47 protein-coding genes are annotated in these 49,163 nt (G+C 69.0%); 28 read left to right on the forward strand and 19 right to left on the reverse strand.

Annotated elements, in window-relative coordinates; genetic code table 11:
* Both ACWEKM_RS26845 and ACWEKM_RS26850 read right to left on the reverse strand, forming a co-directional pair.
* Positions 1 to 836: hypothetical protein (locus tag ACWEKM_RS26845; protein ID WP_451623799.1), on the reverse strand; the 836-nt coding region annotated here is incomplete at its 3' end.
* A 275-nt stretch (positions 837 to 1,111) separates the two neighbouring features.
* Positions 1,112 to 2,074, reverse strand: coding sequence for a MurR/RpiR family transcriptional regulator (locus ACWEKM_RS26850; RefSeq protein WP_451623800.1), 963 nt, complete (start codon positions 2,072 to 2,074; stop codon positions 1,112 to 1,114).
* Between the two features lie 434 nt (positions 2,075 to 2,508).
* On the opposite strand from ACWEKM_RS26850, the gene ACWEKM_RS26855 reads away from it, so the two are divergent.
* The 7 genes from ACWEKM_RS26855 to ACWEKM_RS26885 all read left to right on the forward strand — a co-directional run bounded on the left by ACWEKM_RS26855 (position 2,509) and on the right by ACWEKM_RS26885 (position 10,241).
* Positions 2,509 to 3,846: an aminotransferase class V-fold PLP-dependent enzyme gene (locus ACWEKM_RS26855; RefSeq protein ID WP_451623801.1), complete on the forward strand. Its 1,338-nt coding sequence runs from the start codon at positions 2,509 to 2,511 to the stop codon at positions 3,844 to 3,846.
* Positions 3,843 to 4,568 (forward strand): phosphonatase-like hydrolase, encoded by a 726-nt coding sequence (locus ACWEKM_RS26860; RefSeq protein WP_451623802.1) that lies wholly within the window; start codon positions 3,843 to 3,845, stop codon positions 4,566 to 4,568. Before ACWEKM_RS26855 ends, ACWEKM_RS26860 begins: the two co-directional genes overlap by 4 nt.
* 248 nt (positions 4,569 to 4,816) lie before the next feature.
* Positions 4,817 to 5,923 (forward strand): ABC transporter ATP-binding protein, encoded by a 1,107-nt coding sequence (locus ACWEKM_RS26865; RefSeq protein ID WP_451623803.1) that lies wholly within the window; start codon positions 4,817 to 4,819, stop codon positions 5,921 to 5,923.
* Between the two features lie 77 nt (positions 5,924 to 6,000).
* On the forward strand, positions 6,001 to 6,879 hold the full coding sequence (locus tag ACWEKM_RS26870) for a carbohydrate ABC transporter permease (protein WP_451623804.1): 879 nt from the start codon (positions 6,001 to 6,003) through the stop codon (positions 6,877 to 6,879).
* Between the two features lie 62 nt (positions 6,880 to 6,941).
* Positions 6,942 to 7,715 (forward strand): carbohydrate ABC transporter permease, encoded by a 774-nt coding sequence (locus ACWEKM_RS26875; RefSeq protein WP_451623805.1) that lies wholly within the window; start codon positions 6,942 to 6,944, stop codon positions 7,713 to 7,715.
* Between the two features lie 105 nt (positions 7,716 to 7,820).
* On the forward strand, positions 7,821 to 9,170 hold the full coding sequence (locus ACWEKM_RS26880) for an ABC transporter substrate-binding protein (RefSeq protein WP_451623806.1): 1,350 nt from the start codon (positions 7,821 to 7,823) through the stop codon (positions 9,168 to 9,170).
* Between the two features lie 42 nt (positions 9,171 to 9,212).
* Positions 9,213 to 10,241: a phytanoyl-CoA dioxygenase family protein gene (locus tag ACWEKM_RS26885; RefSeq protein WP_451623807.1), complete on the forward strand. Its 1,029-nt coding sequence runs from the start codon at positions 9,213 to 9,215 to the stop codon at positions 10,239 to 10,241.
* Between the two features lie 142 nt (positions 10,242 to 10,383).
* Here ACWEKM_RS26885 and ACWEKM_RS26890 read toward each other — a convergent pair whose 3' ends face one another.
* From ACWEKM_RS26890 to ACWEKM_RS26925, 8 genes are all read right to left on the reverse strand, one after another.
* A complete protein-coding gene (locus ACWEKM_RS26890; protein ID WP_451623808.1) occupies positions 10,384 to 11,031 on the reverse strand; it encodes a 3-oxoacid CoA-transferase subunit B in 648 nt (215 codons plus the stop codon).
* A gap of 2 nt (positions 11,032 to 11,033) precedes the next feature.
* Entirely contained in the window at positions 11,034 to 11,813 is a 780-nt protein-coding gene (locus ACWEKM_RS26895; protein WP_451623809.1) for a CoA transferase subunit A, read from the reverse strand.
* A gap of 17 nt (positions 11,814 to 11,830) precedes the next feature.
* A complete protein-coding gene (locus ACWEKM_RS26900; protein ID WP_451623810.1) occupies positions 11,831 to 12,637 on the reverse strand; it encodes a hypothetical protein in 807 nt (268 codons plus the stop codon).
* Between the two features lie 81 nt (positions 12,638 to 12,718).
* Entirely contained in the window at positions 12,719 to 13,774 is a 1,056-nt protein-coding gene (locus ACWEKM_RS26905; protein ID WP_451623811.1) for a zinc-dependent alcohol dehydrogenase family protein, read from the reverse strand.
* A 60-nt stretch (positions 13,775 to 13,834) separates the two neighbouring features.
* Complete coding sequence (locus ACWEKM_RS26910; RefSeq protein ID WP_451623812.1) at positions 13,835 to 16,138, reverse strand: hydantoinase B/oxoprolinase family protein; 2,304 nt, start codon at positions 16,136 to 16,138, stop codon at positions 13,835 to 13,837.
* 40 nt (positions 16,139 to 16,178) lie between these two features.
* Complete coding sequence (locus ACWEKM_RS26915) at positions 16,179 to 18,308, reverse strand: hydantoinase/oxoprolinase family protein (RefSeq protein ID WP_451623813.1); 2,130 nt, start codon at positions 18,306 to 18,308, stop codon at positions 16,179 to 16,181.
* 31 nt (positions 18,309 to 18,339) lie between these two features.
* Positions 18,340 to 18,768, reverse strand: a complete 429-nt coding sequence (locus ACWEKM_RS26920; protein ID WP_451623814.1) for an acetone carboxylase subunit gamma — start codon at positions 18,766 to 18,768, stop codon at positions 18,340 to 18,342.
* Between the two features lie 29 nt (positions 18,769 to 18,797).
* On the reverse strand, positions 18,798 to 20,711 hold the full coding sequence (locus ACWEKM_RS26925; RefSeq protein WP_451623815.1) for a hydantoinase/oxoprolinase family protein: 1,914 nt from the start codon (positions 20,709 to 20,711) through the stop codon (positions 18,798 to 18,800).
* Positions 20,712 to 20,965: 254 nt separating this feature from the next.
* Between ACWEKM_RS26925 and ACWEKM_RS26930 the strand changes: the two genes are divergently transcribed.
* The 11 genes from ACWEKM_RS26930 to ACWEKM_RS26980 all read left to right on the forward strand — a co-directional run bounded on the left by ACWEKM_RS26930 (position 20,966) and on the right by ACWEKM_RS26980 (position 34,164).
* A complete protein-coding gene (locus ACWEKM_RS26930) occupies positions 20,966 to 22,831 on the forward strand; it encodes a sigma-54-dependent Fis family transcriptional regulator (protein WP_451623816.1) in 1,866 nt (621 codons plus the stop codon).
* Positions 22,832 to 23,078: 247 nt separating this feature from the next.
* A complete protein-coding gene (locus ACWEKM_RS26935) occupies positions 23,079 to 25,928 on the forward strand; it encodes a SpoIIE family protein phosphatase (RefSeq protein WP_451623817.1) in 2,850 nt (949 codons plus the stop codon).
* 272 nt (positions 25,929 to 26,200) lie between these two features.
* A complete protein-coding gene (locus tag ACWEKM_RS26940) occupies positions 26,201 to 26,926 on the forward strand; it encodes a GntR family transcriptional regulator (RefSeq protein WP_451623818.1) in 726 nt (241 codons plus the stop codon).
* Positions 26,923 to 27,357 (forward strand): phosphonate C-P lyase system protein PhnG, encoded by a 435-nt coding sequence (locus ACWEKM_RS26945; protein WP_451623819.1) that lies wholly within the window; start codon positions 26,923 to 26,925, stop codon positions 27,355 to 27,357. Before ACWEKM_RS26940 ends, ACWEKM_RS26945 begins: the two co-directional genes overlap by 4 nt.
* Positions 27,354 to 27,932, forward strand: a complete 579-nt coding sequence (gene phnH / locus ACWEKM_RS26950; protein WP_451623820.1) for a phosphonate C-P lyase system protein PhnH — start codon at positions 27,354 to 27,356, stop codon at positions 27,930 to 27,932. The genes ACWEKM_RS26945 and phnH overlap by 4 nt, the downstream gene beginning before the upstream one ends.
* Complete coding sequence (locus tag ACWEKM_RS26955; protein ID WP_451623821.1) at positions 27,932 to 29,053, forward strand: carbon-phosphorus lyase complex subunit PhnI; 1,122 nt, start codon at positions 27,932 to 27,934, stop codon at positions 29,051 to 29,053. Before phnH ends, ACWEKM_RS26955 begins: the two co-directional genes overlap by 1 nt.
* Complete coding sequence (locus ACWEKM_RS26960) at positions 29,053 to 30,855, forward strand: alpha-D-ribose 1-methylphosphonate 5-phosphate C-P-lyase PhnJ (protein WP_451623822.1); 1,803 nt, start codon at positions 29,053 to 29,055, stop codon at positions 30,853 to 30,855. The genes ACWEKM_RS26955 and ACWEKM_RS26960 overlap by 1 nt, the downstream gene beginning before the upstream one ends.
* Positions 30,856 to 30,860: 5 nt before the next feature.
* Positions 30,861 to 31,649, forward strand: a complete 789-nt coding sequence (locus ACWEKM_RS26965; protein ID WP_451623823.1) for an ATP-binding cassette domain-containing protein — start codon at positions 30,861 to 30,863, stop codon at positions 31,647 to 31,649.
* Positions 31,646 to 32,827: an alpha-D-ribose 1-methylphosphonate 5-triphosphate diphosphatase gene (locus ACWEKM_RS26970; protein WP_451623824.1), complete on the forward strand. Its 1,182-nt coding sequence runs from the start codon at positions 31,646 to 31,648 to the stop codon at positions 32,825 to 32,827. Before ACWEKM_RS26965 ends, ACWEKM_RS26970 begins: the two co-directional genes overlap by 4 nt.
* The gene (locus tag ACWEKM_RS26975) at positions 32,824 to 33,612 is read left to right on the forward strand and encodes an inositol monophosphatase family protein (protein ID WP_451623825.1); all 789 of its coding nucleotides are present in this window, start codon (positions 32,824 to 32,826) and stop codon (positions 33,610 to 33,612) included. Before ACWEKM_RS26970 ends, ACWEKM_RS26975 begins: the two co-directional genes overlap by 4 nt.
* A 396-nt stretch (positions 33,613 to 34,008) precedes the next feature.
* Positions 34,009 to 34,164 (forward strand): hypothetical protein, encoded by a 156-nt coding sequence (locus tag ACWEKM_RS26980; protein WP_451623826.1) that lies wholly within the window; start codon positions 34,009 to 34,011, stop codon positions 34,162 to 34,164.
* 45 nt (positions 34,165 to 34,209) lie between these two features.
* Here the strand turns inward: ACWEKM_RS26980 and ACWEKM_RS26985 are convergent, their stop codons facing one another.
* From ACWEKM_RS26985 to ACWEKM_RS27010, 6 genes are all read right to left on the reverse strand, one after another.
* On the reverse strand, positions 34,210 to 35,166 hold the full coding sequence (locus ACWEKM_RS26985; protein ID WP_451623827.1) for an alpha/beta fold hydrolase: 957 nt from the start codon (positions 35,164 to 35,166) through the stop codon (positions 34,210 to 34,212).
* A 19-nt stretch (positions 35,167 to 35,185) separates the two neighbouring features.
* Positions 35,186 to 35,512 carry a DUF1048 domain-containing protein gene (locus ACWEKM_RS26990; RefSeq protein ID WP_451623828.1) on the reverse strand — a complete coding sequence of 109 codons (327 nt, stop codon included), beginning with the start codon at positions 35,510 to 35,512 and terminating at the stop codon, positions 35,186 to 35,188.
* Position 35,513: 1 nt separating this feature from the next.
* Positions 35,514 to 35,870 carry a DUF1048 domain-containing protein gene (locus tag ACWEKM_RS26995; protein WP_451623829.1) on the reverse strand — a complete coding sequence of 119 codons (357 nt, stop codon included), beginning with the start codon at positions 35,868 to 35,870 and terminating at the stop codon, positions 35,514 to 35,516.
* On the reverse strand, positions 35,867 to 36,193 hold the full coding sequence (locus tag ACWEKM_RS27000) for a PadR family transcriptional regulator (RefSeq protein WP_362451838.1): 327 nt from the start codon (positions 36,191 to 36,193) through the stop codon (positions 35,867 to 35,869). Before ACWEKM_RS27000 ends, ACWEKM_RS26995 begins: the two co-directional genes overlap by 4 nt.
* A gap of 354 nt (positions 36,194 to 36,547) precedes the next feature.
* Entirely contained in the window at positions 36,548 to 36,970 is a 423-nt protein-coding gene (locus ACWEKM_RS27005; RefSeq protein ID WP_451623844.1) for a DUF6262 family protein, read from the reverse strand.
* Between the two features lie 296 nt (positions 36,971 to 37,266).
* Positions 37,267 to 37,776: a cupin domain-containing protein gene (locus tag ACWEKM_RS27010; RefSeq protein WP_451623830.1), complete on the reverse strand. Its 510-nt coding sequence runs from the start codon at positions 37,774 to 37,776 to the stop codon at positions 37,267 to 37,269.
* Between the two features lie 95 nt (positions 37,777 to 37,871).
* Here ACWEKM_RS27010 and ACWEKM_RS27015 point away from each other — a divergent pair, with 95 nt between their 5' ends.
* Positions 37,872 to 38,723 (forward strand): LysR family transcriptional regulator, encoded by an 852-nt coding sequence (locus ACWEKM_RS27015; RefSeq protein ID WP_451623831.1) that lies wholly within the window; start codon positions 37,872 to 37,874, stop codon positions 38,721 to 38,723.
* A 141-nt stretch (positions 38,724 to 38,864) separates the two neighbouring features.
* Here ACWEKM_RS27015 and ACWEKM_RS27020 read toward each other — a convergent pair whose 3' ends face one another.
* Together ACWEKM_RS27020 and ACWEKM_RS27025 are read right to left on the reverse strand one after the other, a co-directional pair.
* Positions 38,865 to 39,476 carry a hypothetical protein gene (locus tag ACWEKM_RS27020; RefSeq protein ID WP_451623832.1) on the reverse strand — a complete coding sequence of 204 codons (612 nt, stop codon included), beginning with the start codon at positions 39,474 to 39,476 and terminating at the stop codon, positions 38,865 to 38,867.
* Entirely contained in the window at positions 39,473 to 39,868 is a 396-nt protein-coding gene (locus ACWEKM_RS27025) for a hypothetical protein (protein WP_451623833.1), read from the reverse strand. The genes ACWEKM_RS27020 and ACWEKM_RS27025 overlap by 4 nt, the downstream gene beginning before the upstream one ends.
* Positions 39,869 to 40,274: 406 nt before the next feature.
* On the opposite strand from ACWEKM_RS27025, the gene ACWEKM_RS27030 reads away from it, so the two are divergent.
* The 4 genes from ACWEKM_RS27030 (at position 40,275) to ACWEKM_RS27045 (ending at position 44,035) form a co-directional block, all read left to right on the forward strand.
* Complete coding sequence (locus ACWEKM_RS27030) at positions 40,275 to 40,880, forward strand: TetR family transcriptional regulator (RefSeq protein WP_451623834.1); 606 nt, start codon at positions 40,275 to 40,277, stop codon at positions 40,878 to 40,880.
* 49 nt (positions 40,881 to 40,929) lie between these two features.
* Complete coding sequence (locus ACWEKM_RS27035; RefSeq protein WP_451623835.1) at positions 40,930 to 42,939, forward strand: HelD family protein; 2,010 nt, start codon at positions 40,930 to 40,932, stop codon at positions 42,937 to 42,939.
* 470 nt (positions 42,940 to 43,409) lie between these two features.
* Positions 43,410 to 43,640: a hypothetical protein gene (locus ACWEKM_RS27040; RefSeq protein WP_451623836.1), complete on the forward strand. Its 231-nt coding sequence runs from the start codon at positions 43,410 to 43,412 to the stop codon at positions 43,638 to 43,640.
* 161 nt (positions 43,641 to 43,801) lie between these two features.
* On the forward strand, positions 43,802 to 44,035 hold the full coding sequence (locus tag ACWEKM_RS27045) for a hypothetical protein (protein ID WP_451623837.1): 234 nt from the start codon (positions 43,802 to 43,804) through the stop codon (positions 44,033 to 44,035).
* A gap of 64 nt (positions 44,036 to 44,099) precedes the next feature.
* On the opposite strand, the gene ACWEKM_RS27050 is transcribed toward ACWEKM_RS27045, so the two are convergent.
* On the reverse strand, positions 44,100 to 44,789 hold the full coding sequence (locus ACWEKM_RS27050) for a FadR/GntR family transcriptional regulator (protein ID WP_451623838.1): 690 nt from the start codon (positions 44,787 to 44,789) through the stop codon (positions 44,100 to 44,102).
* A gap of 188 nt (positions 44,790 to 44,977) precedes the next feature.
* On the opposite strand from ACWEKM_RS27050, the gene ACWEKM_RS27055 reads away from it, so the two are divergent.
* The 5 genes from ACWEKM_RS27055 to ACWEKM_RS27075 form a co-directional block, all read left to right on the forward strand.
* On the forward strand, positions 44,978 to 45,217 hold the full coding sequence (locus tag ACWEKM_RS27055) for a hypothetical protein (RefSeq protein WP_451623839.1): 240 nt from the start codon (positions 44,978 to 44,980) through the stop codon (positions 45,215 to 45,217).
* Between the two features lie 20 nt (positions 45,218 to 45,237).
* The gene (locus ACWEKM_RS27060; RefSeq protein ID WP_451623840.1) at positions 45,238 to 46,023 is read left to right on the forward strand and encodes an ABC transporter ATP-binding protein; all 786 of its coding nucleotides are present in this window, start codon (positions 45,238 to 45,240) and stop codon (positions 46,021 to 46,023) included.
* 122 nt (positions 46,024 to 46,145) lie between these two features.
* The gene (locus tag ACWEKM_RS27065; RefSeq protein WP_451623841.1) at positions 46,146 to 47,057 is read left to right on the forward strand and encodes an LLM class flavin-dependent oxidoreductase; all 912 of its coding nucleotides are present in this window, start codon (positions 46,146 to 46,148) and stop codon (positions 47,055 to 47,057) included.
* Between the two features lie 731 nt (positions 47,058 to 47,788).
* On the forward strand, positions 47,789 to 48,646 hold the full coding sequence (locus tag ACWEKM_RS27070) for a carbohydrate ABC transporter permease (protein WP_451623842.1): 858 nt from the start codon (positions 47,789 to 47,791) through the stop codon (positions 48,644 to 48,646).
* Positions 48,643 to 49,163: carbohydrate ABC transporter permease (locus tag ACWEKM_RS27075; RefSeq protein WP_451623843.1), on the forward strand; the 521-nt coding region annotated here is incomplete at its 3' end. The genes ACWEKM_RS27070 and ACWEKM_RS27075, both read left to right, overlap by 4 nt.

Here is a 49,163-nt window from a genome sequence, read left to right on the forward strand (position 1 = left end):
TCACCGGAGTAGTTCATGTGCACGTGCAGGTCCCCGCCGTACCACCCGCGCGCCGCCGCGTCGTAGAGCCGCACCGGCGAAAGCTCCACGGCCTCTTCCGCCCCGGCCACGACATCGATCTCCACTTGCGAGGGCAGGAACTCGCCTCCCCGCCCGATCTCGACCACCGTCCTGCCGATTGGGACCTCGACGGTGAGGTCATTACCGTGAAAGAACGGGCGGCCGTGGTAGTCGTACTTGCGCAGGACGCCGTCGGGAAACCATGCGCCACCGCGCTCATCCCACACCCGCCACCGCGACACCGCATCCGACACCAGGCGCAGCGTGCCACTCGCCACCGGTTCCACCGCCCGGACGCGCCGGCCGTCCACCCGAATCTCGGGCTGATCGACACTCGCCACCGCATCGACCAGGGCCAACGGCGCGTCGTGGCCACCCAGCACGAAGACCTGATACGGGACCGGATGGCGCACCGTCGCAAACGGCACAGGCGTCCGCACCCGCACGCCCCCGCCGTGCACCACCGCAAGACCCACAGGCAGTGGATCGGGCAACGCGTCGACCACAGACTCGACAACCGCGGCGGGATTCACCCCGGGCGCGTTCAGTCCCCAGACCATTCTCCGGGCGGCCATCACCCTGTCCTGGTCGCACCAGCCCAGCAACGCCCTCAATGCCGTCGCCAGGGCGTCTTCCCGCTCGTTGCCCCAGTCGTACCCACGCTCCACACAAAGCGTCCGATACCGCGCCAGCATCTCCGCGACCACGGGCGGCATGTGTTCGTCTTCGCAACACATCCGGCCATCTCCCTTCCCCGTCACATTCGATATCCGCACGGCCGTCCTTGACGTGGGAGACGGGCTCGATCTAGGGATCAATATTCCCTAGATGTGAGACTCTAATGCAACGATGCTGCTTGGGGCAATGGGTGTGGTACGGAAGTACGTCGGGCATGAGAACCCAACCGGGCTGCAACATCTGCTGAATCGGCCCTGCTTGCAGGGGGCAGGTGGTGTTGTGCGCGAGGTCCGGGCGGACCTGCGACACCCACAGCGGCCCGCCTCCCGGGGTCGCGATATGGGGCTGGGATTCCGCAGCCGCATGGTCTGAGTCAGGTGTTGTGTTGTGCGGTGACCGCGGAGATGGCGTTGAAGCCGACGGCGGCGCGTGAGCCGATCTGGGTTGCGACGGCGCTGTAGAGGGCGTCGAGGATGGCGAGGAGGGCCAACTGGCTGGTCATGCCCTGGAGTCGGAAGCCTAGTTCGGGTGCGCCGGCGATGAGCGCGTAGTCACACATCGTGGCAAGTGGGGTGTTGCTGTAGCTGGTGAGGGCGACGGTGACGGCTCCGCCTTCGCGGGCCTTGTGGGCGCCTTCCAGGGTGGGGCGCATGGCCCCGGTCCGGCTGATGGCGATGCATACGTCCTCGCGGCTGAGCTGCTGGGCCATGACGTGCTGGGACCATACGTCGTCGGGTGCGAAGGCGTGCAGGCCGATGGTGGTGAGCCGTTGCGCGGCGTCGGTTGCCGGGGTGCGCGAGGTGCCCACGGCGACGAACAGGATCCGGCGGGCGCGGGCGACGGCGGTGACGACGTGTTCAAAACTCTGCTGGTCGACTGTGGCCAGAGCGTCGATGAGCGACTGGGCGCCGGCCCGCAGGACTCGTTCGAGGGTGGTCGCGGGTGGGGCGTCGTCCGGCTCGGTCGACGGGATGTGCTGCTGGAATTCGGTGCTCTCGGTGCGGGCCAGATCTCTGGCGACGATGAGCTTCAGGTCGGGAAAGCCCTGGAAGCCGAGTTCACGGCATGCGCGGACGACGGAGGACGGCGAGGCCGCGGCGGCTTCCGCGAGTTCGGCGATGGTGGCCTGCATGACCCATTGCGGCCTGGCGAGGACGGTATCGGCGATCCGGCGCGCGACGCCCCGCAGCGCGGGGGCTGCGGATCTGATGCGGGCGAGGGTTTCGACCGGCGGCTGGGCTCCGAGGTCGTCGGGCGGGGTTTCACCGGGTGCGGTCAACGGCGCCGTGATCGGTGTGCCCTGATGCGGGTTCGTGGCGGCCTCCTTGAGTGGCATCGCATCGTCGGATGTGCCTGACCTTACCGGAATCGGATGCCGTGCAAGGCCAGCAGGTTGGTTCGCGGTAGCTGGATCCCCGGCCGCCCTGTGATGCGCCGGAGCCTGTTCCGCGGCCCTCCGATGGTATAGCCCGCCTGGGGTGTGCCCGCCAGATACGGCTCCTGCCTGCCGTGACCAGTGCGGACGAGGCCGGGACGGGCATGCTCGGCCGGCCGCCGCCGTGTCGGCCGGAATCTGCCTTGCTGTTCATGAAATCGAGTTCCGCGAGATTTGTTGATCAAAAGAATCCAGTGCCATTCATTCATCTCGGGGTTACTCCGGGGCAACCTCGGCTGCCTAGCTTTCCGTTGCGGCGGCACCGCTTCGACGTTGTTGCCGCCGGCATATCGCTCGCAGCAGGCGCGAGCCGACCAGGCAGGGAGGCCGAAACAATGACACAGCCGGATACGGCGGAGCCGGACACAGCACGTCGGCTCGGTGTCGCGGCGGGGGCAGCCCCGCGAGCGGAAGGCGGGGAGCGTTCGACCGGGTCGCCGGGTCGGCGCGCCGACCTGCCCGGCGGCGCCGAAAGGAAGCAGAACGGCGTATCGGTGTACCAGGAGCTGGGGGTCCGGCCGGTGATCCACGCCGGAGGGACCACGACCACGTTCGGGGGGTCGAGATCACCGGAGGCGGTCTGGGCGGCGATGGCCGACGCCTCCCGGCAGTTCGTCAGCATCTTCGAGCTCAACCGGGCGGTCGGGAAGTACATCGCCGACGTCACCGGCGCGGAATCGGGCATGGTGACCAGCGGCGCGGCGAGCGGGATCGTGCTGTCCGTCGCCGCCGCCATGACCGGCGCTGACCTGGCCAGGGTGCGGCAGTTGCCGGATACCGCGGGCCTTCGCTCGAAGGTAGTGATCCAGAAGGCGCACCGGGGCCGCTTCACCTACCTGGCCCGGTACACCGGCGCGGACTTCGTCGAGGCCGGCAGCATCAACGAATGTGAACCGGAGGAGCTCGACCACGCGATCGACGAGCAGACCGCCGCCGTCCTTTACGTCCTGGGTCCGGGCCTTCGTCAGGTGGGGCCAAGCGTCGCCGAGACCGCGCGGATCGCGCACCGCCACGGTGTGCCGCTGCTGGTGGACGCGGCCGGGATGCTCCCGCCGAAGGCGAATCTGACGAGGTTCGTCGCCGAGGGCGCCGACCTGGTCACGCTCGGGGGCGGGAAGTTCCTCAAGGGCCCGCAGAACACCGGGCTGCTGTGCGGCCGCGCTGATCTCATCGAGGCGGCACTCGCGCATTCCGGGCCGAACTTCGCCATCGGCCGCCCGCACAAGGTCTCCCGCGAGGCCATCGTCGGCCTGTACGAAGCGCTCAAACGCTACCTGGCCAGCGACGAAGAACAGGTCCGCGCGGGCCTGCGCGCCCAGGCGGAGCTGGTGGCAGCCCGGGTGGGATCCGTCCCGGGAGCCGAAGTGACCGTCGAAGAAGACGACTTCGAGTTCTTCGTCCCGACCGCGGTGATCACGCTCTCACCAGAGCGCCCCGGCCGGGACGTGCGGGAGATCGCCCGGCGCCTGCTGGACGGCGAACCCCGGGTATTCCTCTACCACGACCGTCAGCTCCGCCGCCTGCTGGTCAATCCCACCGCACTGCAGCCGGGCGAGGCCGAGATCGTGGGCGAACGTATCCGCGCCGAGCTGCTCGCGGCGCATCAGCAGGCGCCTGCCCGACCGCCCGTCATGACCGTCCCGGCATCGCCGTCCGACCTGGAGTCCCGATGACATCCCTGCACACCGCGGCCGACGCCGCGATCGAACTGGCGGTCCTCGACATCGCCGGGACAACCATCGACGAGGGCGGCACGGTCTACCGGATACTCGCGGAGGCCGTCACAGCCGCGGGAGCCACTCCCACGTCGGCTGACATCAGCCGCTGGACGGGCACCGACAAACGCGAAGCCGTCCGTGGGCTGCTGTCGGCCCATGGTTCCGCACCCGACGACGCCGAAGTGGCACGTGTCTACGCCGATTTCCGGCGGCGACTCGACGCCGCCTACCGGGCCGACCCGCCACGGCCGCTGGCCGGAGCGGAGGACGTGCTCCGCGAGCTGCGCGGGCGCGGGGTCAAGGTCGCCCTCAGCACCGGCTTCGACAGCGAGGTGACCGACGCGATCCTGGGCCCGCTGGGATGGCGGGGCACCCTTGTCGACGCGGTGGTCAGCGCCGACCAGGTGGCACGCGGCCGGCCGGCCCCGTACCTGATCTTCCGGGCGATGGAACTGACCGGCGTGCTCGATGTCGGCCGGGTGCTCGTCGCCGGAGACACCGTGGCCGACCTGCTCTCCGGTACGAACGCCGGCGCCGCCGTGGTGGCAGGTGTCCTCAGCGGAGCCGACGACAGCGCAACGCTCGGCCGCATCCGCCACACCCACCTGCTCACGAGCATCGCTGACCTTCCCGCACTGCTGGCTGTGGCCCTGCGGCTCCCCGAGGCGATCGCATGACCGGGCCCACCGCACCGCCGCCGCATCGGCCGACCCGCGGTACGAACGCCCGGCTGTCCACGACGACTACCGCTGCGACAACTACCGCTGCGCTGACCACCGCTGGGACGACCACCGCTGCGGTGACCACCACTGCGACGACTACCGCTGCGGTGGCTACCTCTGCGATGACTGCTGCTGCACGCGCACCTCTGCTTCACCCTGGTTCCGAACCATCCGCCGAACCACCGGCATTCGAGTGCCGCGCGGTGTCCAAGGAGTATCAGGGCGGCACCCTGGCGCTTCGCGATGTCACCTTGCGCGGGGAGGCGGGGCAGATCGTCGTCCTGGTGGGGCCGTCCGGCTGCGGCAAGACCACATTGCTCAGGTGTATAGCCGGTCTGGAGTCCATCAGCGTCGGCGCAATCCATCTGCAGGGCCGCGACGCCGCCCATGTGCCGCCGCACCGCCGCGGTGTGGCGATGGTGTTCCAGAACTACGCCCTGTATCCGAACAAGACTGTCGCGCACAACATCGCCTTCCCCCTTCGGATGAGTCGGGTACCGCGAGCCGAACAGGAGGCGCGGACCCGCGAGATCGCCGATGTTCTCAAGATCGGCCACCTCCTCGATCGCCGGCCGCGCCAGCTGTCCGGCGGGCAGAAGCAGCGAGTCGGCATCGGGCGTGCGTTGGTCCGGCGGCCGACGATCGTTGCGATGGACGAACCGCTGTCCAACCTCGACGCGCAACTGCGGGTCGATATGCGCGTCGAGATTCGGGCGTTGCAGCAGCGCCTGGGCATGACCGTCGTATATGTCACCCACGACCAGGCCGAGGCGCTGAGCCTCGCGGACCGCATCGTGGTGATGAACGGCGGCGCTGTCGAGCAGGTCGGATCGCCGGAAGAGGCGTTCAACACCCCGGCCACGCCCTTCGTGGCCGGCTTCCTCGGCATGATGAACCTGCTGCCCGGCACGGCCGAGGCCGGTCGGCTTCGACTGGACGGCGCGGCGGGCGAGTCGATCCCGCTGCCGCACCGCGTGACCAGGGTGGGGGATCGGCATCGGATCGCGACGCTCGGTGTGCGCCCAGAGCACCTGGTAATGGGTCATCCGCCGCCGGGCCGGTGGTCGGTCTCGGGCACGCTCGTCTCCAGCGAACTGCTCGGAACCGAACGCCTCGTCGTGGTGCGAGTGGGCGGAGCGGGGGATCAGACCCTGCGCGTGCGGGTCGCGGCCGATCAGCCGCTGTCCTCGGAGCTGCGGGTGTGGGCGGCCGACGAGCACCTCCACCTGTTCGGCTCGGACGGCACACGACTGGGTGGCGACGATCGGGCGACCCCACTGGCTTCTGCGAACGTGGACGGCCTGCGATGACGTACGTCGAAGAGCGAGCCGAAGAGCGACAGGCTGGCCTCGATTCCTCCAGGCCGTCGGCGAACCACCGGCCACGGATGCGCCTGACCGACGGTGTGATCGGTTGGCTGTTGTGCACTCCCGCCACGGTGCTCCTCGGTGTGTTTGTGATGCTGCCGCTGCTGGCGGTCAGCGTCCTCGCCTTCTTCCGTTGGGATCCGCTCAGCCAGACGGGCCACGCGGTCGGCCTCGCGAACTTCTCCAAGATCCTGACCAGCCCTGAACTGCGGTCCGCCGCGCTCCGCACGCTCGAATACACCGCGTTGACGGTGCCGACCACGGTGGCGCTGGGCATGGCCATCGCCGTGGGAATCAGTAACGTTCGACGCGGAGCGATGCTGTGGCGCACCGTCTTCTTCCTGCCGGTGGCATCCACCCTGGCCGCGACATCCGTCGCCTGGCGCTTCATGTTCTACCCGCACACCGGGATCATCGATCAGACGGTGGGCGCGGTCATCCCGATCAGCGGGTGGCTGCAGTCGACGAACCTGGCCATCGTCGCGGTGTCGATGGTCGGTGTGTGGCAGGCACTCGGCACGACCATCGTCATCTTTCTCGCCGGACTGTCGGGGGTGCCCCGGCACCTGCACGATGCCGCCGCTCTCGATGGAGCGACCTCCTGGCGCCGGTTCTGGCACGTCACATGGCCTGCCCTCGGCCCTGCCACGGTCCTGGCCCTCGTCATCGACACCCGGGACTCCTTGCGCGTCTTCGACCAGGTCCAGGTGATGACGCAAGGCGGCCCGCTCGGATCGACCACCACGTTGTCCTATCTGCTGTGGCAACGGGGCATCCACTACAACGATCTCGGCGGCGGCGCCGTCATCGACCTTGCCATCCTGATCGTGGTCATCGGTTTCGTCGGCATCCAGCTCATGACCGTCGGGCGGCGGCTCAACGAGGGAGCGGCCCGATGAACGCACCCCGGCCGCGCCGTCGGCCGCCCCTCGGGCAGATCGCGCTGCACCTTGTCCTGGCCTTGGCGGGCTTCCTGGTGCTGCTGCCCTTCCTGGTGATGCTCCGCGCCGCCGTCACACCGGACCAGTGGATCTTCCGGGGAACGCTGAGCCTGCACGGCCTGACCTTGAGCCACTTCGCCCAGGCATGGAACAACGCGCCGTGGCTGCACTACTACTGGAACAGCCTGCTCTCGGTCACCGCCATCTACATCGGCCAGATACTCACCTGCCTGCCGGCCGGGTACGCCCTGGCACGGTTGCGCTTTTGCGGCTCAGGTGTTGCCACGTGGGTTGTCGTCGTCTGTCTGGCCATTCCGACCCAGATCGTCGCCCTGCCCGTCTTTCTGCTGCTCTCACGAATGAGCTGGCTGGACACGCTGCAGTCGTTGATCGTGCCGTTCGTCGCCTCGGCCTTCGGAATCTTCGTCTTCCGGCAGTTCATCATCACGATCCCGCAGTCGCTGTTCGATGCCGCGCGGCTCGACGGTGTCGGCCCGATCGGCGTTGTCTGGCGCGTCGTGCTGCCCAACGTCCGCCCCGCACTGGCCGCGTTCGGCGTGCTCAGCGTGATGGGGCACTGGAATGACCTGTTCTGGCCGTCGGTCGTGCTACGGACGGGGCGTTCGGCCACGGTGCCGTACGGCATCGTCGAATTCGCCTCGGGCGAGGGCGGCTCGAACTACGGCACCCAGATGGCTGCCGCCGCCATCGCCGCGATCCCGCTCGTCATCGCCCTGTGCTTCGCCCAACGCCAGTTCGTCCAGGGCCTCGCCCCCTCGGCCGCGGCCGACTGACTCACCACGTTTCTCGCCCTCACACCCATCACCCATCACCGTTCACTGACCACCGTTCACCAACCACTGACCACCGACCACCGGCAGACACCCAGGGAGCTCGCAGTGCAGCCCACCCACCACGCCCTCGACCGCCGAGGCTTCCTCGCGCTCGGCGGAGGCATCGCCACGGCAGGCATGCTCGCCGCCTGCGGCAGCGGAGCGCCCAAGAACACCAGCAGCCCGGGATACACCAACCGTAACGAGGTCGCGGCCGCGGCCAAGGGCCAGACCGTCTCGATCGTCTACATCAACAACCCCGGCTTCGACAGCACGCTCAAGCAGATGCTCGGCCCGCAGTTCACGGCCAGCACCGGGGTGACCGCCAAGCTGGTCAAACTTCCCTCGGTCAGTTACGACGACGTCACCCAGCGGATCCAATCGGACCTGACCGCCGGCCAGGGTGATGACATGGCCCTGGTTGGTTTGCAGAACGTCCGCACCTACGCCGACGCGGGGCTGGCCCTGCCACTCGACAAGTTTTTGACGCTCAGCGGCGACTACAGCAACCAGCTCTACCCGAAATTCCTGACCCTCGGAAAGCGGAACAAGTCGACCTACGCCATCCCGTACTGTGCCTCGGTCCTGGTCCTTTATTACAACGCCGAGCAGTTCACCCGCGCCGGACTCGACCCCGCGAATCCGCCGAGCACGTTCAGCGAACTCCGCGCTGCCGCCGCCAAACTCGTCCAGTCCAAGGCCGCACGCTATGGCGCCTGCGTTGCGTACGACTCGGAGGACATCTGGCCTTACCAGACGTTTCTGTCCTCTGCCGGTGGCTCCTTCATGAGCGCGGACGAGAAGAGCATCACCTTCGACTCGGACAAGGCGATCGCACATCTCGACTTCTGGGCGCGGCTGATCAAGGACGGCTACTCGACCCCTCTCAACAGCGATGATTCCAAGCAGGCTTTTGTGAGCGGTGACCTCGGGATGCTCATCACCAGCAGTGCCATGCTCGGGTCGTTCGAAAAGGGCGCATCGTTCACCCTCAAGACGGCCAGGACCCCGATCCCCGACGGCGGCACACTTCGCACACCGGCAGCCGGCGCCGGGGTCGTCGTACTGACCAAGGACGCCAAGAAGCAGGCCGCGGCCTGGCAGGTCGTCCAGGCCCTCACCGGCAAGGCCGGTTCCACGGCCCAGACCGAGGCCAGCGGCTATCTGCCGGTCAACAAGGCGGCAGCCGAAGACGCCTCCGGGTTGGGCGGCTTCCTGGCGAAAGACCCGCTGCGCGCGGCCGCCACCAGTGAGGTCCCGGCCATCATCCCCTGGTACCAGTTCCCGGGCACCAATACCGCCGAGATCAGCAAGTCCCTCCAGGACGCCGTCCTCGCCGCGACCAGCGGCAAGAAGACCGCCTCCCAAGCCCTCCACCACGCCGCAAGCCAGGTCAAATCGCTGTTGCCGTCGTGACGAAGCAACCACTCAACCAAACGCCAGAAAGGAACCTGACCAATGTCCAATACGAACCGAGCTAAAGCCGTCTCAATCCGCCCCATACCTGAGGAAGTGTTGAACAGCTACATTGAGGTCGACGAGCGCCGCCGCTTGCTCGCGCCGTCGGGTGAGGCCGGGCAGGCCCATCTCAACGACCGCCCGATTTCAAACCGCAGCCTCGATAGTTTCGCGCGCCCGACCCCTGCGCTCACGCCCGCGCAGCGCTTGCACCTGGACATCTACGGCTACGTCGTGATCGAGAACGTACTCACGCCAGATGAGGTCAACCAGTTGCGCAACGAGATCTACAACATCGAGCGGCGTGCCCTTGGCGGCGACAGCCTCGAGGACCTGCGACCAGCGTTTGTGCGGCGCCATACAGAAGACATCTTCCAATTTGCGAACCTTCCTCACGTTTCGCCGGCCTTCTTCGACTACCTCACCCACCCGCGCATCGTCGGGATGGCCGAAGAAAGCATGGGTGGACCGGCTCGGCTCCATAACTCACAGGCACATATCCGCCGCGCACCGGCGGACCCGGATCGAAAGGAGCACGGGAACTCCAACGCCTATGGATGGCATCGAGGTTCCGTCGGGATGGCGGGCACGATCGCGAACGGTCTCTATCACTTCCCGTTCGTCGTGGCGCTCACCAACCTCACCGACCTGGGCCCGGACGACGGCGGCACCTCGGTGATCGCCGGCACGCACAAGATCCCGGGGGAGGTGGATCTGCAGCCGCTCATCGACGCCGCAGAGGTGGACCCGTCGCTGATCCACCATGTCGAGGCACCGGCCGGATCGACACTGCTGTTCTTCGAGTCGCTCGTACACTCGGGCGGCATCATCCGGTCCGGGCGCGATCGGCTACTCGTGATCGGTTGGTACGCGCCACCATTCTGGGCCACCCCTCCTGGCAGCGAACCGTCGGTTGAGCTAGTAGGGCGGCTGCCGAAGGAGTACCAGCGGTTCATGGTCGGTTGGACCAGTAACTTCTCGCCCGACATCCAGGGCCGCTCACTGACCGACTATCCGCCGGAGAAGTAGACCTGTCGTCGCGCGAAGGCGGCTTCTCCTGGGAGGGCGCGACGTCGAGCTACTGGCGGGGATCCGAACGCCGACGGCGACACCCTGTGCTCCACCCGCATTTGGCATCCCGTCAGCGCACGCCAGGGTGATCCGGGCCTGCTCAGCCGTGCGCCGGTCCGGTCGTGATCAGCTCGGGTTCGGTGGCCGCTCGGACGTCGGCCTCGGTGACCCCGGGCGCGCACTCGACCAGATGCAGTCCGCGGTCCGTGACGTCCAGCACGGCGAGGTCGGTGATGATCCGGTGGACCACGCGGGCACCGGTGAGCGGCAGCGAGCAGTCGTTGACGATCTTGAAGGTGCCGTCTCGGGCCACGTGCTCCATCAGCACGATCACCTTGCGCGCGCCGTGGACCAGGTCCATCGCGCCGCCCATCCCCTTGACCAGCTTCCCCGGGATCATCCAGTTGGCGATGTCGCCCCGGGCCGACACCTGCATCGCCCCCAGGATCGCCGCGTCGATCCGGCCCGAGCGGATCATCCCGAAACTGGTGCTGGAGTCGAAGAAGCCGGCGCCGGGGCGTACCGTCACGGTCTCCTTCCCTGCGTTGATCAGGTCGGGGTCCTCGTCCCCGTCGTACGGGTACGGGCCGGTGCCGAGGATGCCGTTCTCGGATTGCAGCACCAGCTCCACGGAGGCGGCCACGTGACCGGGTACCAGGGTGGGCAGCCCGATGCCCAGGTTGACATAGTCGCCGTCGCGCAGTTCCCGCGCGGCGCGGGCGGCCATCTGGTCTCTGGTCAGTGCCATGGTCATGCTCCTCGTCCGACGCCGCGGCGGGGCCTGGTGGTCCGTCGTTCGATGCCCTTGGCCGCGGCCTGGTCGGGTGTGAGAGGGAGAACGCGGTCGATGTAGATGCCGGGGAGGTGAATCGTGTCCGGGTCGAGTTGGCCGGGTTCGACGAGGTGCTCGACTTCGGCGACGGAGATCCGGCCGGCCATGGCGCAGACCGGGTTGAAGTTGCGGGCGGCCTTGCGGAAGACCAGGTTGCCGTGCCGGTCTCCCTTCCATGCGCGCACCAGCGCGAAGTCGGCCGGCAGGGCCCGCTCCAGCACGAAGGACGTGCTGTCGAACTCGGCGGCCGGCTTGGGCGGCGAGGCGAGAGCGACCGTGCCGTCGGGAGCGTACCGCCACGGCAGGCCGCCGGAGGCGACCGCGGTGCCGGTGCCCGTCCTGGTGTAGAAGGCGGGGATGCCGACGCCCGCGGCGCGCAGCCGTTCCGCCAGGGTGCCCTGCGGGGTGAGTTCGACCTCCAGCTCGCCGCCGAGGTACTGCCGGGCGAACTCCTTGTTCTCTCCCACATAGGAGGCGACGATCCTGCGGATGCGGCCGCGGTCGAGCAGCTTGCCGAGGCCCACGCCGTCGGTGCCGCAGTTGTTGGAGAAGATCTCCAACCGCCCCACGCGGGCCTCGACGACCGCGTCGATGAGCACGGCGGGGATGCCGCAGATACCGAAGCCGCCCGAGGCGATCGATGCCCCGTCCCGGATGCCTGCCACGCCCTCGGCCGCGGTGCCGACCACTTTGTCCACCGTCTGTTCCTCCCCGGTCAGTTGAGCTTGGCGAGCTGGGCGAGGACGGTCTCCGGCGCGGCGTCCGCGGGGATGTCGGCGAGCAGGAAATCACCGGACGGCAGCGCCACGCCGTCACCGTGCCAGAACTCCTGCGGGATCCGCGGTCCGGTCAGCCCGGAACCGGCGACCCGCACACCGTGACCGGTCCGGTGGCCCAGCGCCCAGCGGTAGTGGTCGGTCACGTTGCCGACCGGTGCCCAGGCACTGTCGTCGACCTGCGGCAACAGGTCGGCGCGTGGGTCGCGTTCGTCGAGCAGCAGCATCGAGACCGGTGCCGCGGCCAGCCGCCGCAGCCAGTCCGCGACGTACATCGCGGCGGTTTCCGCGTGGTCGGCGGTCAGGTCGCTGAGCGGACCGGCGCCGCTGAGTTCGTGGGTGAGCGCCAGCCACAGCATCGGGGACGGGATCTGCACGACGAGCGGCGCGGCCGTGGTCCGCGCCACGAGCTCGGCCAGCTCGACGGCGGCGAGGGCGGTGCGCTCGTGGGCCAGCATCGTGCGCAGGGCGTACCCGGTCCGTGGCCGGGCGGACAGGTCGGCCCGCAGCGCGTCCCGGCGGGCGAGGGCGTCGTCGTAGTAGGCGCCCAGATCCAGCAGCACGGTGTCGGGGCCGAGCAGGCCCTGGGCCTGCCCGGTGTACTGCGCGAAGGCGACCGGGTCGGTCCACGGGATGGGGCGGCCTTGCAGGATGACCGCGCGGGCGTAGCGCTGGTGGTCGATGATCAGCGCGGTCGGCCGGCCGGAGGGCGGGGCGGAGAGGAGGGAGGCGAAGTCCGTGTCCATGGGTGTTCCCGGGGTCGAGGAGAGGCTCGGACGAGGGTGGGGAGCCGTGCTGCGGCTCCCCACCGGGTGAGGGCGGCCGGCTCAGCCGTTGAGGATGACCTTGAGGGCGTTCGTCTTGGCCGCGTCCGCGAAGGTGTCGTACGCGTCGAGGATCCGGTCGAGCGGGAAGTGGTGGCTGGCGAACCGGTCCACGGGCAGCTGCCCGTCGCGCACCAGCCGCAGCAGCATCGGCAGGGTGTCGGTGTTCACCAGGCCCATGGAGATCACGATGTTCTTGATCCACAGGTCCTGGAGGGGCAGTTCCACCGGCTTGCCGTGGACTCCGACGTTGGCGACGTTCCCGCCCGGACGGACCAGGTCGAGCGCCATGGCGAAGGTCTGCGGGACACCGACCGCCTCCACCGCGACATCCACCCCGTCCCCGTCGGTGAGCGCGAGGACCTCGTCCCGCCAGCCGTTGCTGCCGGAGTCGACGGCGTGCGTGGCACCGAAGGAGAGTGCCTGCTGTGCGCGGTGGCCGTCGACGTCGATCGCGATGACGCGCGCGGCGCCCTGGAGCCCGGCCGTGGCCGACACCGCCAGGCCCACCGGCCCGGCGCCGATGACCGCCACGGTGTCGCCCGGCTTGACCCGCCCGTAGCGAACGCCGATCTCGAAGCCGGTGGGCAGGATGTCCGAGAGCATCACACCCTGCGCGGGGGTGACCCCTTCGGGCAGCTTGTGCAGCGAGGTCTCCGCGTACGGCACACGGACGTACTCGGCCTGGGTGCCGTGGATGAGGTGGCCGAGGATCCATCCCATGCCGGGCGCCCCCTCGTCACCGGCGCAGTGGGAGTGCAGCCCCTGATGGCAGTAGGCGCATCGCCCGCAGTTCTTGATGCAGGCGATGATCACCTGGTCGCCGGTGGTGAGGGTGGTGACGGCGCTGCCGGTCGCCACGACCGTCCCGACGCCCTCGTGCCCGAGGACCCGGCCCTCGGTCACCGAGGGCACGTCGCCCTTGAGGATGTGCAGGTCGCTGCCGCAGATGGTGGTGGCGTCGATCTTGACGATCACGTCCGTGGGTGCCTCGATCGTCGGGTCGGGGAGGGTGTCCCACGATCTGCGGCCGACGCCGTGGTAGACGAGAGCCTTCATGGCGATTCTCCTTGTGCAGTGCAGTGCAGTGCACTGCTGAGCGGACGGGTCGGGGGCGCGTCAGGACTTGCGGTGCACCTCTTCACCGTGCTTGTCCTCCAGCTCGCGGACCCGCTCCTCAAGCCGGGCGATGGTGACGTCGCGGCGGTCGGGGACCATGACGATGGGGAGTTCCTTCAGCGGAGCCGTCACGCGCCGCGGGCCGTCGATCGTGAATACCGTCGCCGTGATGTCCTCGGTGTCCGAACCCCAGGAGCCGTAGTAGGGCAGGTCCTTGGGAGGCTCGGGCTTGACGAACTCCGCGCAGAATTCGGCGTACGGCTTGCCCCGCCGGAGCCTGGCCGTGCGGGCGGCGGCGCGCGCGGCATCGGTGGCCTCGACGTCGAGGCGGTACGTCTCGGGGTCGTAGCGCACCCCGAAGACCTCCTCTGCGACCTTCTGGCTGATCCGTCCCAGTTCGGCGTCCTTGACGACCGATTCGGGCAGCCGCTCCAGCGGGTCGCCGTAGCCGCCGCCGGCGCCCTGGCTGATCATGTACAGCTCGCCGTCCTTGGCGATGTCGAACTGCAGGCCCATGTGGTAGGTCGAGTAGCGGCCGTCCTCGAAGGGACGCTCGTTCATGACCTTCTCGATCGACAGGTCGAACTTCTTGTTGTCCCGGCGGATGTGCTCGTAGACATTGGTGCCCTTGACCATGGCGAGCGGGTGGGTGCCGCAGCCGTAACCGCCGTACATGCCGTAGATGGAGGAGAACTTCGCCCCGGACGTCACCGTCATGAAGCCCCACTGCGGGGTGCCCTCGGCGGCGACGATCATTTCGTAGCCCATTCCTCCGGTGAACTTCCCGAAGCCCATGTTGTCGCGGACGAGCCGCTTGGACACGAGCTGCATGAAGGGGACTTCCTCCTCCATGACCTCCTGTTCGGCCGTGTCGGCCATGGCGCAGAAGAGCGGGGAGACCGCGTCCTCACCGTCGCGGAAGGGCTTGGCGCCGCCCGGCATGCCGTTGAGGTCCGCGCAGAGGTTTCCGACCATGTCGCCGTGCTGGGTGATCCCGCCCCACAGGAAGGTGTTGATCTGGTTGAACCAGTTGGCGACGACGTTGCTGTACTTCTTCGGGGTGGAGAAGGACATCCGGCTGTACAGCGCCTGCATCGCGGAGAACCCGCGGAACGACGCCTGGAGCGACTGCCCCATCGGCGCGTCGTAGGAGGCGTCGGCCCAGGTGCCCTCGTCGGAGATGATCTCGATGCAGCTCATGGCCGAGGTGCAGCGCGGCAGGTCGGGCCACCAGAAGGCGAGGATCGCCTGCATGAACATCGACTTGACCGAGCAGAGCGGGCTGTTGATGGCACGGTTGAGGATCTCCGGTCCCGTGCCCCGCAGATCGACGGTCATCTTGTCGCCCTTGACGGTGATCTTGCAGGCGAACTTGATGAGGATGTTCTCCTTCAGGGTCGAGTCCATGAACTGGTCGAACCGATAGGTGCCGTCGGGCAGTTCGCTGATCCGGCGGCGCACCTCGGCGTCGACGTCCTCGACCGTGGTGCGCAGGGCGGCCACGAAGGTGTCGACCCCGACCTCGTCGATGATCTTGTCGACCCGCTCCATGATCTTGCGTACCGCGGTGATCTTCACCTTCAGGTCGGCGAGTTGCAGCTTGGGGTCACGCACCGAGTGCTGGAGGAAGGTCAGCAGGTCACGGCGGAGCCGTCCCCGCTCGACGATCTTGAACGGGCTCATCCGCAGCCCGTCGTCGAAGGGCGTCTCCGATCCCGACGGCATGCCTCCGGGCTCGCAGGCCCCGTTCTCGCCCTCGTGGATCGTCGCGGCGACCCAGGCGATGATCTCGCCGCCCCTGATGACGGGCATGATCATCGACTGGTCGGTGTTGTGGATGTTCCCGAACCGCGCGTCGTTGTGGATGAACCCGTCGCCCTCGTGGATCCCGACGGTCGGCTCGTCCTTCCAGTACTTCATGATGTAGCGGATCGGATGGTGGAGGATCGCGCTGAACGCGATGACACCATGGCAGGACAGATACGAGACGTCCCCGCCCGCGGTGTAGATGGCGGTCGTGAGGTCACCCCACTTCGCGCCGGGCGCCGCTCCCTGCGCCTCGCACATCTCGTATCCCTCGTCCAGCGCGCCCGCGATGCGCTTGCGGATGCGCTCGACCTGGAGGCGGTCGACACCGGCCGCGATCGCCCGTTCCTCGTGCGCGCTCCGCGACGAGATGCTGTGGTCACGCATGATGTCGGGGTCCGGGCCGAGGAACAGGGTCGTCTCGTCCATGAACTTGTCGACCCATTCCTGCTCCTGGGGAGTCAGGTTCGCCGAGGGCCTGTCGTCGATGGTGGTCATGTCAATGGGCTCCTTCTGCTGCGCGCGTGGGTGGGCCGGGTCAGTCCTGGAGGAACCAGACCGCGCCCTGGCGCGTGGGCTCCAGCCGCCAGCCGGGCTCGACGAGATAGGTCGTGTTCTCCGAGGTGACGATCGCCGGACCATGGATGACGTGCTCGTGCGTGAGCGCGCTCTGGTCGTAGACGGGTGTGTCGAGTGGTTCGGCGTGGCCGATGAAGACGGCGTTGCGGCGGGACACCTCGACCGGGATCGACCGGCTCCCCCCGGCATCGAGGGTGTCGAAGCCGACGACGGCACCGTCGACGTAGGAAGCGACCCGGACCGTGTTGCACCGGATGCCGGCCTCGGGGGCCGCGCTCGACGCCCCGAAGCGGTGACTGTACACATCGCCGAAGATCTTGATCATGGTGAGGACGTCGCCGACGCCGTTCATGCGGGTGATGTCCTCCAGCGCCACCGCCTGAGTGAGCAGCTGATTGCCGTAGCGCATGTCGAGTTCGAGCCGGTGCTGCACGTCCTCGGCGGCGAAGCCCTGGCGGACCAGGTCCTCCCGCCCGCGCGCCTCAAGCTCCTCGACGACGGCATTGAACTCGTCGTAGCTGTCGTAGAGATGACGTGTCGTCGGGTTGTACATCGTCACGTGAACGCCGCGCTCGTGGAAGTGGAGCTGCTTCATGTTCCCGGCGCCGCAGGCGGAGAACACGGAGGAGAACGGCGGGGCCAGCACCCGCTTGATCCCGGCGTGCCGGGCGATGCCGCACGCGTGGAGCGGGCCGTTGCCGCCGTAGGCGAGCATCGTGAAATCCTCCGGCAGATAGCCGCGGACCCGCAGCTCCTTGCCGATGCCGATCGCCATTTGTTCGTCCACGCCGTCCTTGATCGCCCGCGCCACCTCCAGGACGGTCATGCCGAGCAGGTCGCACAGGGTCTCCTCGACGGCGAACCGGGAGCGTTTGGCGTTGAGCTTGATGTAGCCGTTCGCGTAGTTCTCCGGGTCGAGATAGCCGAGCAGCAGGTCGGCGTCGGTCACGGTCGGGCGCAGACCACCGCGGTCGTAGCAGGCCGGACCGGGGTTCGAACCCGCCGACTCCGGGCCGATCCTGATCGAGTCGTGGATACGGTCGTAAGCGGCGATCGACCCGCCCCCCGCCCCCAGGGTGTCGAGGTGGACCATCGGGACCGAGACGAGCCAGCGGTCGATCGTGGGCAGGAAGTCGTAGTGCTTGACGCCGCCCTCGGGCACGAGTCCGATGTCGAAGGACGTGCCGCCCATGTCGGTCGAGATGACGTGCCCGAGCCCGGTCTCGTTCGACAGGTGCTCGGCCGCCCCGACACCGGCGATCGGGCCGGAGTGGATCGTCTGGAGGGCGTCGGTGGAGTTCATCTGCGCCATGCCACCGGAGTTGTGGATGACGAGCATCGGTTTGTCATAACCCGAGTCGCGCAGGTTGTTCGACAGCTGGGACAGCGCGTGGAACATGATCTCGTGGAGGAAGCCGTCGATGATCGTCGAGGTCGCCCGGACGTACTCACCCTTGCGGCCGGAGACCTGGTGGCCGAGGAGGACGGGGATGGCACCGAGTTCATGGGCGGGGAACTCCTCCAGGAGGATCTCCTGGATCGCGAGCTCGTGCACGGGGTTCTCGGTCGCGTTGACGAGGGAGACCACGATCGCCTCCGCGCCGGCATCGACGAGTTCGCGGACGACCAGGCGGACATCCTCGGGGTCGAGCGAGGCGACGATCCGGCCCGCCGAGTTGATGCGTTCCTTGACCGAACGGATCATGTGGCGGGGCACGATCGGCTCCGGCCGTTCGGCCGCGGGGAGGTTCTGCTGCATCGAATAGTCGAGGCCCTCTCCGTAACCACGGCCCCGGGACAGCGGGATGATGTCCTCGAAGCCGTGGGTGACGATCGCGGCGACCCTGGGGCCCTTGCGCTCGATCAGCGCGTTGGTACCGAGCGTGGTCGCGTAGCGGACGGAGTCGACCTTCTTCAGCACGGTGCCCCGGTCGAGTCCCGCCCTCTTGCACGCGAGGTCGAGGGCCTCGTTGAAGCCGAGGGCGAGATTGTGATGGGTCGTCAGGGCCTTCGCCTCGACATACTGGTCGTCCCAGACGAAGAAGCAGTCGGTGAACGTACCGCCGATGTCGACAGAGATACGCTTCATGGGTACTCCTGGGGGCTCGCGGGGTGCGGATTCAGCGGACGTGGCCGATGGCCTTGAGGGCGGCGGTGTGCTTCTGGGCGTCCTCGCCGGGCCCGTAGGTGTGAACCTCCTCCGGGTCCACGCCGCGCTCATCCCACTGCGCCCGAAGGGCGGCGACGTCGATGAGCATGTCGACGGTCGGCGGATGGCCGGGCGGGAGGTACTCGGCCTCGATCTGGGTGCCGCAGCCGGGGCAGTAGTACTCGAGGATCCGGCAGTAGTACGGGTCCGGGGAGAAGGTGAACTCGTACCGCTCGGGGTCGATGATCGGCTGGTGGATCTCCCGGGGGTCCCGGTCGTATACGAGAGTGCCTTCCTTGTAGTTGCCGTGCGCACTGCCCATGTCCTGGTCGCAGACGCGGCAGACCCAACGCTCGGTGGCGAGGTCGATGACGAGGTATTCGGTCATGGGGACTCGCATGGGAGCCCTCCTTCGCAGGGTCGTGGCCGTCAGAGGGTGTCGTGGAGGAGGAGATCGCCGGCCGAGGTGACTCGGAAGGTCCAGCCGGGCAGGACGCGCGCGGTGAAGAAGGGCCCCTCGACGATCGCCGGGCCTTCCCCGGTGTCTCCCGGGCTGAGCTTGGCCAGGACGTGCACCGGCACCTCGTCGACACGGTCGGCGGCCGACCGGACCGAGCGGGTCCCGACGGACGGCGCGGGCCGGGTCTCGACCTCCTGATCCAGGGTCAGCTCCGGGTGGGGCAGTGGCGCGGTGATGGTGAGCTGGAGGGAGACACGCCTTTCCGGATGGTCGACCGCGTCGCCCGGACGGTAGAGGGCGCGGGACACCGGCGTCCCGTCCTCCTCCTCGACGATCACCTGCCACGAGGCGTCGCAGTCGGCGAGCGGATAGCCCTCCTGGAACATGTCGCGCTCGGCCCGGCCGAGGAGTTCGTCGTACGTCTTCCTCGTCGCCGCGGTCGTCGGCTCGTCCACGCCGGCCTCGTACGTCTTGCCGATGTCGGAGAAGGAGATGCCGAGCGCGGAGAACACCGCAGCCGTGCGCGGGATCAGGACCCTGCTCACCCCGGCGGGCCGGGCGGCGCCGGTGGCGCTCATCGGTCCGGCCCCGCCGAAGGCGGCCAGCGTCGTGTTCTCCCGCACCAGGTGGGCGAACGTCGAGGACAGCGCCTCGAAATAGGCCCGCTCCATCCGGACCAGCGCCTCCTCCAGGCTGATCCCGAGCGGGTTGGCGACGGTCTCGGTGATGACGGTCCGGGAGCGTTCGGCATCGAGCCGGAACGTGCCGTCGAGGTAGGTGTCCGGGTCGAGGACACCCAGCAGCAGATTGACGTCGGTGATCGTCGCCTGCTTGCCCCCGAAGCCGAAGCACGCCGGTCCGGGCGCGGCTCCCACGGAGTGCGGCCCGACCGTGATCTGCCCGTCCTCGGCGGCGATGACGGAGGACCCGCCGACGCCCTTGGAGTGGACGCTGCTCATCGGGTAGGAGATCGGGACGCCCCCGATCGTGCCCCGTTCGTCCGCGTCGACCTCGTCACCGACCACGACACCGACATCCGTCGTCGTGCCCCCGACGTCGATCATGAGGGTGTGCGCGAAGCCGTAGGCGCGGGCCAGGGCCGCTGTGCCCTCAAGGCCGCCCCGGGGGCCGGAGGAGTAGGTCTTGAGAGCGACGGACTTGGCGACCCGTGAGGACGCGCCGTCGTTGCGGTAGACGAGGAGCGGGTTGACGACCTTGTAGGACTTCAGGCGCCGCTCCGCGCCGTACAGGAAGCGCTCCATCGTCGGGTGGAGGAAGGAGTTGATGACACACGACCAGACCCGGCGGGGGTCGTTCCGGTCGCCGGCCAGGTCCCAGCTGTAGATGAGCGGGATGGACCCGAGCAGGTGGCGCGGGAACTTGCGCAGCAGAACGGCCCGCAGCCGGCGCTCCTGCTCCACATCGCCGCCCGCGACGACGACACGTGCGGCCCCGAGCGTCGCCAGCCGGTTGACCTTCTGGACCACCTCGAAGTCGATCGTCTCCTCGTCGGCTGCCATGTCGACGACCAGGACGCGGTCGCCCACGAGGCCCTCGAAGAGGTCCCGCTCGGCTTCGGTCGTCCGCAACGCCGCCGCGAGGTCCGGCAGCGTCGTGAGGATGCCGATCATCGGGCCGCGGCGCTCGACGAGCGCGTTCGTCCCTTGTGTGGTCGAATACCGGATGTGCTGGGTCGTGTGCAGCAGCCGCTCGATGTCGGGCGAGCCGTACAGTGCCGCGGACGCCTTCTCCACACCGGCGAAGAGACACTCCGAGAGGTCGTGGGGCGTCGTGAGGGTCTTGGTGAAGGTGAAGCCGGTTCCGTCCCAGACGCAGATGTCGGTGAGAGTCCCACCGTTGTCGATATTGATCAGGGTGTCCATGCCACTCCTCGGGCTGCAACTCGGACCACAACGGATCTGCGGGAGCGACGCGGTCGTTGCCCGGAGGTGACCCCCTGAGCGTCCGGCCCGGCCGTCGCCCTCGACGGTGAGATCCAAGGTGCTGGCGTCTCAGAGTTCGTGCGTGTCCCAAATTGGGACACGCACGCCGGTTGGTCCGAGCCACCTGCCCTGGGCATCATGAGGGCCCGACGCGTGAGGGCCGCACGCCTCGGTGGCCGCGACGAGGAGGTCGTATGCCGGACCAGAACAGCAGGCTGCTGCGTATGGCGGCTGCCCGAGCCGACTTCCTGGAATACGGACGGCAGGGCGCCGCGGGCGTTCCCGACATCCTCGCCGCGTCATGGGAGCGCAGTCAGCGGGCCGGGATCGACATCACCCGTCCGTCCACGGACTTCAGCGACGACATCGACACCAGCTGCCGTCTGGTCCGCTGCGCCGAGCCGGTCCTCGACCAGCTCGGCAACGACACCGCCGACCTGCCACTGGTCATCGCCCTCACCGACAGCCGGGCCCGCCTGGTCCAGCGCCGGGACTCCTCCTCGGCGGTCGGACGGCTGCTCGACCGAGTCGACTTCGCCCCGGGATACAACTACGCCGAGGGGAAGAAGGGCACCAACGGGGTCGGGACCGTGCTGGAGGCGGGGCAGGCCGTGTCCGTCGTCGGGCCGGAGCACTTCACGGAGGAGCTCCAGGCATTCGCCTGTACCGGTGCGCCGGTCATCGACCCGCTGACCGGGCGCATCGAGGGCATCCTCGACATCTCCACGCTGGCCGACGCATGGAATCCGCTGGTGCACACGCTCGTCAAGTCGGCGGCCAGGGACATCGGGCGCAACCTCCTCCTGGACCGGAACCAGGCCCAGCAGGCACTGTTCGAGACCTATCTGAGGGCCGACGCCCGCTCGATGCGACAGGCGGTCTTCGCCATCGCGGAATCGGTGTTCATGGCCAATGCCGCGGCCCAGGCCCTGTTCGACCCGGTCGAGCAGCTGGCCGTCCGGGAACACGCGACCTTCCTCATGGCCCGCCGCGATCGCGTGAACGAGACGATGACCCTGCAGTCCGGCCGGATCATCCATATCCGCGGGACCCGTATCGTCTCGGGCTCCGAGACGGCCGGCATCGTCGTCGTCGCCGACACCGTCACCGTCACCGGCCAGGCGTCGCGTGCGGGGACCTCCGTCCCCAGGACGGGGTTCGACGACCGTGTCCTGCCCCGGGTGGCGATGGCCGGCGCCGAGACCAGGGGTCTCGTCGGCGACCTGCGCCGACCGCATGTGCCGATCGCCTCCGGCTCGTCCCCGGCATGGATGCGCGCCTGCTCGGAACTGCGCGACGCGCTCGCCGCGAAGGCTCCGACGATCGTCCTCGGCGAGACCGGGGCGGGCAAGTTCACCCTCGTCGCCGAGCTGTTCCACACCGACCACCCCGGTGGCCACAGTGTCTCCGTCGACGCGACCCAGTTGCGGTCCGGTGGCGAGCGGGACCTCGACGCCCTGCTGGGCGGCGCCCGGGAGCAGACCCTGTGCATCGTCCGGAACATCGACCAGGCGAGCACAGAAGGAGTCGAACGCATCGGTGAACTCTTCACGACCCTCGGTTCGACGACGGCTCCCGTCACCTTCGCCGCGACGGTATCGGACTCCAGCCTCGACTCCGACCTGCCGTTCCATGCCCTCCTCGGACACTTCGAGGTCGCGGTGACCATCCCACCGCTGCGCTGCCGCACCGAGGACCTCACGCTCATCGTCAACCGGCTCCTGGAGGAGATCGCCCCGGGCCGGCGGGTCCGGCTCTCCCCCCAGGCCATGCGGACCATCGCTCAGTACACCTGGCCCCGCAACGTGTCGCAGCTGCGCGAGGCGCTGACCCATGCGCTCCATGCGCGGCCGGTGGGGGAGATCCAGAACCAGGACCTGCCCAGCTACTGCCAGACACGGTCCCGCAAGAGCCTCTCGCGGATCGAGGCCGCTGAGCGTGACGCGATCATCGAGGCACTACGGGAGAAGGACGGGAACCGGGTCGCCGCCGCGGCGCACCTCGGCATCTCGCGGAGCAGCCTGTACCGGAAGCTGCAGTCGTACGGAATCACGGCCTGACAGGTGGCAGTACCGTCCCACATGGGGGCATTTCGCATCCTTTTGCGCGCCCTCGCGGCCCTCGCGGCTCTTCGGCTTTCCGGCTCTTCGGCAGGGCCGGCCATATGCGGCTCGATGGGCCGCTCAGGTCGGCCTCGTGCACAACATGGGCGGTCTCGCGGTCGCTCGCGGTCGCCGACGATTACGCGATGGTGCTCCATGCGTGACACTGAAGGTGACGTAACCCTCTCTGGGTGAAGAGGCTCAGATGAGCAGTACCTGGGACGATGCTGCTGCCCTCGCGGGTGCCTACGACAGGCTGATGTCCGGCAGGACCGTGGGAGAGGTCGTCCGCAAGCCGATCCTGAGTTCTTGGCGGCGATGTCACCTCCGGGGCGTCGCGGCCGACGGCTTCGAGGTCCCCTACGACTCCGCCCTGGACTTCGGAGGCAAGCTCGCCCACGCCGCCGGCCCGGTACTCGACCGTCTGGAGTCCGTGCTCTCGGGTATGCCGGTCACCGTGTTCCTCACCGACGAGCAGTCGCGGATCATGGAGCGCCGGGGAGGCGAGCCCTCCCTGAACCACTACCTCGACCGGCTGCAGATCGCCCCCTGCTTCGGCATCCCCGAGGAACTCGTCGGCACCAACGGTATCGGCACAGCCCTCGCGGCGGCCGGGCCCACCCTCGTGGTCGGCCGCGAGCACTTCGCCGATGCCTGGCGCAGACTCGCCTGCGCGGGCGCGCCCATTCGCGATCCGTTGAGCGGGCAGTTCCTCGGAGTGCTCGACCTGACGTGCAAGGAGCGCGATTCCGACCTGGCCATGCTGGAGGCCGTGACCGAGGCGGCCCAGGGCATCGAGCAGCGGCTGCTCGACGGCGTCAGCGCACGCGAGCGTGCCCTGCTGGATGCCTACCAGGACGCCTCCGGCCGGAGGGGGAGGGCAGCCGGCCGGCCGACAGGGACGTCCCCGACGTCCTGGGACTTCCTCGACCCTGGTGATCGACTCATCCTGGAGGAGCGCGCGACCGAGCTGATCTCGTCGGGTCAACCCGGTCTCGCCGAGGTGCGGCTCAGCCATGGACGCACGGCCATCCTCGTCAGTCGGCCGATCGGAAGCTCGTGCGGCGTGACGGGTGTCGCCGTCGAGGCCGCCTTCCCCGGCGTCGGCGTTCGCCCGCTCCGTCCGCGGCAGTCTCGGGAGCCCCCGGAGCCCCCGGAGCCCCCGGAGCCCCACACGCCCGGCATGGAATTGCCCGGGGCGCACGGTCACCTGTCGGGGCGCCCCCTCCTGACCGCGCCGTCCGCCGCGTCCACTGCCTCCGCCGAGTCCGCTTCCGCCGCTTCCGCCGCTTCCGCCGCGTCGGCGGCACCGGCGGCACCGGCGGCACCGGCGGACCGGTGGCTGCTCGCCGTCGGCGAGCCCGTCATCGGCCGGCTCGCCCTGCGCGCACGTCAGCGCCTCGGCTTGATCGCCGATGCCGGTTCCCGGATCGGAACCACGCTCGATGTGTCCCGGACCGCCGGGGAACTGACCGAGGTGGCCGTTCCCCGGTTCGCCGACTTCGCGGCCGTCGACCTGCCGGACTCGGTGCTGCTCGGCGAGGAACCGATCCGGGTGGACGGCCCGCTGCGTCGGGCGGCGATGGGCGGCGCGTACGAAGCCTCCCACCTCCACGCGCTGGGCGACCTGATCACCATCGCTCCGTCCGCACCACAGGCCCAGGCACTGGCCACGGGCGAGCCGGTGCGCGAACGGACGCTGTCCCGGGCTCCGGGGTGGATGGCCCATGATCCGGTCCGCGGCTCCAAGATCCTCGGTGCGGGCGTTCACTCCCTCATCGCCGTGCCCATGCTCGCCCGCGGTACGGTCCTGGGCGTCGTCAGCTTCTACCGTTCTCGGGCGCACCACCCCTTCGAGGAGGACGACCTGATCCTCGCGGAGGAACTGGTGGGACACGCCGCCGTGTGCATCGACAACGCGCGCCGCTTCACCCGTGAGCACGCCATGGCACTCACGCTGCAGAGGAGCATGCTCCCGAGCGGCTTGCCCCTTCAGCACGCGGTGGAGGCGGCCCACCGCTACCTGCCCGCGGCGTCCGGGGTGGGAGGCGACTGGTTCGACGTCATTCCGCTGTCGGGGGCACGGGTGGCGCTGGTCGTCGGCGATGTGGTCGGGCACGGCCTGCACGCAGCGGCGACCATGGGGCGGCTGCGCACCGCGGTCCACAACTTCTCGGCGCTCGACCTGGCGGCCGACGAGATCCTCACCCAGCTCGATGACCTCGTGGTCCGCCTCGACCTCGACGACCAACGGGCCGGAAAATCCTCCATGGGAATCGTCGGCACGAGCTGCCTGTACGCCGTGTACGACCCCAGCACGCGGCGCTGCACCTTGGGACGGGCCGGCCATCTGCCGCCCGCCATCGTCCTCTCCGACGGCACCGTGGAATTCCCCGACGTGCCTGCGGGCCCGCCGCTGGGCCTGGGCGGCCTGCCCTTCGAGACGGTCGATGTCGAACTGCCCGAAGGCAGCCTGCTCGTTCTCTACACCGACGGGTTGATCGAGCACCTCGGCGGGGGCGACCTCGAACGCGGCCTCGACCGCTTGCGGAGCGTCCTCGCCGCGCGCGGCCGAACGCCGGAACGGGTCTGCAAGGCGCTGGACGCTCTCATCCCGGCGGAGCCCTCGGACGATATCGCCCTTCTGGTGGCCCGCACCCGAGCCCTCGACGCCGGCCAGCTCGCGACCTGGGACCTGCCCGCCGACCCGTCGGTCGTCTCCCGGGTGCGCGAGGACGTCATCGCGCGGTTGACCCACTGGGGCCTGGGAGAGCTGGCGTTCACCACCGAACTGGTCGTCAGCGAGCTGGTCACCAACGCGATCCGCTACGGCTGTGAACCCATCCAGTTGCGCCTGCTCCATGACAGCACGCTGATCTGCGAGGTGTCCGACGGCAGCAGCACCGCCCCCCGTATGCGCCGGGCACGAACGTTGGACGAGGGCGGGCGCGGGCTCTTCCTGGTCGCCCAGCTCACCCAGCGCTGGGGCACCCGGTACACCACGCGAGGCAAGGTCATCTGGGTAGAGCAGTCGCTGCCCGGACAGCCGGTCTGACACGCACGTCCTACTGAGGGCGCCGGCCGACTCCTGCCCCCCTTCCGCCCGCACCGCATCAGGCGCCCTGGCGCCCGCGTTGTCACACCGCCGAACACCAAGATCTCCGACGGAGTCGAGCTACGGGCGCTGTGACCTGTGTTCAAGGCGTTGAGTTGTTCGCCCTTGGTCAGGGGTTGGTAAGACGACTGTTTCGGATGTTAACCCGCTGGGCTTGGCCGGTTTTATGGCGCGCAGTTGTCCGGGCAGGCGGCGCGAGCAGTGTTTCGGGCATGACGACGTATCTGGAGATCGCTGACCGGCTTGCCGCTGAGCTGGCCGCTTCTGAGGCCGGCACCCGGGTGGCGAGCGAACCCGAGCTCGCGCATCGGTTCGGGGTGGGCCGGGCGGCTGCCCGGTCGGCGCTGCAGGAGCTGGAGCGACGTCTGCTGGTGCGCCGTGTGCAGGGCTCGGGCACGTTCGTGAATTCCCGTATCGACTACGTGATCTCCGGCGGCCACCCGCCGGCGTGGCAAACGATCGTGGAGGCTGCGGGCGCCAGGCCGCGGGTGATGGTCAAGCCCGTCGACCGGGTCGGGCTGCCCGAGGCCGAGGCGGAGTGGCTCGAACGCGAGCCGGGCTCGCCGGCGTATCACGTCGTGCGGGAGTTCTACATCGACGATGTCCTGGCCCGCTGGGCCGAGGAATGGATCCCGGTGGACGTCCTGCCCGACCTGGACTTGGCCCTGCAGGCGGTCGACTCGATCGACGGGGTGCTGCGGCAGATGGGCCGGCTACGGCCGGTGCGCGCGTGGTACCGGATGAGTCTGGAGATACCGCCGGTCCATGTGCTGGGGGAGCTGGGCATCGAGGCGAGCAGCCCGGTCTACCGCTGGGAAAGCCTCAGCCGCGACGCGAGGAACGGCCGGCCGCTGAGGCGGAGCGCCGCGTGGATCAGGGCCGATGTGGTCCGCGTCATCGTCGAGCTGACCGAAACGATCCTGGAGGAGGAAGAGTGACCCATGTGTGGAGTCGCGAGCAGCGGTGTGCGTTGCTTGCGGAGGCCGAGCGGGAGGAACTGGTCGCGCTGGCGGACGAGTGTCTCGCCGACGGCGTCGCGGTGCGTGTGCTGAGTGGGCCGGAGGTGGGGGTGGTTGCCGCGCAGGTCCGTGAACCCGTGCTGGCGGAGCGGTTTCTGCTCGGTGATGTGCTCGCCTGCCGGGCCGAGGTGGAGTTGGCCGGGCGGCGTGGCTGGTCGATGCGGCTGGGTGACGACCGTGTCGCCACCGTGGCGGCCGCGGTGCTTGATGCAGAGGTCGAAGCGGCCGGTCCGTGCTCGGCCCGTGTCGAAGAGCTGTGTCGGACCGTGGCCCGCCGGAGGGCGGACCGGGAGGCCGCTGAGTGGGCGGAACTGGCCCCCACGATCGTCGAGTTCGAGGAGCTGACATGACCGCTGTGCTGGACAGGGTCGCCGGGGCCAGGCTGCGGCCGGAGGAATCGCGGCTGGTGTTCCGCGCGGTGCTCGACGCGCTGGCCCGCCCCGGCCGGATCGTCGAGCTGCCGCCGGACCGCGTAGGTGGCGTGCCCCCCGTGTTGTTGCCGGTGCTGGCGCTGGCCGACCTCGCTACCCCCGTCGCGGTGCTCGATGAGGGTGAGGACTGGGCGGATGTGGTCGGTGTGGTCACGTCCGCGCCGACGGCGGCGATCGGTTCCGCCCGGTTCGTCGCGGCGACCCGCCCGATGACCTCGGACGAGCTGCGCGCGGTCAGCCGGGGAAGCGCCCTCGCGCCTGAAGAAGGTGCGTTTGTCTGTCTGCCGGTGTCCGAAGTGGCCGGGCAGGACTGGGTGTTGTCGGGCCCCGGTGTCCCAGGCTCGATAGCGGTGTCCGGGCTGGACAGCCTGGTGGAGGCGCGGGCCGAGGCGGTGGCGGATTATCCGGCCGGCCTGGATCTGCTGTTGATCACTGAGGACGGGCGGATGGCCGGTATTCCCCGCACGACCGTCATCGAGAAGAAGGAGTCCTGATGGGGTACTCGGGAATCCGAGGCGGGCTGGAAGCCATTCTCGCCGCGGAAGACCTGGTGCGGCACGCACGGGACCACGCCCCGGCGCCATGGGCATCGACCGAGCAGATCACCGCACGGTTCCGGCTGGCCGTGGACCAGGTGATGGGGGAGGGCAGCCTCTATCACGAGCCGACGGCCGCGGCGGCGCTGCGGCAGGCCGAGGGCGATCTGCTGGAGGCGGCGCATCTGGTGCGGGCACACCGGTCCACGCTGCCGCGGCTGGCCGTGAGCGAACCGGTCGACCCGGACGAGATGACCGTGCTGCGCCGGATCGTGCCGGCCGTCTCTCAACCGGGCGGCCCGCAACTGCTGGGCCGTACGACCGACTACACCGGCCGCCTGCTCGAACAGCCCGACGGCCCGCCGCCGCCACGAACCAAGAAGCCTGGTCCGGCGCCCGAGCGCAGCGAGGAGCAGCGCCGCCCGCGCCGGTTCCTCGACCAACTGCGCAAGCTGGATCTGGTCGCCGACCAGCGTCTGCGCGACGACCCGGACCCGGTTGACATCGCGCGTACGTCGGCCCGCCCGCCCGCCGCACGGTCGGCGGTGCTCGCATCGTTGGCGCGGGCCGAGACCGGTGGGCTCGTGGCGCTGTGGTACCGGTCGATGAGGGGCCCCGACGACGACGTTCACCACTTGTCGCTGGGCGAGCTGCGACACGGCCGTGTACCACTGCGGGTGCGGCACCCGCACACCGGCAATCCGGTGGTGCTGGGAGAGTTCCGGGCGACCGAGGTCGAGTCCATCGAGAGTCTCGACGGCGCCGACGAGGACACCACCCGGCTTGACGTCGGCTACGGGTTCTGTTTCGGCCACAACGAGCGCAAGGCGATGGCGATGGCCACCCTGGACATCGCCAACCGCCGTTTCGGCCGCAGGGACTTCTTGGAGCAGCTGCTCCTGCTCACCACGGACGGACTCGACTCCGGCGGGTTCCTCGAACACATGAAGCTGCCGCACTACGTCACGTTCCGCTCTGTGCTGGAGCGCAAGCAGGCCATGCGGGCCGCCGCGGAAGCCGCAGAAGCTACGGAAGGACCGGCCGAGCGGGACGCCGAGTCGGCCGGGAAGGAATCCTGATGACGACCACACTGGACCTTGTCGAGGAGCTGGAGCAGGAGCAGGGCCTCCTGGACGAGGGTGTCAAGCGGGAGATCCGCCGCGCGGCGGTCGCCGCGGTGTGCGTGCCCGGCTACCAGGTGCCGTTCGGTTCACGCGAGATGCCCGTCGCGCGCGGCTGGGGTTCGGGTGGGCTGCAGGTGACGCTCGGCCTGATCGGTCCCGAGGACATCGTGAAGGTGATCGACCAGGGCGATGACGCGGGGGTCAACGCCACCAACCTGCGCCGCCTGATCACTTCAACGGTCGGCTGCGCCGAGACCGCCGACACCCGCGAGGCCACCGTCGTCCAGAGTCGGCACCGCATCCCCGAGGAAGCACTCGGTGAGCAGCAGGTGCTCGTCATGCAGGTGCCGAGGACCGACCCGCTGCGCGGTGTGGAGAAGTCCGTTGTCAACAGTGCCCGCATGCATGCCGAGGCCGATTACGCCAAGATCTGGGTCAGCCTCTACGAGGACCTGGTCCTCAACGGCGTGATCACCAAGGGCACCGGGTATCCGGTGCTGGTCGGTGGTCGCTTTGTGATGTCGCCCAGCCCGATTCCGCGTTGGGATGTTCCCCGGCTGCACCAGGGTGGGCATCTGAGTCTTTTCGGTGCGGGGCGGGAGAAGAAGATCTACGCTGTGCCGCCGCACACCGATGTGCGCCCGCTGGCGTTCGATGATGTGCCGTTCGAGGTCGAGCATGCACCGGGTGTCGGGTGCCGGCTGTGCGGCAGCGACGATGTGTTCCTTGTCGACGCCGGTGCCGGCAGGGGATACCTGTGCAGTGACACCGAATGGTGCGCCCGGGTGCGGGACCGCGACGCCGATATCACCGCCCACCGTGAGCGTGCCCCGCTGCACCTGCTCCCCAGTCCTGAAAACCGTATGGCAGGTGCTGCGGCCGTGCGGCCGTATGCCGCTGCGGCCCGGCGGCCCAGTGGGCTGGAGTGGGCGCTGCGTGTGTCGGGCATCGGGAAGGTGCACGGCCCTGGCGGTGTCGGAGCGGTGCCCGGCACGGGTCCCGGGCACGGGACCGCCGTCAGCCCGGCCACCGGCGCGATCGTCGCGGCCTGGGACGTGTCCTTCGACGTCGCCCCGGGTGAAGCCCTCGGTGTGATCGGTGAGTCGGGCTCGGGGAAGTCGACCGTGCTCGGCTGTGTGACCGGCGGCCAGGAGGCCACCGCCGGCCAGGTGCACCTCGCCGCGGTCGACGGCGGGCGCACCGACGTGCTGCGGCTGCCCGCCGGCCACCGGCGCCGCCTGCTCATCAGCGAGATGGCCGTCGTGCACCAGGACCCGGCCGCCGGACTCAGCCTCGACGTGACCGCGGGCGGCAATATCGCCGAACGGCTCACCGCCGCCGGCTGGCGCAGTTTCCACGCCATCCGCCGCCGGGCCGCGGAACTGCTGGAACGGGTCGAGGTCCCCCTGTCGCGCATGGACGATCCGGTGCGCACGTTCTCCGGCGGCATGCGCCAGCGCGTGCAGATCGCCAAGGCGCTTGCGACCGACCCGCCGGTCCTGCTGCTGGACGAGCCCACCACAGGGCTCGACGCCTCGGTCGCCGCCGGGGTGCTCGACCTGCTGCGCGGCCTGCTCGCCGAACGGGACACCGCGGCCGTCGTCGTCAGCCACGACTTCGCGGTGATCGAAGCACTCACCGACCGCACCGTGGTGATGCAGCTCGGCCGGATCGTCGAACAGGGCCTGACCGACCAGCTCTTCCACGACCCGCACCACCCCTACACCCAGCGGCTCGTCGCCGCGGCCAGGAGGTAACCCCCATGCAACCCGTACTCAGCGTGCGCGGGCTGCACAAGTCCTTCGTGCTCCACACCGTCGACGGCCGGAGGGTGGAATCACTGCACGGAGTCGACCTGGACGTCCACGCCGGTGAACATGTCGCCCTCGCCGGCCCCAGCGGCGCCGGGAAGTCCTCCCTGCTGCGCTGCGTCTACCGCACTTACCTGCCCGATTCCGGCACGGTACGCCTGCGCACCAGCCACACGCAGACAGACCCGACAGACCCGACAGACCCGACAGACCCGACAGACCCGACAGACCTGACAGAACTGACCGGACTGGCCGACCGGGCCATGGCCCGGCTGCGCGGCCGTGAGATCGGCTACGTGTCACAGTTCCTGTCCGCACCGCCCCGGACCGGACCGTGGGAAGTCGTCGCCGCAGCCGCCCGACGCCGCGGCCTGGACCGTGCCGAGGCCCGCGACGCCGCCGCGGACGCACTGCAGCGGCTCAACCTCGACACAGCACTGTGGGACATCGACTGCAGTGTCCTGTCCGGCGGACAGCGCCAACGCGTGAACCTGGCGGCGGGCACCGTCCGCCCGCCAAGGCTCCTGCTCCTCGATGAACCCGTATCCGCTCTCGACCCGGCCAACCGCGAGGCCGCACTGGAACTGATCGGATCACTGGCCGCACAAGGCGTCGCCGTGCTCGCCGTGTTCCACGACCTGGACGCCATGCACCGACTCGCCACACGCGTCGTCCTGATGTCGGACGGACGGGTCGAACGCTCCGGAACTCCCTCCCAGATCCTGGCAGGTGCCGCATGACCACTCCAGGTATCGAACCCTGGACCCCGGCCACCCCACCCCCCAACTACGTGCTCGGCCACGTACGGGCCGTACTGCCCGACCGAGTACTCGACAACGCACGCATCGTGGTCCGCGACAACCACATCGCCGCGGTGGAAGCCCATCCCGCCGGGTCCACATGTGATGTCGACGGTCAGGGCCTGCTGTGCGTACCCGGACTCATCGACACCCATAGCGACGGACTGGAGAACGAGCGACTGCCGAGGCCGAACGCCGAACTGCCGCTTGAGTTCGCGTTCCAGTCGTTCGAGGGCAAGCTGCGTGCCGCGGGTGTGACCACCGTGTTCCACGGCGTCGGCTTCGAGGAACGCTCCGCCGGCCGTGGCCTGCCACGCACCATCCGGCAGGCCGAAACCGTGTGCGAGGCCATCGATTCCTGTCCCGCCGCGCTGGCCGATCACCGGATTCTGTACCGGCTTGACGTACGCAGCCCAGAAGGGCTGGCGGCGTTGCGGCGCCGACTCGACCAGGTCTCCGACGGTGCGCTGGTCTCGCATGAGGACCACACGCCCGGGCAGGGATCATTCCTCGACCTGGAGCAGTACACGCAGTACATGGTCCGGCAGCGTGGAATGTCCGAAGCCAAGGCGCGTGACTACGTCGACCGGCTCATCGCCGATCGCGACGGCAGGCTAGACGTGCGCGAGGAGGCGTTCTCCTGGTTCAGCGCCCACGCGGACCGCATCCGCCTGCTGGGACACGACCCGAACTCGGCCACCGAAATCGAAGAGCTTCTCAAACGGGGCGGAGCGGTCGCCGAGTTCCCCACCACCGTCGAAGCCGCACAGGCCGCGAAAGAGCATGGCCTGCCGGTGGTGATGGGGGCGCCGAACATCCTGCGAGGACAGTCCCACAACGGCAACGCTTCCGGACGCGACCTGGTCGCGCGGGGCCTGGTGACAGCCGTGGCCTCGGACTATCTGCCGTCGGGACTACTGGCCGCCGCGATCCGCCTTGCCGAAGAGGGTCTGGCGACGCTGCCCGCCGCCGTCGCGCTGGTCACCAGCGGCCCCGCCGAGGTCGCCGGGCTCCCGGACCGTGGCCGGCTCGCGCCAGGACTGCGCGCGGACCTGGTACTGGTCGAGTCACGCACGCCGTGGCCGACGGTGAGATCCGTGCTGTGGGGCGGGCGATGATCGAGATTCCGGACGGCACGCACCCCGCGCTGGCGGCCGTCGCCCGCGCGGCGATGACCGCGTTTCACGACGCACGCCGCGACCACGACCGCGCCGCGCTCGCCGAGAACATCGCCATGGGAGCCGACGGCACCCCCACCACCCGCCTCGACCTGCTGGTCGACACGGCGGTCGCGGAGACCGCCACCGCGCAGAAAGTGAACCTGATCAGCGAGGAGATCGGGGTGGTGGACAACGGCTCCGCTGTCACACTCGTCGTCGATCCGGTCGACGGCACCGCGAACGCCGTCGCCGGTGTGCCGCTCGCCGCGTTCGCCGGGACGGTCGCGGTCGACGGCAAGCCCGTCGAGTCACTCACCACCTGGCTCGACACCGGCCGCAGCTGGCATGCGAAAACCGGCGAAGGCGGCCCGTGGCGCACCAGCGGCAGGCGTGCACTCGACGGCGCCGCCGTGAGCCTGCTGCGCCCGCACCCGGCGAACGAGGCGGCCTGGCTGCGCGTCAGCCGCCGGGCCGCCCGGATCCGGGTCCTGTCCAGCAGCTGCCTTGAGGCGGCACTCGTCGCCCAGGGCAGCACCGACGCTTTCGCCGACGCCGGATCCGACACCCACCGCATCGTCGACATCGCCGCCGCGTCCGTCCTCGTCCCCGCCGCAGGCGGCGCCGTGATCGACGCCTACGGCCGCCCGGTCGAGATCGACCCCGACCTCAACCGCCGCTGGTCCGGCATCATCGCCGCCACCCCCGAACTGGCAGACCAGCTCGCGGAAACCATCCGCGACTGACCCAGTCCAGTCCAGTCCGCTCGCCGAGGCCGACGGCCACCACGCCGAGGTCAGGCCGCCGACATCCTCGTCCGGGATCGCCGGGTCGGGATCGCCGGGTCGGCGACGATGGTCCGGATCGCGTCCAGCAGGGCCTGTAGGGCCTGTAGGGCCCGGTGGTTCTGCCGGCCGTGCCGCGCTCGGCCAACTCATCGCGTATCTCGGCGCGGTATTGCGCTGCCGCGCCGAGATGGCCTGGCCGAACCGTTGGCGGCCCAGTAGTACTCGCCGAAAAACCAACGGAGTAGCCCCTGATCTGGCCCGTTGCTGTGAAGCCGGTGGCTCGTTGGGCTGAACGCGTGAATCCGGCGGCGAGAGGGGCGGGCAGACGGCAACACGGGTGTTCTCGATGAGGAGTTGGAGGCCCTGCGGTCGTTCCCGGCGATCGGCAAGGACGAGCTGATCCGCTACTTCACGCTCACCCCGGCGGATGAGGCGACGCGCCCCACCCTCGTACGCCAGCGACCGATGCCGCCCGCCCCACGCCGGAGTCCCGCCATGCCTGCTGACTGAGTGTTTGATCCGGTGCAGCTATCGTCAGTCCGTCAGTCCTGTTCTTCAGCGCTCGCTGCGGTCGAGGGCGGCGACCTCACGTGCGGCATCGGCGACGGCGCGGAAGTCCTTACGCAGGATCGCACCGTGATTGCTGGGGACCTTCGCACTGATTCGGATGTTCGGGTTGCGTTCGATCACCGCAGGGAGGCTGGTGCGTATCTGTTCGTGCCCTCCCTGGCTGCCGAAGGACTCCCCCGAAGCAACCACATACCGCGCTGGGACGGTGATGTCGTCAAGGACGGGACCCAGCTCGCGCACCCGGGCGAGCTTGCCGAGCTCGATGTTGCTGTTCGCCATCTGTTCAGCGGTCATCCGCGGGGTCAGACCCGTCGGGCGCAGCAGCGGCATGAACCAGCCCCACCGCCGAAACGCTTTCCGGATCCCCTGTTCCAAGTCCTCGGTAAGCCAGTCGTACGGCTGCGCGCCCTCGACGAGGATCGCGCCCATGGCGCGGTCCGGATTGCGGCTAGCCCAGTGGGCCGCGACGAACGCTCCGTAGGACCAGCCCACCACCAGCGCCCGGTCCACGCCCCGGGCCGCGAGCACGGCATCGACATCCCGGACGGCGGCCTCGAAAGAGTAGTCTGCCGAACGTTGTGACTTCCTGCCGCGGGCCCGCTCGTCGTAGGTGAGGTGCCGCCACCCTGTGCCCAGGTCGGCAATGACCCGCCGCCAGTACCCCTGTGTGGCGAACTGGCCGTTGAGGTAGACCACGGGGACGCCGGAACCGCCGGTGTCGGTGACGGCCAGGGCCGTATCGTCGACCGGCACCATGCCGGTCCACTTCGAATCGGTTGAGGAAGCGCTGTTGTTTGTCATGTGTTCCACCTGGTTGTGTGAGTGAAGGCCTGCTCGCCTACCTCGGTGGACGGGATCTGCGGCGGCTTCTGGTGGCAGGTCGGCCGGTGCCTGTTCGCGCTGCGCCGAGGCGAACGAATCGCGCGTGCGGACTACGCCCACTGGAATGAGGCGACGGGTGTTACTTCTCGGCCGTGCCAGGTTCCCCGCTGATGGACTCCTGATAGACGTCCGCATAGGTGCGTGAGTCCTTGACCAGGTCGTCGCAGAACGCGGCGACGTCGTTGCCGATGAGTTCCAAGACCCCCTTGCCCGCGGCGACGCCCTCCTCGAAGAAGTCGACGATCCCGGGAAGCAGGGGCCCGTCAGGCAGGTCGATCGGTCCGACCTTGAACAGGTACCTCTGCAGCTCCTTGTAGACGATCTGGTAGTCCGGCGGGAGCGCCTTGACCCGAGCCATGTGCGCCCGCCACTGCTTCTTGCCCTCGATGATGTTTTGGATGCCCACGTCAGCCTCCCAGCTGGCTCAATTTCCTTGCGACGTTCCTGTTCAATTGCTCGCGCCACCGGTCGCGATAGGTTCGAGCCCCTTCTCCACCGGCCAGCGCCGTGCAAAAACCTCGGATGTCGTCGCCGAGCACCTCGTGGACGCTCTGCCCGTCCGCCGCTGTTTCTTCGAGCAACCCCAGAGCGGCGTCGAGGATCGGCATCAGGTTGCGGCCGGTGAAGCCCGCATAGGGGAAGAGGTGGCCCTTGATCTGTTCCCACGTCGCCCGGTAGTCGTCTGGCAGGGCCTCGGCCCGGGCTTCGAACGCCTTCCATTCCCTGGTGAGATCGCTGCCTGTGATCGTCTCCCAGAAGTTCATCTCCCGCCCTCCTTGAGCCTGTCGATGCGTGATGAGACGTACTGCCATTTCGCCCAGAACTTCGCGAGTTCCTCGCGTCCGGCGTCGTTGAGCGCGTAGAACTTGCGCGGCGGACCGACCCCGGATGGTCGTTTCGTCACCTGGACGAGTCCGTTCCTCTCCAGCCGCAGCAAGATGGTGTACACCGTTCCCTCGATGACGTCAGCGAAGCCGAGCTCGTTCAGCTGACGGGTGATGGCGTACCCATAGGTTTCCTCACTGCCGATGATTTCGAGCACGCACCCTTCGAGCGTGCCCTTCAGCATCTCCGTCAGGTCGTCCATCGCGGGTCCCCTCAGTCCTCTCGGTACTGCGTGCTACCGAGTACCGCTATACGGTACCACCGAGTAGTGGAGATGCCAACGATCGGCGAACACGGACCGGACCCGGGACCGATCTGCGAGGGTCCAGGCTCCGCAGCGACGACTACCTCATCGGGCCCCGGCTCCGTAATCGGCGGGGGCTCGTACGTCATCACCGCAACGCTCCGATCCTCGACCTCCCCAGGTGGCTTGCCGGCCAGCTCGTGAGTGTCGGCATCGTTATCTTGAGTTCCGAAATGCTGTGCCCCGCTGACCTGGGGCGATGCGATGAGGACCGTGCCCATGAGGCAGCTCACCAGGTTGCCCAGGGTCCTGTCAGCAGGGCCCGATCGTTGCCGAACCTCGACCTTGACGATGGGCCTCCGGGATGGGTGGGCACTGGAGCCTGGCGGCGCGGAGGTCTCCGAGCGTGTGGGCGAGTTGTTCTCGGAGCTGGCGGTTCTCCTCGGTGAGGCGGTGGTTGCGTTCGTTGGCGGCCTCCAGGCGCCGGATGAGCGAAGCGTCGGAGGCTCGCTGCCGGGCCGGAACCGGGTCGGCGGAGGCTCGCTGCCGTTCGGTCCGCAGGCGTTCAATCTCGGCTCGTGGGTCGGGCTGGGTGTAGAGCCAAGATCTTGAGACGCCGGCGGCACGGGCCACGATGCCGAAGGTGACGACCGTTCCTGCGGCGTCGATCTCGCGTAGGGCCTTGATCGCTTTGGCCCGCGTGTACTCGTGACGGTTGCTGGCCGGGGCGACGATATGGCGGGAGTTGTCAGCCCGCGATGACCAACGAGGCCCCCGAGCAGTGTGGTTGAGACGTCAGACATCTCGATCAACAGCTCGGGGGCCTCGCTTGTTGCGCTTCGTGGGACGTCACCTGATCGGTGGCACGTTCACGATTCCCATCCACGGCCACCAGTTGCAGGTGACCACATTCTCAACAGGGGAGCACCAACACATGCACACGCGAGTGCGTAAGCGACCAAGCGACCCGGACCTTGAGAGGTAGGAGCCACCAGGGCTGCACGGATCCGGTACCGGGCAGCCGGGCGCCGTTATCCTTCCGGCTTCCGGGCGAAGTCAGTTGCGGGTTCGGTGGCGTAACGGCTCATCACCTGGATGTTCGCCTGTGGCGTCAATGCCTGACCGCCGGCGATCATGTCCTGGAGGTCTCGGAAGTACTGCACGTACAGATCCGGGGTGAAAGTGCTGAGCATGACGGCCGGTTGGTCGGTCATGTTGGCGAAGGTGTGCGGGGCTCCGGGCGGGACCATCACAAGCGTGCCGGCGGTCGCGTCGTACTCCGTCTCGCCGACCGTGAACCGGACCGTGCCGGAGACGACGTAGAAACCCTCGTCGTGCTGGGCATGACGGTGCTGCGGCGGTCCGGGCGTGTGCGGCGCGAGGACGGACTCGGCGAGCCCGAGGCGGTGCCCGGTGTTGCTGCCGTCTTCGAGGATGCGCAGTCGCGTGGTGCCCAGGACGATCGTCTCACCGTCCCCCGGACCGACCACCGACGCGACGGGGTCGGTGATCGGCTCACTGGCCTCATGTCCATCAGTCATGCCTCGATCAGTCATGCCTCGATTCCACTTCCAGGGCACTGCGACTGTCCAAGACCCGTTCCGAGCTGTCGATACCGTACGGGTATCGTCGCACCATGGAGCTACGCACGCTGCGCTATTTCGTGGCGGTCGCCGAGGAACTCCACTTCGGCCGGGCCGCCGCCCGGCTGCATATGAGTCAGCCGCCACTGAGCCGGGCGATCAAGCGGTTGGAGTCCGAGGTCGGCGCCGCGCTGTTCGACCGATCCTCCGCCGGTGTCGCGCTCACTCCGGCGGGTGCGGTACTGCTCGATGAGGCGCGCGCCCTGCTCGACCAAGCCGATCGGGTACGCGTACGCGTGGCCGCGGCGGCCGGCCCCGCGACCATCGCCGTCGGCATCCTGGGTGACAGCACCGACCCAGGCACAACCCGCCTGGCCGGCGCCTACCACCGGCGGCACCCGCGCGTCGAGGTCCGCATCCGCGAGACCGACCTGACCGATCCCACGTGCGGGCTGCACGCCGGACTGGTCGATGTCGCCCTGACCCGGGAGCCGTTCGACGGGACCGGCCTGACCGTGCGCGAGCTGCGCGCCGACCCGGTGGGAGCGCTGCTGCGCGCCGACGATCTGCTGGCCCGCCGCGACACCCTGAAGCTGGCGGACCTGGCCGACCGCCGCTGGTTCCGGTTCCCGGAGGGCACCGACCCCAGCTGGCAGTCGTACTGGAACGGCGGGGAACCTCGCGAGGGTCCGGTGGTACGCGCCGTCCAGGAATGCCGGCAAGCCGTTCTCTGGAACGGCACGGTCGGGATGACTCTCCTGGGCCACGAGCCGGGAGAGGGGCTCACCGTGGTGCCGCTGATCGACATGCCGCCGAGTCGCGTGGTTGCGGCATGGAACGAGGGCGACACTAATCCGTTAATCCGCTCGTTCGTGCAGATCGCGACCGCCGCCTACCACGACTGAGCGACTCTCCGGCAGCACGTCGGGTTGCCAAGGCTGCCCTTGCGGCGTCGCGACGTGCCCCGGGCCGACGTCGGCGGCAGAGGCTGGTCAATCACCCTGCGGCCCCTCTGTTTTGCCGGGCACTGAACAGCGGCAGATGTTCTACCAGTCGGTCAGGTCCACGAGGAGATCGCAGTGCGGGTCGTCGGGGGACGGCCTCTGGTGCTGCTCTTCTTCGATGAGGCTCGGAACGGAGGCGATCAGCGCGGTAGGCGTGCCGGTGAGGCGGATGTCGACGCCGGTGATGCCCGGGCGGTCCGGGCGCTGCACATACAGGCGCAGCAGGCCGTGGCCGAGCAGCAGGAACCCGATCAGGAAGGGGTTCTCCTCGTCGCCGGGGTCCGACAGCGCACGCAGGACGGTGAGTGCCTGGCCCTGTTCGGGTTCGGAGTCCGGGGCGATCTCCTCGGGACGGAGACGGATGACGGTCATCCCCATGGCTTCGCTGATGTCGCTGGTGCCGTAGAGCTGGGTGCCGGCCAGAACGGTGCGCAGGATGCCGGGGATGTGGTAGGGGGCGACGGTGTCGTGGGGGATCTCGTACAGGAAGGTGGCGCCGTCCTCGTCGTCTCCAGAGTGGACGGCGATACGGACGGCGCCTGGAGCGGGGAGGACTCCGCGCAGGGGGCAGCCCTCGGCGATGGGCGCGTTGAGGTAGTACAGCAGCAGGCGTGTGACAGCCGCCTGCTGCTCCCGGTCTTCGGAATCGATCACTGATTCATCCATGTGGGGCACTTGTTGTTCGGCTGATTGCGGCAGAAGGCGTTGACGACGCCGATCTTCTGTCCCCGGCCGGCGTCGTACCTCTCGTCCTTGGTCTTGCGCGTGTACTGAACGATCACGACGAACCTGACCTGCGCGGGGCTGCCGCCGGTCCTGATCGCGACACCGTCATACTCCAAACGCCCGTGGCCGTCATTGCGGTCGACCTTGTCCTTCAGGGCCGCGTTGAGGATCGCGCACTTCTTGATGTTGTGCCGGTGGGTGAAGTGGTTCCAGCCGAACTCGGAGTTTCCGTACCGGGTGACGATCTTGCGCCCGTCGTCATCGGTTGACGTGCAGTGAACTCTCTTGTCGAAAGGGGCTGGCGGGGCCTGATCGGGCATGGCCCGCGCGGTCGGGGATGTACCGGACAGAAGGGCCGCGACAGTCAGAGCGGTGGTCGCCGGCGGAATAGTCCTTCTCATGGCGCGATGATGGCACATGTCCGAAAGGGCTCGGGCACCACACTTTTGGAACGCATCCGCGTGTCGATGTCTCGCCGGACAGGTCAACAGGGTCGTGTGACGAGGCCGGTACGCGCGGCTGAGCATGTGCGGCCGGTCGACTGCGTCGGCTACGACCAGCGCGGCACCGGACACCTGGAGCCGCCGCCCCGGTCGACGGCCCGGGAAGTTCTCGGGTGCGCAGCGCCTGCCTGGTGATCCCGAGCCCGGCGGCCACCGCCGCGTACGTGCGCTACACCCCCCAGGACACCGGACCGACCTGACCACCGCTGCGTAGGCTCGCCCCATGGGTGAGATGGGCCTGCGCGAGCGCAAGAAGCGACGGATGTACGAAGACGTGTCGGACATCGCCGTACGGCTGTTCCTGGCGAAGGGGTTCGACGCGGTGTCGGTCGCCGAGGTGGCCGCCGCAGCGGGGATCTCCAAGCCGACGCTGTTCCGGTACTTCCCGGCCAAGGAGGACCTGGTCCTGCACCGGATCGCCGATCACGAGACGGAGGCCGCGCGGCTGGTCGCGGGAGCGGACGCGCCGGTCGACGTGCTGCGCGCGCACTTCCTGGACGGCCTGCGGCGCAACGATCCGATCACCGGGCTCAACGACCACCCGGAGGTCCTCGCCTTCCACGCCCTGCTCAACAGCACTCCCGCCCTTGTCGCCCGGCAGTACGCCTACCTGGAGCGGTCGGAGGCCGCGCTCGCCGAGGCCCTCGGCGGCACCCTGGACGCCAGGCTCGCCGCCGGTCAGATCATCGCCGTACAGCGGATCCTCGCGCGGGACAACTGGCGGCGGATCGCGGCGGGAGACCGGGTCGAGGAGGTGCGGGAGGACGCGGTGCGCGCGGCGGAGCGGGCCTTCGGGCGGCTGGCGGAGGCGCTGCACGGGCTCCTTTGATACGAGGTTAAAAATGTAACCCAGTTACGTTTTCCTTTACGCTGTCTCCATGCAGCAGGAACTCGAACATGAACGCGCCTACCACGACACCTGCCGAGCCGCCCTCGCCCGCATGGTCGAGGGCGCCGCCGAGCACGTCGTCACCGGGGAGGACGTCTCCGCCTCCGGTGCCGACGCCGAAGTGCTCGGGTACCGGCTGCGCAGCCGGGCCAAGGAGATGCGCGAACTGCCGGAAGGGCCGCTGTTCTTCGGCAAGCTGGCCTTCGAGTCCGGCGAGCACGCCGGGCAGAGCTACCGGATCGGCCGGCTGCGGATCAGCGAGGACCCCACCGCCCCACCCCTCGTCGTCGACTGGCGCGCCCCCGTCTCCCGCGCCTTCTACCAGGCCGGCCCCGACGACCCGCAGGGCGTCGCGGTACGGCGCCGGTTCGGCTGGGCCCCGGGCAGCCGCGGCGACTCCGGCGACCTCACGGGCCTTGAGGACGAGTATGTCGGCAAGGGGGAGTCCGGGACCGGGACGCTGCTCACCCGCGAGATCGAACGCCCGCGCGTCGGCCCCATGCGGGACATCGCCGCCACCATCCAGCCCGACCAGGACGACCTGGTACGCGCCGGGCTCACCGACTCCGTCTGCGTGCAGGGCGCCCCGGGCACCGGCAAGACCGCCGTCGGCCTGCACCGCGCCGCCTACCTCCTCTACACCCACCCCCAGCGCATCCGCCGCTCGGGCATGCTGATCCTCGGCCCCAACCGCACCTTCCTCTCCTACATCTCCGAGGTCCTCCCCGCCCTCGGCGAGACCGGCGTACGCCAGACGACGCTGCGTGCGGAGATCGGCCGCCACCCGGTCACCGGCACCGACTCCGACCGCACCGCCGCGCTCAAGCACGACCCCCGGATGGCCGAGGTGCTGCGCCGGGCGCTGTACGCATACGTGTCCACGGACCAGATCGGCCCCGGCCCCCTGTCGCTCTCGGACGGCACGTACACCTGGCGGGTGGCCGCCGGCGCACTGGCGGAGATCGTCGAAGGGGTCCGGGACGAGGAACCGCCGTACGCCGTCGGACGCGAGCGGGCGCGGGGTCGGGCGATGCGGGCCGTACAGCTCCAGGCCGAACGGCGGGCGGGGCCGCAACCGGCCGCCTGGGTACGGCGCCTCGAACGTTCACGGGCGATGAACGCCTACCTCGACACCGTCTGGCCGAAGGTGCGACCGGAGGAGGTTCTCGCCCGACTCCTCGGCGACGGCGAGGTGTTGGCGCGGGCGGCCGACGGACTGCTCGACCCTGCCGAACAGCAGAACCTGCTCTGGTCCCGGCCACCGCGCTCGTACAAGTCCGCCCGCTGGTCACCCGCCGACCTGGTCCTCCTCGACGAGGTCGCCGGACTCATCGAACACCCCGAGGGCTACGGCCACATCGTCGTTGACGAGGCCCAGGACCTGTCCCCCATGGAATGCCGGGCGATCGCCCGCCGCGCCGTCTTCGGCTCGCTCACCGTCCTCGGCGACCTGGCCCAGGCCACCACGCCCTGGTCGGCGCGGAGTTGGGACGTCGTACTGCACCACCTGGGCAAGCCGGACGCGACGGTCGTACCGCTCACCACCGGCTTCCGCGTCCCGGCGGCGGTGGTCGACCTCACCAACCGCCTGCTGCGGCGCCTGGGTACGGACGTGCTCCCGGCCAAGTCCTACCGCCGGGACGGCGAGTTGCGGATCCGGCCGACCGAGGACGCGATCACCGCGACGGTCGCCGCCGTACGGGAGGCCCTGGCGCGGGAGGGGTCGGTGGGCGTGGTGGCGGCGGACGCGGAGGTGGCCGACGTGCGCGAGGCCCTGACGTCCGCCGGGATCATCCCCGCGGACCCGGACGAGTTGGGCGCCCGGGTGGCCGTGGTCCCGGCGAGCCTCGTCAAGGGCCTGGAGTACGACCACGTGGTGGCGGTGGAACCGGCGGCGGTGGCGGAGGCGGAGGAGCGGGGGCTGCACAGGTTGTACGTGGTGCTGACCCGGGCGGTGTCGAGACTGGATGTGGTCCACGCGAGGCCGTTGCCCTTCTAGGGGCCCGGCTGCGACACGAGTGAACTCGCATGCCCCGCAAGCTGGTTGGCCGCTGGTGAAACACCCGGCGGTGCACCGGCCGGCCAGCGTGAAGCATCGCATGCCGTCGCGGCCTTCCCTCTCGCTGTGCATGCCCCTCCAACTGTTTTCCGACAATGTCCCGCTGGGTCCGCGAGCCCGTCCCCGCCGGTGTCCTTCTGCCCTGCCGAACGTCCCGTCGGCCGGGGTGCCTTGTGCTGCGCGCGCCGGACTTCCCGGCGCGCGCGAGGGAAGTTGTCCGGTTCCCGTCCTCGCACACCCTCGGTTGTCAGTGGAGCCCGTGGCCAGTTCCTCACGCCGCAGCCCGGCGACACGCCGCCTCGGGCCGGGTTCCAGCCCGACGTCCGCTGGCCGCAACCGAGTTCGGCGGGTGCGCGCGTCTGGGGTCCAGCATCGGACGCACCACAGCCGGTCACGGAGGGAACAGCGACATGAAGGCCGTTCAGATCACGAGTTTCGGTACAGCGGACGTACTGCGGATCAATGACGTGGATCGTCCCGCTCCCGGCACGGGGGAGGTCCTGGTGGCGGTAGAGGCGTCCAGCGTGAACGAGCACGATGTGATCGTCCGGGCCGGGGAGTTGAAGATGGTGTCGGGGCGCCGTTTCCCGATCGGTATGGGGCTGGTCGTCCGCGGTCACGATCCGGGTCGCCAGCTGTGACAGCCGCTTCCTGTCGGCTTCGGACAGTGGTTCAACACACCTCTCGATCTGTCCGGCGAACTGAGCAGCGACCTGTTTGACCAGCTGACGGCCGACGTCGGTGATCGACACCTGGTACGAGCGGCGGCCAGGTCACCCAGGAACGGCAGACCGTTGTCGCCGTGCGTCGCCAACTCCTTTGGGATGAGGGCGCGTTGGAAGGCGACTGCGGCGAAGAGGAAGAGTCCGACGACCGCGGCCAGCGAGCCCATGCCGACCCGGGCGGAAGTGCGGGCGTCGGCATTCTCCTCGGTGACCGAGAAAGCCGTTTCCCAGCCGCCCTGGACCTGATGCTCGAAGCCATCGCAGCCCGCGCAGCGAACACCCATGCCGAGGAGGCCGGGGGCCACACCTGATCAAGACTGTTACCGGCGCGAGCCGACGCGAGCCGACGCGAACTCGACAGCGCCGACGACGGGGTCAGAGGGAGTGGAGCAGGGCGAGCGTCTGCTTGAGCTCGTCCCGCAGCGCACGTCCGGCCGCCTCGGTGTCTCCCCGCACGACGGCGTTCACCAGTGCGGCGTGCCCTTCGTCGCCGTGGTTCGGGTCGTCGGAACGCAGGTTGAGCAGCTCGACCAGATCGAGCAGCCGCTGTTGCAGCACAGGGATGAACTCGGTGAACAAGCCGGTGAGCACCGGGTTGTGCGCCGCGGCGACGACGGCCTCGTGCAGGACGATGTCGGCCTCGACGAACTCGGCGTTGCCGGCGTTCGCGGCGTCACGGCGCCCGGCCAGGGCCCCATGGAGGGCGGCGATGTCGTCGTCGGTTCGGCGCTGCGCGGCCAACTGCGCGGCCTCGACTTCGACGCCCATGCGGACCTCGTAGACATCGGTGATGGCCGCCTTGCGGAGCTGGGTGGACCAGTCCTCCTTGGGTTTGGTCGCGATGACGAAGACACCGGCTCCCTGACGTGCCTGCACCAGCCCGGCGCCGGCGAGTGCGCGCAGGGCCTCTCGGACGGTCGAGCGCCCCACACCGAGGGACTTGGCCAGGGTCGTCTCCCCGGGGAGCTTCGTCCCGACGGCCCACTCACCGCCGGTGATCTGCTCGCGCAGGCGCACGGTGGCCTGCTCGACCAAGGGGGACGGCCGCAAGGCGCCTAGTGGCATATGACGTTCACCTTCCCACACCTCTCAGGTTGTCTGAGGAGCTGAGTTGTCGTTACTGTACCCCGCATGCTGCTGCACGAGTTTCTTCTCCTCGGCTGCCGCTGCGGGGCCTGATACGACCGGCACCCCGCAGCGGGGTACCGGGCTGTGCCGGTCACCGGATGGCCGACTGAAAGAAGTTCTGCACGATGGCTTCCTCTTTCCAGAACACGGTGTTTCCCACCCTGCGCCCTCCCTCCGGTGACATCCCGGCGGATGCGTCGCGCTGGAACCCCCAGCGCCCGAGCACGAGGCCGCATCATCGCCACCGACCCGCACACCAGCGGGTCGACCTTCCCTGGGGCGCGGGTCGGGACACCTCCGTCCTGACCGCCTCGGTCCCCGCGGTCATGGCCGCCGCCAACCGCACCGGGCGGGCCGCCTCGTGAACGCAACCCCGGTACTCCGCGTGAAAGACGTGACTGTCGTCCGCGACGGCAACCCGATCCTGCGTGAGGTGTCGCTGACCGTACGAGCCGGCGAGCACTGGGCGCTGCTCGGTGCCAACGGGGCGGGTAAGAGCACCCTGCTCAGTCTCCTCGGGGCGCTCGCGCACCCCACCCGGGGCACGGTCGAGGTGCTGGGCCACCAGCTGGGACGGGTCGACATGCGACAGTTGCGTTCCTACGTCGGTCACGTCAACCCGCGGCATGATCTGCGCTCGCCCCTGAAGGTCCAGGACGTCGTGCTGACCGGGCTGACCAACACCATCGAGCGCGTTCCCCGCTGGGAGCCGACAGCCGAGCAGATCGCCACGGCCGACCGTCTCATCGGCCTGCTCGGCCTCACCGATCGCCACGGGGCACGGTGGCCGACCCTGTCGCAGGGGGAACGGGGTCGTGCACTGATCGCCCGTGCGCTCATGCCCAGTCCGCGACTTCTCCTACTCGACGAGCCCGCGACGGGTCTGGACGTCGCAGGCCGCGAGCAACTCATCGAGCGGATCGACACGTTGCAGCACACCTACACGGATCTCGCGTCCGTCCTGGTCACCCACCACCTGGAGGAACTTCCTCCCGGGACGACCCATGTGATGCTGCTGCGTGATGGGCACTGCCTGGCCTCCGGTCCCGCTGACGAGGTCCTGACCAGCGACCAGGTCAGCAAGTGCTTCGACCATCCCATCCGTCTCACCCGCGTCGACGGACGGTGGAGCGTAAGGGCCGACCGCCCGGTCAGGCCACAAGTCGGCTGAGGTGGTGGTCGTGGTGGTGATCGTGGTGCTTGTGGTGGTCGTGGTGGCGAGGTCGGTGCCGCGTCTGGTGCGGTCCGGGGCTCGGACTCGGACTCGGCGAGCACCACCGTAGGCTCTCAGGCATGAGTGTGCGACTGAGTACCGTGATCCTGCCGTACCGCCGGTGGAACGAGGGGGGCCGTGCCGCGTGGCAGCGCGCGGAGGAACTCGGGTTCCACACGGCCTATACCTACGACCACCTTTCCTGGCGTTCGTTCCGGGACGGCCCGTGGTTCGGGGCGGTACCGACGCTGACGGCTGCCGCGGGTGTCACGGAGCGGATGCGCCTCGGAACCCTCGTCACGTCGCCCAATTTCAGACACCCGGTGACCCTCGCCAAGGAGCTGATCTCGCTGGACGACATCTCTGGTGGCCGGATCACCATAGGTATCGGCGCGGGCGGCACCGGCTTCGACGCCACTGTGCTCGGGCAGGAGTCGTGGACCCCGCGGGAGCGTGCCGACCGTTTCGCCGAGTTCGTTCCGCTGCTCGATCGGCTGCTGACCGAGGACGGGACGAACGGTGTCTCGTACGTCGGCGACTTCTATTCGGTGCATGAGGCGCGCAATATCCCGGGCTGTGTGCAGCGCCCCCGGCTGCCCTTCGCGGTGGCCGCCACCGGCCCGCGAGGGTTGCGGCTCGCCGCGCGCTACGGGCAGGCGTGGGTGACCACGGGCGATCCCAAGCTGTACGAGACCGGCACCCCTGAGCAGTCCCGGCAGGCCCTGCGCGACCAGGTGGAGAAGCTGGGCAGGGCGTGCACGGACATGGGTCGCGACGCCGACACCTTGGACAAGATCCTGCTCACCGGTTTCACCCCGGACCGCGGTCGTCCCCTGGAGTCCCTCGGCTCCTTCGTCGACTTCGCCGGCCAGCACCGGGAACTCGGCTTCACTGAGATCGTTGTCCACTGGCCCATCCCCGACTCGGACTTCGCCGCGGACGAGGGGGTCTTCGAGCGCATTGCCACGGAGGCGGTTGCGCAGCTGGGCTGACGGGCGTCAGCCCAAGGAACCCATGACAGTTTCTCCCACGGGGGAACCCATGACGGTCTCTCCCTCGGGGGACCGGCAGGCCGGATACGGCGCGCTCGGCGCCCGCCGGGTCGGTCAGCAACCCTCCGTTGGCGCTTCGCCGCCAGAAGGCGGGGAGCCACGGAAGAGTCCGATGGAGACGGCAGACTCCAATGGAGTCGGCCGAGCCGGGCAGACTCGAATCACCAGACCAGAGGCCCTGTGGAGAGATCCACAGGGCCTCTGGCTTAGAGCTCCGAACAGAATGGGAGTCCGATCAGCGTGCGGCGTCTGGTGCGTGCGATGGCAAGGCGCCGGAAGGTCCTCGTAGCGGAGCTACCAGGGCGTTTCGGCAACGCCGCGTGGGGGCACCTCCCGGCCGAAGGCTGGGGGAGTGCGTGCCAGGCGTCGCGCGCCGGGCGCCCATTCTGTTCGGAGCTCTTCTGCCTCCGCCGGCACCCGCGAAGTCCGACGCGGCCTGCTTCGCCACACGCGCTGCCTCAAGGAACACACCCACCAGCTCGCCGCCGACCGGATGGTGGTCGCCGACTTCACCGCAAGACCTGCAGAACCTGTAGGGGCTTATTCAGCTGCTGGTTAATATGCGTTGCCTGTGGGCCGTCGCCAGGGTTTCTAACGTCAGCGCCGTGACTACCACGACTGTTGTGCCCCCGGAGGAGAGGCCAAGGCGTCTCCGGTTGCGCGAGGCCAGGGTGACCGCGACATTGCTGGGGCCCGCCTTCGCCTTCCTGGGCGCGTTCATTGTGCTGCCTGTGCTCGCCGTGGGTGTGCTCGCGCTGCTGAACTTCGATCCGCTCAGCCAGGAGACGAGTTTCGCCGGTCTGGAGAGCTGGCGCCGGGTGCTGGGCAGCCATGAACTGTGGCAGGCGACCGGGAACACGCTCCTCTACACCGCGCTGACCGTGCCCGCCGAGGTCGGTATCGGCCTGCTGATCGCGCTCGCCATCCGGGCTGCGGGCCGCGGCGCCGGGCTGTGGCGGACCGCCTACTTCGCACCGACAGCAGCCACCCTCGCCGCGATGTCGGTTGTCTGGCGGTGGCTCTTCTACCCGCACGTGGGTGTTTTCGACTCGACGCTCGGCCGGCTCTTCGGGCACGACGACTGGCTCGGGTCGACGACGCTGGCGCTGCCCGCGGTCGCGATCGTCGGCAGCTGGGCGGGGATCGGATCGTGCGTGGTGATGTTTCTCGCCGGCCTGTCGAACGTGCCCGCCCACCTGGAGGACGCCGCCCGCATCGACCGGGCCGGAGCCTGGCAGCGGTTCTGGTCGGTGATCTGGCCCGCGATCGGACCGGCCACGACATTCGCGCTGGTCATCACGACACGTGACTCACTGCGCGTCTACGACCAGGTCCGCGTCATGACCGACGGCGGACCGCAGCAGAGCACGAGCACCCTGTCGTTCCTCGCCTGGCAGCGCGGGGTGAGCTATCTCGACATCGGCGGCGGCTCCGTGGTCAACGCCGTGCTGCTGGTGCTCGTCCTGATCACGGTGGCGGTGCAGCTGCGCCTCGGCGGGCGCCGCTGGGACGAGGACGGCAGCCGATGAACACAGCAATGGCGACCGACATACGCCCACGGCCCGCCCGCCGCCGGACCGGCGACTCCCGCGGCACCTGGGTTCGCTGGAGCCTGCGCGCCGTGCTCGCCGCGGGAGCGGTGTTCATGCTCACCCCCTTCGCGCTCATGACACTGGCCGCGGTCACCCCCAACCGCCGACTCAAACCCGGGTCGGTGAACCTGTCCGGCTTCACCCTGGACAACTTCCACCAGGCATGGCACGACATCGACTGGCCCGGACTGTACCTGCACACGACCATGGTCGTCGCCCTGGTGTTCGTGGCGCAGGTGCTGACCTCGCTGCCCGCCGGATACGCCCTGGCCCGGCTGCGGTTCCGCAACCGCAGGCTGTCGTTCTGGACGGTCATGCTGTGTCTGGCGATACCACCGCAGGTGACCGGAATCCCCGTCTTCTACGCCCTGTCCAAGGTGAACCTGCTGGACAGCTACACCGCGCTGGTGCTGCCGAGCGTGGGCAGCGCCTTCGGAATCTTCCTGTTCCGCCA

Source organism: Streptomyces sp. NPDC004752 (assembly GCF_053601275.1).

Excerpts from the sequence above, each read along its gene's own strand:
- ACWEKM_RS26850 (WP_451623800.1), bottom strand. The coding sequence starts at position 2,074 with ATGCCACTCAAGGAGGCCGCCACGAACCCGCATCAGGGCACACCGATC.
- ACWEKM_RS26855 (WP_451623801.1), top strand. The coding sequence starts at position 2,509 with ATGACACAGCCGGATACGGCGGAGCCGGACACAGCACGTCGGCTCGGT.
- ACWEKM_RS26860 (WP_451623802.1), top strand. The coding sequence starts at position 3,843 with ATGACATCCCTGCACACCGCGGCCGACGCCGCGATCGAACTGGCGGTC.
- ACWEKM_RS26870 (WP_451623804.1), top strand. The coding sequence starts at position 6,001 with ATGCGCCTGACCGACGGTGTGATCGGTTGGCTGTTGTGCACTCCCGCC.
- ACWEKM_RS26885 (WP_451623807.1), top strand. The coding sequence starts at position 9,213 with ATGTCCAATACGAACCGAGCTAAAGCCGTCTCAATCCGCCCCATACCT.
- ACWEKM_RS26890 (WP_451623808.1), bottom strand. The coding sequence starts at position 11,031 with ATGGCACTGACCAGAGACCAGATGGCCGCCCGCGCCGCGCGGGAACTG.
- ACWEKM_RS26900 (WP_451623810.1), bottom strand. The coding sequence starts at position 12,637 with ATGGACACGGACTTCGCCTCCCTCCTCTCCGCCCCGCCCTCCGGCCGG.
- ACWEKM_RS26905 (WP_451623811.1), bottom strand. The coding sequence starts at position 13,774 with ATGAAGGCTCTCGTCTACCACGGCGTCGGCCGCAGATCGTGGGACACC.
- ACWEKM_RS26910 (WP_451623812.1), bottom strand. The coding sequence starts at position 16,138 with ATGACCACCATCGACGACAGGCCCTCGGCGAACCTGACTCCCCAGGAG.
- ACWEKM_RS26915 (WP_451623813.1), bottom strand. The coding sequence starts at position 18,308 with ATGAAGCGTATCTCTGTCGACATCGGCGGTACGTTCACCGACTGCTTC.
- ACWEKM_RS26920 (WP_451623814.1), bottom strand. The coding sequence starts at position 18,768 with ATGCGAGTCCCCATGACCGAATACCTCGTCATCGACCTCGCCACCGAG.
- ACWEKM_RS26925 (WP_451623815.1), bottom strand. The coding sequence starts at position 20,711 with ATGGACACCCTGATCAATATCGACAACGGTGGGACTCTCACCGACATC.
- ACWEKM_RS26930 (WP_451623816.1), top strand. The coding sequence starts at position 20,966 with ATGCCGGACCAGAACAGCAGGCTGCTGCGTATGGCGGCTGCCCGAGCC.
- ACWEKM_RS26935 (WP_451623817.1), top strand. The coding sequence starts at position 23,079 with ATGAGCAGTACCTGGGACGATGCTGCTGCCCTCGCGGGTGCCTACGAC.
- ACWEKM_RS26940 (WP_451623818.1), top strand. The coding sequence starts at position 26,201 with ATGACGACGTATCTGGAGATCGCTGACCGGCTTGCCGCTGAGCTGGCC.
- phnH (WP_451623820.1), top strand. The coding sequence starts at position 27,354 with ATGACCGCTGTGCTGGACAGGGTCGCCGGGGCCAGGCTGCGGCCGGAG.
- ACWEKM_RS26955 (WP_451623821.1), top strand. The coding sequence starts at position 27,932 with ATGGGGTACTCGGGAATCCGAGGCGGGCTGGAAGCCATTCTCGCCGCG.
- ACWEKM_RS26960 (WP_451623822.1), top strand. The coding sequence starts at position 29,053 with ATGACGACCACACTGGACCTTGTCGAGGAGCTGGAGCAGGAGCAGGGC.
- ACWEKM_RS26965 (WP_451623823.1), top strand. The coding sequence starts at position 30,861 with ATGCAACCCGTACTCAGCGTGCGCGGGCTGCACAAGTCCTTCGTGCTC.
- ACWEKM_RS26970 (WP_451623824.1), top strand. The coding sequence starts at position 31,646 with ATGACCACTCCAGGTATCGAACCCTGGACCCCGGCCACCCCACCCCCC.
- ACWEKM_RS26975 (WP_451623825.1), top strand. The coding sequence starts at position 32,824 with ATGATCGAGATTCCGGACGGCACGCACCCCGCGCTGGCGGCCGTCGCC.
- ACWEKM_RS26995 (WP_451623829.1), bottom strand. The coding sequence starts at position 35,870 with ATGAACTTCTGGGAGACGATCACAGGCAGCGATCTCACCAGGGAATGG.
- ACWEKM_RS27000 (WP_362451838.1), bottom strand. The coding sequence starts at position 36,193 with ATGGACGACCTGACGGAGATGCTGAAGGGCACGCTCGAAGGGTGCGTG.
- ACWEKM_RS27010 (WP_451623830.1), bottom strand. The coding sequence starts at position 37,776 with ATGACTGATGGACATGAGGCCAGTGAGCCGATCACCGACCCCGTCGCG.
- ACWEKM_RS27015 (WP_451623831.1), top strand. The coding sequence starts at position 37,872 with ATGGAGCTACGCACGCTGCGCTATTTCGTGGCGGTCGCCGAGGAACTC.
- ACWEKM_RS27025 (WP_451623833.1), bottom strand. The coding sequence starts at position 39,868 with ATGCCCGATCAGGCCCCGCCAGCCCCTTTCGACAAGAGAGTTCACTGC.
- ACWEKM_RS27030 (WP_451623834.1), top strand. The coding sequence starts at position 40,275 with ATGGGTGAGATGGGCCTGCGCGAGCGCAAGAAGCGACGGATGTACGAA.
- ACWEKM_RS27035 (WP_451623835.1), top strand. The coding sequence starts at position 40,930 with ATGCAGCAGGAACTCGAACATGAACGCGCCTACCACGACACCTGCCGA.
- ACWEKM_RS27040 (WP_451623836.1), top strand. The coding sequence starts at position 43,410 with ATGAAGGCCGTTCAGATCACGAGTTTCGGTACAGCGGACGTACTGCGG.
- ACWEKM_RS27050 (WP_451623838.1), bottom strand. The coding sequence starts at position 44,789 with ATGCCACTAGGCGCCTTGCGGCCGTCCCCCTTGGTCGAGCAGGCCACC.
- ACWEKM_RS27055 (WP_451623839.1), top strand. The coding sequence starts at position 44,978 with ATGGCTTCCTCTTTCCAGAACACGGTGTTTCCCACCCTGCGCCCTCCC.
- ACWEKM_RS27065 (WP_451623841.1), top strand. The coding sequence starts at position 46,146 with ATGAGTGTGCGACTGAGTACCGTGATCCTGCCGTACCGCCGGTGGAAC.